Source organism: Vibrio natriegens NBRC 15636 = ATCC 14048 = DSM 759 (assembly GCF_035621455.1).
GTDB classification, from domain to species: Bacteria; Pseudomonadota; Gammaproteobacteria; order Enterobacterales; family Vibrionaceae; genus Vibrio; species Vibrio natriegens.
In genome coordinates this window covers 1,326,446-1,384,116 of record NZ_CP141822.1, presented here as the reverse complement: position 1 = coordinate 1,384,116, position 57,671 = coordinate 1,326,446, and the positions used below count along the sequence as shown (strand labels likewise).

The following is a 57,671-nucleotide window of genomic DNA, read 5'->3' as shown; positions in this document are numbered from 1 at the left end:
AGAACTTGCGCAAGGTTGATGTTGACCTTGTGACAAACGTTGCCAGGCAAATGAAAATGATTGGCGTGAAGCGAGTCGCAGTGGTTTCTAGCCTTGGTGCGAACAGTGAATCCCCTTCGCATTACCTGGCTTGCAAAGGTCAAATGGAAGCCAACATAGAAGAAATGGGATTTGAAGAAGTGGTCTTCGTTCGTCCGGGTCCGCTTGTTGGTCAGCGTACAAATCCAAGAAATGACGAGAAAATCGTTCAATGGATTTTCCGAGTGATTCGTCCGTTCATGTTGGGGAAACTCTCTAACTTTATTCCAATCGATGCGGAAGTGGTCGCCAAGGCTATGATTTATCAGATTTTCAGCTATCAAGAAGACTCAATAATTTATCTGCAACGCAAAGAAATGCTCGATTTATTGCGACACTACGAGTAGCCACAACTATGCTCAATACGTACTGAGTGACGGTCTAACGGGTCACTTACGTCAAAACATATTCCATTTTGATATATCTAATACCCGTTAATCATTTTAAAAGTTATATATTGAAAGCTATCTTACTGCCCCCTTTATCACCTCGTATACAACCCTCAGCATATTGACTGAGTACTAAGGTAAGAGTATGAATTTTGCAGTAATTGCCTCACTTGCAGTCTTTGTTGGCATATTATTCTTTCTTTTTAACCAGCAACAAAAACAAAACACACTTTCTCGTCTCGTTTTAATTGGTCTTGTCACTGGTTCCCTTTTTGGCCTTGCCCTTCAACTGATCCACGGTGAAGGCAGCAACGTCATTTCTGAAACCCTTTCTTGGGTTGCTATCGTTGGTAGTGGCTATGTTGGCCTGCTGAAAATGGTGATCATGCCACTAGTGTTGGTATCGATGATCTCAGCGGTTGTGAAGCTGGAAAAAGGCGGCTCACTGGGTAAGATTTCTGGTCTGACAATTTCAGTCCTGCTTATCACCACAGCGATCTCAGCATTAATTGGTATTTTCGTTACGTCTACGTTTGGCCTGTCGGCAGAAGGCTTGACGGAAGGTGCTCGCGAGACGGCTCGTATTGCGGTATTGGAAAGCCGTGCTGGCTCGGTAAGCGATCTAACCATTCCACAAATGCTGGTTAGCTTTATTCCAACTAACCCATTTGCAGACCTAACAGGCGCACGTTCAACGTCTATTATCGCGGTTGTTATCTTCGGTGTTCTAACGGGTATTGCTGCACGTAAAGTCATGGCGGAAAAAGCAGAATTGGAATCACCAATTCGCACATTCGTTGAAGCGGCTCAGTCTATCGTAATGCGCTTAGTTAAGATGATCATGGCGCTAACACCATACGGCATCGCAGCATTGATGACCAAAGTGGTTGCGACATCAAGTGCAGCAGACATTCTGAATCTGCTTGGCTTTATCGTTGCTTCATACGTTGCGATTGCATTGATGTTTGTTGTACACGGTATCCTTGTTTCTTTTGTTGGTGTTAGCCCAGCAGAATACTTCAAGAAAATTTGGCCGGTACTGACGTTTGCCTTTACTTCACGTAGCTCAGCGGCAACGATCCCTCTGAACGTAGAAGCGCAAATCACTAAGTTAAACGTGCCACCAGCGATTGCTAACCTTTCAGCATCATTTGGTGCAACGATTGGTCAAAATGGTTGTGCAGGTATTTACCCAGCAATGCTTGCTGTGATGGTTGCGCCAACAATGGGTATTAACCCACTAGAGTTCAACTTTATCCTGTCACTGATTGCGATTATCACGATCAGCTCGTTCGGTATCGCGGGCGTTGGCGGCGGCGCAACCTTTGCTGCGCTAATCGTGCTTCCTGCTATGGGCTTGCCAGTGACTATCGCTGCACTGCTTATCTCTATCGAACCACTCATCGATATGGCGCGTACTGCACTTAACGTTTCAGGTTCAATGACGGCAGGTACCATCACAAGCCGCTTGTTGAAATCAACTCATACTGAAGCGGACGCAAAGCCAGAAGAGGCAAAAGCGTAATCCGCTAGCTGCAATGAAAACCGTTCAGCGCAAAACTCAAGCCGATGGTTCGCCATCGGCTTTTGCATATTTTCGAGCTGTGTAATGCTCCCATAAGCTATTCAGATACAAAGCGTGCAATAGCACCAAACCTAAACAAACGATCTCAACGACTACAATCCATCAGCGTTAATAGCCCTTGTTGAATCCATTGCTAGACAATCTCTCTCTGCATTATATGTTGCGGGCCAGCTGGACCGCCCAAATACAATTTTCCGGTATCTTCAAAGCCACATTTGGAATAGCACTGATAAGCGGCTTTATTACGACAATTTACCGTTAGTTGGAGAACCTGAAAATCAGGATAATTTGAGCGAACGTAATCCGGCAATAACTTGATTGCTTGGGTTGCAATACCCTTTCCTTGAGATCGCTGGTCAATTAAAAGAGAGCGTATCCCCAGCGCTTTCCTATTGCCGAAGTTATACGTTTCTGAATACGATAAATCCAGAAGAAAGAAGCCAACCACTTTTTCGTTTTCGATGATTAAAAAAGGATGTTCGTGTTGCTGCAAAGTGGGAATAACGTCATCAACATTGCTCACCGTAAACTCTGCCTGTTCCTGCTTCACACTCAGGAACTCTATTTGTGATTTCCATTTATCACTATATTTTTCAATTGAAATCATCTTTCCCTCGATGCTTATATACCCTTTATTTCAGATTAGTGAAATAGAGTTCATACCCAAAATAGCCGTCGCTCCATGACTCGGAACACCGCGGATATAGGGCGTAATATAAACCACTCGCCTAACCTGTTATGCAGTCAAATTTCAAACTCAATTAGAGCAAACTTGCCAAGTGTTGGGAATCCCTCATCACGACTTATTAGCAGCCCGTTTGTGGCATGCTTGTTTATAGCTGTTGTTGACAACCCATACTGACACCACGATTAAACCTACATGTAAGGGCCAACCCAGCGCCAATGTGTAGCCCACCAATTCGGATTCAGAAACCGAGTCAACACTTAGCAGAAAAACGCTCTTACACAGATAGCTAAATACCCAAATCCCGTTGACCCTTTGCCACGTCATCAAACTTGGAATGCCCGTTGATTCCCGACTTCCCTTTAAGGTTGGCGTGGTTATTTCCGCGACCAGCATAGGAATAGGCTTTTTAAACAACGAAAAGACTAAAAATACACTGGCAGTGCTGAGCGAACCCATGGCGAGTTTAAGCACAACAGCTTCAACCAGAATCTCCCTAGGAACGAAAGCTGCGATGGTTAACTCAACAAAGCCGGACAAGGCAAAGGCTAACGCAATCATGCCTAACTCTTTGCGAAACAAGAGGGTTAGCAGACCATATAGTGAAGTGACTACCACTGCCGACATTAAACCAACGTACTGATAAGCCAAAAAATACAAAATTGAAGGCAGCAAGATAGTCAGAAACGAGTCGCGACTTGCGACTAAACGGTAGATGACGTGAAACACAGTTACTCCATTATTAATTACAAACTGAGCAGTTGATTGATTTCGAATCCCACTAGTTAGGTGTGAAAGCCATTGATATACGCCTGCGCTTCTCGAGGGTTTGAGGTTCGCACAAATGTACTCTTACCACTCCCACTCGTCCCAACGACGTTTATTCTCTTCATCAACCTTCCCTGTTTTTATGTTCCAGCACAGACCGGTTGTAAATTGGCTGAGAGTCCTTTCCTTCCGCTATCATGCCGATTTTCATTCGAATATTGAAATAATAATCAGTAATTTAGCGATCCATAAGACAAATTAGATGAGTAAGACCTCTTAAAGAAGAGCGAGTAAATCACTTGTTAGGTGGCTATTTTTTAACGGCTGTTATTATTAACATCATTGGCCTTCTCAGCTCATCATGCCACCCCATTTTTTCCACCATTTCTTCCGATGGTTTAGGCTCCAATACCGATCGTATTTCAAATCCTTCGGACAGCAGAGTAGATATATGAGTTTCTATTGTGCGATGATATTTAATGACTTCACTGCCTAAAAACTCTGTTTTTCTTTCCCCTTCATGAAAGTAATTATCCAAAGGCCAGTGTTGAATTTTACTTTTTTCGTAATACCAATCTTGAGAACTATTTGAAGTAAAAATTGGATGCTCGACGGAATAACAGATAACACCTTTGGACTTTAATAACTTGAATGCTTTTTGAAAAACCGAGCGAAGATCTTCAACATAATGTAAAGCAAGGGAGCTAAATATAACGTCAAAGGATTCGTCTTCTGCGTCAAAATCTTCTATCGCACATCGCTCAAAAGTAACATTGCCTTTATCTGTTAACTCGCGAGCTTTCTCTAGCATCTTTTCTGATAAGTCTATACCTACGACAGCTTCAGCGCCTTGGTCAACGGCATACTGGCAGTGCCATCCGTAGCCACAACCTAAATCCAGTACTTTCTTCCCCGACAATTTAGGTAAGTTGGAACGAAATACTTCCCACTCACCTGCGGATTTTAGACCATCAGTTGAACGCGGCATCTTGGCGTAAGCTTCGAATAAAGCCGGATCGTCGTATTTATTTTGTTTCACACTCAATTCTCCATTACTAAACTGGCTGGATGTTTAGTAAATATATCTATGTAAAAGGACTGATGCTGCGCGAGCCAAGTCCCATTTAACTCTTTGTTGGGCAAATTACTGACTACTATTACTACATTCAAAAAACCTATCTCTGAACTGCATCATAAGTTCTTTCTCTTGAATTTCATCTATTGATCGCAGTGCTGGATTTTCACAAGTAACTGACTCAACAAAGCTATTGCATTCTGCTGCGCCGAATAAACAGTGTTTATCGTAATACCAATTTGTAACTGTACCATTCTCGTTCAAGATTGAAGCTGCTCCCAGCAAAGTGTCAACACCCACAAATTTGTCAAAACCATAAAACGGTTTAGCATCATAAAACGATGATTCAATACACTTTTGAACTTCGTCTACATCTTGATCTATTTGAGAAACACCACAATCTACGTACAACCCTGTATCGGGGATAGTAGATAGGACCTGAGCCTGAAACTCCTCAAATGTTATCTTTACCTTGATTTGCTCGGCACCACTCTCATTTGAAGTTTCTTCTTTATCACTATTATTATTACAACCGACTAACGTTGTTCCTATAAGTAGCACTAAAACTGATTGCTTGATGCTCATTTTTGTTCCTTTTGCCAAACGCTTATAAGGCGGCTCCTAACCATCCTTTTTTAATTATCATGCCGCCTTTCATTCAGAGCTTCAAAGTAAAATCAGCGAGTTAGTGATATATGAGACTAATTTGTTAGCAACAGGAAGCGTATAACCAAAATTACATTAACCAAGAACCGCAACTTCCCAGAGCCAATTAGCAAATCACCGCTGCGTTGGATTCGAGCAGCGGTGATGGATTGGATTGAGCATGAAGGCGGGTTTAAGGCTGGGGTTTTGGGTGCTTGTTTGCACTAAATTATTTGGGCGCGCTGGCATAAAACGTAGGCAGCGTTACCACTAAAGCTAATCCACTGTACCTTTGCAGTCGATTTGAGCACTTTGTTAGGTATTTGCTAATGAAATATCTAATTTATCAACCAATGCACCAGCCTTCATTAATATTAGTTCGGCTTCCTCTGAATCAATAACTTGACCATGTGCTGCTGCATTTCCTAATTTAACAATTTCTAATAAAGCATTCGCCAATGCTTTACTTATAACTCCATCATTTGCCAATATCTGTAAACGGATAGACAAGGAATGGTTTTTTCGACCTAAATCGCCTTGGTATTTCCTAATAGTTTTCTCTATTTCGACACGCAAAGCCACAAAAGCCATAGAACTATCGATGCCTTCATAGTTTAAAGTGGAACTAGATTCGAGTTCACCTTCAATAGCCTCAACTTTCTCCAGTGCATCTTTTATCTCAACCTTGATACCACCAGGCAACTCAAACGACTTAAGGTATGGAAACAGCCAGGGAATAACAGCTAAAACCAACAAAATAATTGTATACGAATCAATTGTTACTTTATCCCAAAACTGATGAGCAAAAGCGACCGCAATAAACAACAGCGAAATTAAGTAGTTGATATGATCTCTCCTTTGTTAATCAATGCCTAACGCAAAGTTAAAGTGTGATCAACGCAATGCCGAAACTGCTCAAAGCCACTTAAAACATATAAACCAGCGCATAGTAAAAGTGCCATGCGTTGCGAATCACCTTGAACAATATGTTAGCTTTTAATACCGCCCCATTCCATGGAACACGCTACCAAACAACCCCATTAAAATACCAAAAATTAGGCTCAGAATTATAGCTGCAGGGATCGAGGCAATCGCAAGTTTAACCATAAAAACAACCATCGACATAAATGGCATTTTTATATCCACAACTGTAACTTCTTGTTTTTCATTTTCCACAGACATAACTATGCTCCTTATAGTGATATGCGATCAGTTTAAATTAATGAGTAATGCAGCTTTTCGAGATAACTAATGTTTCCCTTAAAAGTTAACTCTTATTCAGCGGCTTAAATACGCGGTTGCTTTCTTTATCATGCCGCCTTTCATTATGAGCTTCAAAGCATTACCGGTGAGTTAGTGATCAATGCAACTAATTGTTTAGCTATATGTATACTAGCTCATGCCCGAGCATTTTTTCGGTTACGTGTGACATAGTGCCGAGTTCTGAACATGTGGTAGAAATACTGCGGCGGAAGTCGTGGGCTCGCCACTGAGGTAAGATTAAGTTATCGCGTAACCTTTCAAATTGGGCTCACAATAGTTGCGGAAAAATCAAGCCGATGGACACTTATCGGCTTTTTCATATTCACAACTTTACCTTGCATCTTTCGTTGCGAGTTAAGGCATTGAATGGTCTAATACTCTTATCGGTTCCGTAAACGGTAAGCAGAATGCACCAAGATAATCAGCCCACTTTTTTCTTCTTTGACTACGAAACTTGGGGAACAAACCCTGCAAAAGATCGTCCGAGTCAATTTGCTGGTGTTCGCACAGATGAAAATTTCAATATCATCGGCGAGCCTTTAGTTATGTATTGCCAGCCACCTGCTGATTACCTTCCTTCTCCTGAAGCTGCTTTAATTACTGGGATTATCCCACAAAAGGCGGTGCAGGAAGGTCTGCCTGAGCCTGAGTTCATTGCTAAAATTCATGCCGAGTTATCCAAACCCAATACCACCAGTTTGGGTTACAACAGTATTCGTTTTGATGATGAAGTGACGCGTTACACCTGTTACCGCAACTTTATTGACCCGTATGCGTGGAGTTGGCAGAACGGCAATTCGCGCTGGGATTTACTTGATGTGCTGCGCGCTTGTCATGCCCTTCGACCAGAAGGCGTTGAATGGCCAGAAAATGAAGAAGGCTTTCCTAGCTTCAAACTTGAGCATTTGTCTGTTGCCAACGGTATTGAACACAGCAATGCACACGATGCCATGGCTGACGTTATCGCAACGATCGAGATGGCGAAGAAAGTTAAAGCCGCTCAGCCTAAGTTGTTCGATTACTTCTTCTCCATGCGTCAAAAGCGTAAGCTGAATGAATTGGTTGATATCGTTAATATGACGCCTCTGATGCACGTTTCTGGCATGTTAGGACGCGAGTGTCAGTACACAAGCTGGATTGTGCCTGTTGCATGGCATCCGACGAACAACAACGCGGTTATCACGATTGATTTAGCCAAAGATCCGCAACCTATCCTAGAGCTGTCTGCGGAAGAGCTGCACGAAAGGTTGTACACCAAGCGAGAAGATCTCGGTGATTTGCTGCCTGTGCCAGTTAAACTTGTTCACTTGAATAAGTGCCCTATTCTGGCACCAGCGAAAACACTGACGGCTGAAAACGCGGAGTCTATCGGCATTGACCGTCAACAATGCTTGAACAATCTGGCTCTGTTGCGTCAGCACCCAGAGATTCGAGAAAAGCTGATCAGCCTGTTTTCTGTTGAGCGCACATTTGAAAAAAGTGATGATGTGGATACTCAACTGTACGATGGCTTCTTCTCTCCGGCGGATCGCGCAGCGATGGATATTATTCGCGAGACCGACCCGAATAATCTGGCCGCTCTGGATATTGAGTTCGATGACAAGCGCATTAAACCACTGTTGTTCCGTTACCGTGCTCGAAACTTCCCTGGCACGTTAGACGAACAGGAACAAAGACGTTGGGCACAGCACTGCCGTGAAGTGTTTGAAAGCCAAATCGAAGAGTATATGCTGAATTTAGAAAACTTAGTTCACGAACATGAAAGTGACGAAAAGAAAATAGCACTATTAAAATCCGTTTATCGTTACGTAGAGAGCCTAGCCTCTTAATTTCTTACTTAATCAAGGGCACCGTCAGGTGCACTTGTCGTTTTTATATGCTGCCCAAATGATAAAAGACCGATTATTACAACTGACCCAATTGCTCGTTTCCCTCTTTCTCATCATGGGAGCACTTGGGATCGGAGTTACTATTCAAAGATTTACTGACACTTCCGTCCCAGGCAGTGTTATCGGCATGATCCTGTTATTCCTTTCTATGGCAACCGGACTTGTCAAAGTTGAGTGGGTGAAAACTGGCGCAACTCTGTTTATTCGCTACATGATCTTATTGTTCGTTCCGGTTAGTGTTGGCCTGATGGATCATTTCGACATGCTTTTCGCCAACGCACTACCCATTCTTGCAAGTGCGGTCGGCGGCACATTGATTGTGCTGGTGAGTCTCGCATGGCTGCTGGATTATCTGCTAAAGGAGAAACACTAATATGTGGATTTTACTCACTATTGTCGTTTTCCTTGTTGCACGTCAGATTGCGATTAAAGCGAACCACCCAATTGTTAACCCACTGCTTATTTGTATTGCGGTCATTATTCCGTTGTTGACCTACTTGAACGTGCCGTTTGACACTTACTACGCCGACAACGAAGTGTTTAGTTTCCTGCTACAACCAGCCGTTGTGGCGCTAGCTTACCCGTTATATGAACAGCTTCCTCAGATCAGAGCAAACTGGCGCATCATTACCTTCGCTTGTGTTCTGGGCAGTGTTATGTCGATGATGACGGCAACTCTCATCGCCGTCGCTTTTCACACCGAGTTAAGTTTGATCGCGAGCTTGGTTGGTAAATCAGTGACTACCCCTATTGCGATGGAAATCTCCAGCCACCTTGGTGGTGAAGCGGCAGTTGCGGCGATTTTGGTTCTTCTGGTTGGCTTGTTGGGTGCGATTGTGGCTTACCCTATCTACAACCTTATTGGGATCAAGCATCCTATTGCCCGAGGTTTAACCATGGGTACGGTGTCCCACGCACTGGGTACTGCGACGTGTGTTGAGAAACAACCCGCAGACGCGGCGTTCTCGTCTTTGGCGTTAGTGCTTTGCGGCATTATTACGTCGGTTCTGGCTCCGAGCTTTTTCGCTCTGGCTGTCTGGTTATATCAATAAGAATCAAGTTTTCGGCCTGCCTATCATCTGGGCAGGTCTTCCCCAACTCTCTCCAAGTCTCCCTCTGAAGATTGAAATCCGTTCGCAACCTTACCTCTTGGACATGTAATAGAGCGACGATCAAAGCCTCATTACTTGGCGATATGTGTATGAGTTAATATAGTTAAGAGATCGACGTAACATTCAGCGCCTGTGCAATCGAATACATGTGTGACTTCACTCTAATTATGTAACGTGAATTTTAATTGCATTACTTTGCGTGATCTAAAGCACAGAACATTTTCCCACTTTGCATAGAATAACTGTCCATGCAATAACAAGGATTCAACATGAAAAGTCGCATTGAACAAGCGCTAGCAAGCGCACCTGAAGCACTTTCAAACCAACTTGCTCCTATCGTTTTAGCCGACGATTTTGATGCTACTCTTTCAGCACAGCAGTTTGAGCAGTTACTGTCTGCTACCGCTCTATCTGACAAAGAGCTGCGTGTTGCTCTGCTTCCTTTTGCCGCTGCTTATTCTTACGCGCCTATTTCTGAGTTTTATGTTGGTGCCATTGTTCGCGGGCTTTCTGGCCGTCTCTACTTCGGCGCAAACATGGAGTTCCTTGGCGTTCAACTTGGTCAAACAGTTCACGCAGAACAATCTGCAATCAGCCACGCCTGGATGAAGGGTGAACGCGGTGTTAAAGACATCACGATTAACTTTAGCCCTTGTGGCCACTGTCGTCAGTTCATGAACGAGCTGTCTACAGCGAAAGAGTTAAAAGTCCAATTGCCAGAGCGTGAAGAAAAATCGTTACATGAATATCTGCCTGAAGCATTTGGCCCAGCCGATTTGGGTATCAAATCTGGCTTAATGGCAGAAGTTAAGCATCAGTTCGAATGTGATGAGAACGATGCGTTGATTCAAAAAGCCGTCGATGCGATGAACATGAGCCATGCTCCTTACACCAATAACCTGAGTGGACTGGCGTTAGAGCTTGCTGATGGTCGCGTTTTCCAAGGCGCTTACGCAGAGAACGCGGCGTTTAACCCGAGCCTTCCTCCTCTTCAAGTTGCTTTGATTCAGGTACTACTGGCGGGTGAAGCCTTTGATAACATCAAAGCGGCCGCTTTAGTGGAAAATTCAGAAGGTAAGATCAGTCATCTTGCTGATACGCAATCAACGTTAGAAGCGTTGAATCCCGACATTCCACTAAGTTTCGTTAACGTGTAATTTACATAATGATGTCGATGAAAGCTCTACATGATGTAGAGCTTTTTTATTAGCAAAAAACCATACGCAAACGTTTGCTTTACGATAAAAATTCAGTATGATCCCCTGCAAATTCTGTCTCATCACTTTATTTTGTAAGGGAACGATATGTTCGGTACTGCAACCAGCGCAAACGCTACTCGTGTATTACTTTTAGGCTCTGGCGAGCTTGGTAAAGAAGTCGCGATTGAATGCCAACGACTAGGTCTGGAAGTCATCGCGTGTGACCGTTATGCGGATGCACCGGCGATGCAAGTCGCTCACCGCAGCTACGTGCTTGATATGTTGGATGGTCAAGCGTTAGAAGAAATCATCAATAAAGAGCAACCTGCTTATGTTGTTCCTGAAATTGAAGCTATCGCGACCGATAAACTGGTTGAGTTAGAAGAAAAAGGTCTGAATGTCGTTCCAACGGCAAAGGCGACTAAGCTTACAATGAACCGTGAAGGTATTCGTCGTTTAGCTGCTGAAGAGCTTGAGCTTACTACCTCCCCTTACCGATTTGCAGACAACTACAACGATTTCAAAGCCGCAGTTGAATTTGTTGGTATCCCTTGTGTAGTTAAGCCAGTGATGAGCTCATCTGGTAAAGGCCAGAGTGTCATTAAATCAGAAGCTGATATTGAAAAAGCATGGAACTACGCTCAAGAAGGTGGCCGCACTGGTGCTGGTCGTGTCATTGTTGAAGGCTTCATTGACTTTGATTACGAGATCACCCTACTAACCGTACGTGCGGTTGACGGCGTACACTTCTGCGCACCAATCGGTCACCGTCAAGAAGATGGTGACTACCGTGAGTCTTGGCAGCCTCAAGCGATGTCAGAAGAAGCCATCAAAGCAGCGGAATACACTGCGGAAAAAGTAGTGAATGCTCTTGGCGGCTACGGAATTTTTGGTGTTGAGTTGTTTGTGAAGGGCGATAAAGTCATCTTCAACGAAGTTTCTCCTCGTCCACATGACACAGGTATGGTTACGCTGATTTCTCAAGAAATGTCTGAGTTTGCACTGCACGTGCGCGCGTTTACTGGTATGCCGATCAACCAAATCGTTCAATATGGTCCTTCTGCATCAGCGGTGATTCTTGGTCAAGGTACGTCAACAAACATTCGTTTTGACAATGTGGCTGAAGCCCTGGCACAACCACAGACTCAAGTTCGCCTATTTGGTAAGCCAGAAATCGACGGTCGCCGCCGCTTAGGTGTTGTTCTTACTCGTCGAAATAGTACAGAAGAGTCCGTTCAAGATGCGGTAGCAAATGCATCGAAGGTAAACATCGTTTACTAAGCCATCTTTTATTAACAAAAAGCGCAGCTATTGAATAGCTGCGCTTTTTTGTCTTTTCGTACATGTAGTCAGTCACTTACGCTGTTCGAAATCACTGAGCTTCAATCAAATACACTTCTTCAGAAAAACGACTTAAGCCTTGCTTAGCAATTTTCGGGTGATTCTCATCCGCTTCGTCCACGTTGAGACAAGTCACTTTGTAACCCGAGAATAACTGTTCGATTTCATGCACTGGTACGCTAAATGGAGGTCCCGCCATTTCTTGCTGAGGGTAATTGAGTGTCACAAGCAGAATACGGCCACCCGGTTTAAGTAGCTGTTTCAAACGCTCGGCGTACTCTTGTCTCATCTCCTGTGGCAGCGCAACCAAAGCCGCTCGGTCATAAATGATATCGACTTGAGAAACCGGTGCCGTGAAAAAGTCTCCGGTATAAATAGAAAGCTCATCAAACTGATACAACTCATGCGTACCACTTAATGGCGTAACAGTTGGAGTATAAAAGTGCTCTGCAAAGAAAGCTCGCACTGCAATTTGGCTTAATTCAACGCCATTCACTTCATCATGTTTGGTCGCCAACCACACAAGATCTTCAGACTTACCGCAAAGCGGAACCAACACAGTGTCTTCACGCTTAGGGTTGGTGTGGTGCCAATGCTGAGGCAGTAATGGATTTACATCTTCCAAATGGAATCCGATTTTATTGCTGGCCCACTTATTGTGCCAAAATTCTGGGTCTCTCATTTTACTTTCTACTTATCGGCTGAATTACGTTTTGTGGAGTAAGACTAATGATTTTTTCGAATTTGTCTATGCCGTTCATCTTTCGTTAATCCTCAAATGCTACGATGCAATCACGATATACGAAATGATACTGACGTTTAATTAACAGAATAATGAAAATATAAATAGTGATCTAACGCATAATTCCACTGTAAACATGAGAGTTAACCTTGGAATGTTTCAAAAGATCCCCATTTATTAATAACAACCTGATTTGCAAATCTTAGCGACTTCTTTGTCCCCATTTTCTAAGTGCAAGCAAGTTAAGGAGAGTGAATGAGCTTATTTTTACGTACAGCAGCATTGATGCTTTTGGTACTAAGCCGTGCACCTGCAATTGCCGCAATGCCTATTGCGCCAACAACGAGTGAACAGAATCGTTCTACAAGTCAAAACGAGGTTTGTTCAAAACTCTTCAAACATAGCCTAAGTGGCTTATATGGCATTCAAACTATCGACTCAAATCCAACCCAGCCATACGCTGATTTTGATATTCTTTACTCCAAAGCTCACCAAGCTCAGTTCGAACTGGAAACCATCTGTAAAAGTACCGCCCTTCTCAACGACGCCCAACCTTACTTCGCTGGCGTAAAATCCAAACAACGTGCAGAGGAAAAAATTGCTTACGAACTGGATGGTCAGGTTGAACGCATTACCGATCTAGCACGTGCGACGATAGTTGCGGAAGATGTGGCAAGTTTGGTCTCTATCTATGAAACACTAGAGCGCGAAACAACTATCGTTAAAGTGAAAAACAGATTCAAAAAGCCGGGGCCTTCGGGTTACCGAGATTTGAACTTACTGGTTCGTTTACCGAAAACAAACCTCATTGCAGAAGTTCAGCTCCATTTGAAAGCCATTGCGGATGTGAAGAATGGTCCTGAGCATGACCTTTATGAAAAAATTCAAAAGCTTGAACGTCAGGCAATGGCAGAAAAACGCCAGCTGACTGAATTTGAAACGGCAGCGATTCGAAGCATGCGAAGCCAAGCTAAGAACTTGTACCAGCACGCGTGGCAACCATACTTAACAACTCACTTAGAAGCGGCATAAAAAATTGCTTCTCTGAAAACAACAAACCACCGCAATGCGGTGGTTTTCTTTTGCATGCCGAAACGAAAATGCATGCACGACAAAAGACCACGACTAAGCGTGATCTATTTGGTTAGCTTACTGTTCTTTCTTAAGATTTTCTACGCGAGCTTTTAATTTCTGACCCGGGCGGAAAGTCACTACACGTCGAGCAGTAATTGGAATATCTTCACCAGTTTTCGGGTTACGACCAGGCCGTTCATTCTTGTCACGAAGATCAAAATTACCAAAACCTGACAGTTTTACCTGTTCGCCACTTTCTAGTGCCTTGCGAATTTCTTCAAAGAACACTTCCACCGTTTCCTTGGCGTCCCGCTTACTAAATCCCAATTTATCAAACAGGTTTTCTGCCAGTTCGGCTTTTGTGAGCGCCATAAAACTTTCCTCAAAGCTATGTTAAACAATGCTACTTAGTGTAGCGCCAGAGCAGTTTTACCCTACCAATTCAAGAACATATCGGGGTTACATCAGGAAGTGTATGACAAGCTTATGATTTTCGCCAACTTTTTTCTTTGCGAATAAATGGAATATGGCTGTATAAATTATTGTTAAATACCAACATTTTAACATTTTTTATTTAGAGAGTTCTTAAATACAAAACTCAACCAGTCAATTAAACCAATAAATTGGTAAAATTTGAAATAAAAAACCATTTAATAAATTTATCAGGTATAGGCTATTTTACAAACACCTGACATAGAACTTGTCGGTATTTCATTGATTTGTAAGTAACTAGGTACATAAACACTTGATAAGAAGTATGACCACTTACCAGCAGTTTTACTTTTATAAAGCTTGATAAACGCCAAGATTCTCACTGTTTTACGATGACTCACTAATCAAAGGTTGTTAGTGTGAACCTAGATTCATTACTTAACGAAACAATCACATCTTTTACCTTTAATTAAAGTGCGGTCATGATTAATCAAGTCATCAATATTCTTTTTCCCGTCTTCGCTCTTGTCGGCGTCGGCTATTTAGTCGGTCGGCATATCAAGCCAGATTTTCGCCCAATCAATCGAATCAATATTGATGTCTTTACGCCTGCGCTGGTGTTTTCGTCTCTGGTCAGCATGCCGCTCGATGCGGAACAAGGCCCTCTTCTTTTTGCTGCGATTGTTGCGGTTCTCGTCCCTGGATTGGTCATGATACCGATCTGTAAAGCGACCGGATTAACTTTCAAAGCCTGGGCACCACCCCACATGTTTCGCAATAGTGGCAACTTGGCTATCCCACTATTTACTTATACGTTCGGAGACGTGGCGCTTTCTTCTGCCGTCTTACTGTTTGTTGTATCGGCCTGTCTGCACATTAGTTTAGGGGTGATGCTTCTCAGCAGTGGCAACCCACTAAAACAGATCATAAAAATGCCAATCTTTTTATCGGCTTCTCTCGCGCTGGGCCTTAACTTGTCAGGAATTGGCGCTTGGGCACCGCTTTATGAAGCGACGGCATTATTAGGTCAAGCCGCAGTACCGGTAATGTTGCTCTCTCTCGGGGCACAAATGTGCAACTTACGATTGGATGGTCTGCGAGTTGGCGTGATATGTACGGTACAATCGCTGACCACAGGAGCGGTTGCCTTTGCGCTTATCTATTGGTTTATTCCGTTACCCACAATGCAATTGCAGATGATGGTACTTTTCACCATGTTACCACCTGCGGTTATGAACTATTTATTTGCAGAGAGACTCAATATAGAACCGATGAAAGTGGCGTCGATGGTGTTGTTTGGCAACTTTTTCAGTGTCTTGACCCTGCCCCTTCTTCTCTCTTATACGTTGTCGCTCTCTTAGCGCTGAGATTAGCTAGCTCAACGATAGTGTAGTTTCGCAGGAAGAATCAGATGCTCGGCTTTACGATCGGGTGAACCTATAGATGCCGTTGCTTGCTCAAATAACGTTTTAGCGATGAGCTCGCAATCTTGTTCGATTGAATCAATGTTGATCGGTAAGCAATCTAAAATCGGTGAGTTATCGAACGTCGCTATCTTCACATTAGCATTCAATAACTGATGCTCAGACATATAACGCAAAACACCTTCGAGAATCGAATACGAAGCGACAAATATGCGAGTTGGCAAACGCCCAATATTCTGGTGGATTTCCTCAATCATGGCGTAACCGGAGTCGGGTTGATAATCTTTGTGTTTCACTAACTCCGTATCCAACTTCACTCCAGCGGCTAACAAAGCCGCCTGATAACCAGAGAATCGATCTTTACTCGGAGAGAGCTCTAACTGTCCGCCTAAATAGGCACATTCTTCCGCTTGCTGACACTGTTTTTCTACCAGTTGTTTGGTCGCGTTATAAGCATCTGTTTTTATCGTCGTTAACGGCGTGGCGTCGAAAATACGGTCGAACACCAACACGGGGGTTTGCTCGGTGACTTTGCGATAGAAGGTGTCTTCAGTCATAGCCGTTGCCACCATTAGCAAATCGACTTGCCTTTCTAGCAGGCTTTTAACTGCCGCTTTTTCTTGTTTCGGGTTGTCTTCAGAAGAGGCGATTAAAAGCTGATAACCATGGCTACGCGCCAACTTTTCCAAAAACTTCGCTGTCGTAGCAAAACCCATATTGGCCAAATCAGGAATAACAAGACCCAGCGTGTAGGTACGGTTTGCCTTTAAAGCGCGAGCGTATAAGCTCGGAGCGTAATTGTGCTCATCTACCACAGCTTGAACACGCTTTACGGTCTCTTCATTAATACGATGTTTCTTCGCATGACCATTGAGCACAAAGCTAACGGTGGACTTTGAAACTCCAGCGAGCTCAGCGATATCTGCTAACTTTAGTTTTTTCTTCTTCACCTTACCCTTCCGAGATGAGTTTCGCTCTGGCTATTTGGATTCACCACATCGGCGGTCATCATACCGATGAAAACGTCGAAAACCATCACTTTTAGTATCTTGGGACCAAGGCTGCATTGTCGACTCGCGGCGTAGATCACAATCAGGATCATTTTTGCTTCTGATAAGTCAATTTCCATTGATTAGCTAAATCGTTTTAGCTAAAAATACTCTCAGTGAAATTAAGAAGTTTAAGGTAAGAATGATGAGTACGATTTGGGTGACTGGTGATGCCGTGGTTGATTTGATTCCGGATGCCAACGACACATATTTGAAATGTCCTGGCGGCGCACCTGCTAATGTCGCAGTTGCTATCGCACGATTGGGCGGCACGGCTGCATTTTTTGGCCGTGTGGGGCTTGATCCTTTGGGTCGCTTTATGAAGGAAACGTTGACCAACGAATCCGTCAATACCGATTTTATGTTGCTTGACGAGGCGCAACGGACGTCTACTGTCATTGTGGATTTGGATGATTCTGGCGAGCGTAGCTTTATCTTTATGGTCAAACCAAGTGCTGATCAGTTCTTGCTTCCTACAGACATTCCTTCTTTCACAAAGGGAGACTGGCTGCATGTGTGTTCTATCGCTCTGGCAAACGAACCAAGCCGCAGCAGTACTCTAAAAGCAATGCGAGACGTTAAACAAGCCGGTGGCTTTGTTAGCTTTGATCCTAACCTTCGAGAGGAGGTGTGGGCGAACCCAGAGCAACTGAAACCTGTGGTTCACCAAGCCATAGAACTGGCAGATATCGTCAAGTTTTCAGACGATGAGCTACTTTTCTTAACCGATACCAGTTGCTTAGAAGAAGGCTTAGAAGCGATCAAAGTTTACAATAATACTCTCGTCTTGATCACTCAAGGTGCAAAAGGCGCACTGACCGTCTTTGAAGGAGAGCAAGAGTTGATTGCTGGTCAAGCTGTAAAACCAGTCGATACGACGGGTGCTGGCGATGCGTTTGTAGGTGGCCTACTCGCGAAATTAGCTCAGCATACTGAATGGGCGAATAAAGAGGTTATTCACGCCGCGGTGACATGGGCTAATGGTTGCGGCGCGTTAGCCACAACTCAAAAAGGCGCAATGACAGCATTACCAACTCAGGATGCCCTCATCGCTTACATCTAGATTAAAGAAACAATCGACCAATAGAAAAATCCCCGCAAGTGCGGGGATTTTTTGCAACCATTTTTATCTTTGACTAAAAGGCGCTTTAATCGGTTTATAACGGCGGAATGTCGCTGTTTTCTCTTCGCCTTGAATTGAAATTTTCGTCGCATCTTTATCCGTGAAGACACGCGACGTCATTACCGCTGCACCACCGTTAACAAACACTTCAAGCGAAGAATTATCGGCAAGAATACGAAGTTCGATACGTTCACTCGCCAATGGCAGCTCACGAATCGTATCTTGGGCACGATTAAGTGTTTGTGAACGATCCATTATCAGACGTCGGTTTTCTTCATCCGCTCGTAATACGAATTTCTGCACGGAGTTTTCAAATAGATTCAGTTCGTCGCCCCAATCTAAAGTAACCGTCAGATCAAAGGACTTAGTCCCAACATCCACGCCATTCGCATCCAATTTGATCTCAGAAGAAGACTCAATCAAGGATTCCATTTCAAGAATAGGCCACTGGTATAAAGCACCATCCCGATACGACAGCTCTCTCATCGCAGTAAGCTGGTGTACCCAACCGTTATCCGTGCTTGGCTGATCCACTTCGTCGGGCAACCCCATCCAGCCACACATTACACGTCTGCCATCCGGAGTTTGCATACTTTGCGGTGCGTAAAAATCGAAACCGTAGTCTAAATGCTGAAAGTCACCCATTCTCAAGCCATCACCATCAACCCATTGCGCTTTCACAATTCCATTATGATGAGGAATGGTGTTATGTTCAGAGAATGAAGGAATACCCTGTGGGCCAATAACGACAAACAATTGTTCGTTCAATGTAAACAAATCCGGGCATTCCCACATGTAGCCAAAATCACCCATCTCGTCACCAAATAAACCAACGAACGCCCATTGATACAGATCTTCAGACTGGTAAACAGCCAAACGTCCTTTCAGCTCTGTTGTCTGTGCACCGAGCAGCATTAGCCACTTATCGTTATGATGCACGACTTTTGGATCTCGAATATGTGGGGTGACATTAGGTGGCAGAGCGTCAATGACGGGGCCATGCTTGGTGAAGTTCAAACCATCGCTAGAGGTCGCTAAACATTGGGTCGTTTGTCTGTCCCGCTCTTGTCCTATGCGGGTATTCCCGGTGTAGAACAGCATCAACTCTTTCCCCTGACTTAATGCGTGTCCAGAAAACACACCGTGGCTGTCACACCAAAGTGAAGGCGTCAAAGCGACGGATTGCCATTCCCACTCAACCAAGTCTTGGCTCGTTAGGTGCACCCAATGTTTGTCCTTGTGTTCACAGCCATAAGGAAACCATTGGTAGAACAGGTGATAAGCACCATCATGATAAATAAACCCGTTGGGATCATTGAGCAACCCCTGCGGTGGAGAGATATGCCATGATGGGCGATATTCGCACTCAACAGGCTGCTTTAAAGCGGAAAAACGTTTAGATTGCTGGGCCGCAATATCTTCCCCCACTTTGAGCAACATCTCTGTGGTCAAGCTCTCTGGACGGGAGAATGTTAACTGAGTCTCTCCCTGAATCTGATCTCGGGCTTTTATCAGTTCAGAATCCTGAACTAGATACTTATCCCGGACTTCTATCATAAGGTCTTTTTCTGTAAGCAGAGTACGGGTGATATTTTCAATACCGCCACAAACAGCAAAATATGGTGCTAAAGACATCAGTTTACCTAAACAGTTAAATTGGGAACGTTTGCAAAATTAGCATAGCATCCATTAATTTCCTAGTTTTCCACGTATTTTAAGTAGCCATAGTTGAGGTAGGTCTTGTTTTTAAACCCGATAAAGTCCATTAAACCCCATTATCTCCACTTCCAGTTGGGAACGTTCCTTATTTATCATGCTCGCTTATTTTGATTTACTGACTGAAAGTATAAAAAAAAACCCTGCCGAGTTGGCAGGGTTTTTAAACACTCTAATTAGAGAAGAGTTGCGATACGCTTAGTCACGTAGAGTTGCACCAAACTTCTCAGATACGTGAGCAACGATAGCTTCTACCGCACCCGCGATGTCTGCATCTTCAAGCGTGCGCTCTACTGATTGTAGAGTCAGAGCGATTGCAAGGCTCTTCTTACCTTCTTCAACGCCTTTACCTACGTAAACGTCGAATAGTTTCGCATCTTTCAGGAATTCGCCACCCTGCTCTAGGCAAGCATTAACAATGTCACCTGAAGCAATTGCGTCATCCACTACTACCGCGATATCACGACGGTTTGAAGGGAACTTAGAAAGCGCGACTGCTTCTGGAATCACTTTAGCGTTAATTGCAGACCATTCGATTTCGAATACGATAGTGCGGCCGTTTAGACCAAACTTACGCTCAAGCTCTGGGTGAACCGTACCAATTACACCAACTTCTTTGCCATCTACGATGATTGCTGCAGATTGACCTGGGTGAAGTGCAGGATGCTTAGCTGCTGCGAAAGAGTACGCTTTTTCGTTAGCAGAAAGCTCAAGAATCGCTTCAAGATCACCTTTAAGATCAAAGAAATCAACTGTGTTAGTTTCGATGTCCCAGTGCTCTTCGCTACGAGTACCAGCGATAACACCTGCTAGCATAGGCTCTTGACGCATACCGTTTTCAGCAGATTCACATGGGATGAAACGCAGACCGTATTCGAATAGACGAACGCGTGGCTGTTGACGTTTCTGGTTGTGAACAACCGTGTTCAACAGACCTTGGATAAGACCAAGACGCATTGCTGACATATCTGCTGAAATTGGGTTTGGAAGCACTAGCGGCTCAACACCCGGAACGACCAGTTTTTGTTGCTCAGGCTCAACGAAGCTGTAAGTAATGGCTTCGTGGTAACCACGGTCAACAAGAAGATCACGAACGCGTTTAAGTGGAAGATCCGCTTCAACGTGGTTGTGCATCTTAAGCGCTGCTGCTGGGTGCTGGTTTGGAATGTTGTCATAACCGTAGATACGGCCAACTTCTTCAATCAGATCCTGCTCGATAGCGATATCGAAACGCCATGTTGGAGCAATAGCAACCCAACCTGCTTCACCGTTTTCAAGAACAGAAGCTTCAACCGTTAGACCAAGACGCTCTAGGATTTCTACAACGTCAGCATCTTCGATGTGGTGACCAAGTAGGTTGTCTAGTTTCGCGCGACGTAGTGCTACTTTGTTTGGCTTAGGCAGGTCTGCTTCAGACTCAACCGCAACAACAGGAGCCACTTCACCGCCACAGATTTCAACAAGAAGTGCAGTTGCACGCTCCATTGCGCTTGCTTGAAGTGCGTAATCCACACCACGTTCATAACGCACTGAAGAATCAGTATGCAGACCGTAGCTACGCGCGCGACCACGGATGTGGTCAGGTGCAAAGAATGCACACTCAAGTAGCACGTCTTTAGTTTCTGATGTTACACCAGAACCTTCGCCACCAAAGATACCAGCAATAGCGAGTGCTTTGTTGTGGTCAGCGACAACTAAAGTATCTGCGTTTAGCTCTGCTTCGCTACCGTCAAGAAGTGTTAGCTTCTCGCCTTGCTCAGCCAGACGAACAACGATGCCGCCTTCGATCTTCGCTAGGTCGAACGCGTGCATTGGTTGGCCTTGCTCAAGCAGTACGTAGTTTGTGATGTCTACTACAGGGTCGATAGAGCGGATACCACAACGACGCAGTTTTTCTTGCATCCAAAGTGGAGTTTCAGCTTGAACGTTTACGTTCTTAACCACACGGCCCATGTAACGTGGACACGCTGCTGGCGCTTTTACGTCGATAGATACTGTATCTTCAATAGAAGCAGCAACGGCTTCTACTGCAGGTTCAGTTACATCAGCGCGGTTAAGTACGCCTACTTCACGAGCCATACCACGGATGCTGAAACAGTCAGCGCGGTTTGCTGTTAAGTCTACGTCTACCGTTACGTCGTTTAGACCTAGGAATTCGCGGAAATCAGTACCGATCGCTGCGTCTTCTGCCAGTTCCATGATGCCGTCTGATTCTACGTCGATACCTAGTTCAGTAAATGAACAAAGCATGCCGTGAGATGGCTGACCACGTAGTTTTGCTTTCTTGATTTTGAAATCACCAGGAAGCACTGCGCCTACTGTAGCAACTGCAACTTTTAGGCCTTGACGACAGTTAGGTGCACCACAAACGATGTCTAGAAGTTCTTCTTCGCCCACATCGATTTTAGTTACGCGTAGTTTGTCTGCATCTGGGTGTTGACCACATTCAACAACGTGACCAACTTTTACGCCAGTAAATGAACCCGCTACAGGAAGAACGTCGTCTACCTCAAGGCCGGCCATTGTAATTTGGTGAGTTAGCTCGTCAGTAGTAACCGCAGGGTTTACCCACTCACGAAGCCATGATTCGCTGAATTTCATGTTAATGAACCCTCTGGATTACTTGAACTGTTTTAGGAAACGAAGATCGTTCTCGAAGAACGCACGCAGGTCGTTCACGCCGTAACGAAGCATCGTCAGACGCTCAACACCCATACCGAATGCGAAACCAGAGTATTTTTCAGGATCGATGCCTACGCTACGTAGTACGTTCGGGTGAACCATACCGCAGCCTAGTACTTCTAGCCATTTACCGTTTTTACCTTTCACGTCTACTTCTGCTGAAGGCTCAGTGAATGGGAAGTAAGATGGACGGAAACGTACTTCTACTTCCTCTTCGAAGAAGTTACATAGGAAATCGTGCAGAATGCCTTTCAGCTGAGCAAAGTTTACGTTCTCATCAACCAGCATACCTTCCACTTGGTGGAACATTGGCGTATGCGTTTGGTCGTAGTCGTTACGGTATACACGGCCCGGTGCGATGAAACGGAATGGTGGTTTGCCATTTTCCATCGTACGGATCTGTACGCCTGACGTGTGAGTACGAAGCATCAAATCTGGGTTGAAGAAGAAAGTATCGTGATCAGTACGCGCTGGGTGATCAGCGGCAATGTTTAGCGCATCGAAGTTGTGGAATGCATCTTCGATCTCTGGACCTGACTCAGTGTTAAAACCAAGTTCGCCAAAGAACTTCTCAATACGTTCTACAGTGCGAGTTACTGGGTGTAGACCACCATTTTCAATACGACGACCTGGCAGGGTTACGTCGATGGTTTCAGCAGCAAGCTTTGCTTCAAGCTCGGCGCGTTGTAGCGCGTCTTTGCGAGCAGCGATTGCTTGCTGAACGGCACCTTTCGCTTTGTTGATCTCTTGACCAGCTTCACGGCGCTCTTCTGGTGGTAGTTTGCCTAGGCTTTGAAGCTGAGCAGTTAGCTCACCTTTCTTACCTAGATACTGAACACGCACTTCATCAAGTGCGACTAGCGATTCGGCAGCTTCAATTGCAGTGCTTGCGCTAGCAATGATCTCTTCTAGATGTTGCATCGTTTCCTCATCTACCTGTTGGTAGTATCCATAAGGGAGTGATTGGTTTTTTGATAGCTGTACATAGTAGCCAAACCAGACACCAATGCCAAATTGAATTACGAAAAGAAGAGGTTATTGAATAAAAAGAACACAAAAACGCAAAAAAAGCAGTGTTGTTATTAAATTGAGCCGAATTCATCTGAGTTGATTACGGAAAATGAAACTCGAACAACGCGTGATTTTCACAAAGAACAACTAAATAAAACGGAAACCGTAAACATTCACGGCGAGAGTATTTCGAAGCTGCAGCAAGATACCGCTACTATTTCAAACCAATGTCTATTTCAGACATCCCATGGTTTAAGAAATAGTAGAGATACCAACAAGCGAAGAATAGTTAGATAGATAAACTCGGCTTTTCACCCGCGGAGGCAATCGCATAGCGAATGTCGTCAATAAAGTGCGTGTTTGTCTCAGTAATGCCATCAGAGAATGTGACAGGTTGATGCGGGCCAGCTAATACGACGATGTTGGTGAAATCCGAGACGTCATAGTTCTCTGCGACAACATTCTTTGAATGGAAATCAAGCACTGTCTTGGCGACAATGTCTTCAAGCTGTAAAAGCTGCTCTTCAGTGATCTTCATCCTTGCCAAAGCAACACGGACACAGTTCTCAGCGGCAATGGCCTGCTTTTTAATGATTTCTGTGTATTTATCGTTAAGCTTCGAGTTCTCAGCATAGCTGTAAAAAAGCGGACCATGCAGAGTAATATTGTTCTCTTCATCAACATAGACGAGATCCAACAGCTCAAGAGCCTTGAGATAATCAGACATGCTCTGTTTAGACAGCTCATACTTTTTCTTCAAAATAGAGTAACCGTCTTTACCACGTAGCATCCTTAACTCACGATAAAAGTCGTAAAGGTGTGGGTATTGGAAAAACACTTCATCTTGAGTGCGGCTGAAATAGTCTTCGTCTTCACCTTGAAGCTGGTCTGCTAGCTTTTGCAGTTCATCTAACGTGCAATCAATGGCTCTGCAGTATTCGAGTAATTTATCTAGAGCTAGGTTGGTACTGGTTAAATGTCTTTTAAAAGTGGACAACGGCATGCCCATTTTTTCAGATAGCTCTCGATATGTTAGCCCTTTTGTCTTAATCGCTTGTCTTAAAGCGGCTAGCAAATACTCGGGAGTCAAATCTCTCATCTACGATTCCTTTTTGGCAAAGTTACAGCTGCACAACATTTGTAACAACTTAGAATCACTCAGCTAGTGAATAGTTCATATTTTTATCATAAAAATATGAATTAATATACCGCCCCTTACATTCGCATGACAAATGGCGCATTGAAAAATGCTGTTGATTTCATTATTCCCAACAAATCTTATTGATAATAAAAACAAATAAATTCAGCATTTATTTAGACACTTACAACATTCCGTTCAAAAACTTCAGAATGTTACACCATGGAAATTATACGATTTCAGAATGTTACACTTTACCAACACAAAACATTAAATGCATAATAATTCACAATATGCGCAGTAAAATACAATTTATCAAACCTGGAAAAATGGATCGCTGTCCCCTCCCCTTTACGACATTGAAACCGTGGACTTTGGTAAAATCATCATTAACTTGGATTAACCTACTATGACAAACGCAGAATTTAGCAGTTGGACAGAGTAATGGCTTTTACCTGCTCACAGACAAGTGTGGTATGGCAGCTGGAGAGACGATAAGAGCAGTAGAGATAAGGGAATTGAGAGAAATATGAGGGATTGGCTTTTAGAGGCAATAAAAAAGGAGAGCTAATGCTCTCCTTTTCTTAAACCTAAACTGCTAATTAAAGAGCAGCTTTCGCTTTTTCAACTAGAACTGCAAATGCAGCTTTGTCGAATACTGCGATGTCCGCAAGGATCTTACGGTCGATCTCGATAGATGCTTTCTTAAGACCGTTGATGAAACGGCTGTAAGATAGACCATTTTGACGAGATGCCGCATTGATACGTGCAATCCAAAGTTGACGGAATTGACGTTTCTTAGCGCGACGGTCACGGTAAGCGTATTGACCAGCTTTAGTAACTGCTTGGAAAGCTACGCGGTAAACACGTGAACGCGCACCGTAGTAACCTTTAGCTTGTTTTAGAACTTTCTTATGACGTGCACGAGCTTGTACACCACGTTTTACGCGAGGCATTATGCTTCTCCTAAACTAAACGATTGATAACTATAAAGAATTAAGCGTATGGCAACATACGGATTACTGCAGCCACTTCACATTTAGGAAGGATTGCATTTGGACGTAGTTGACGCTTGTTCTTAGTAGTACGCTTAGTCAGGATGTGACGTTTTGTAGCGTGCTTGTACTTAATACCACCAGCAGTTTTCTTGAAACGCTTAGCAGCACCTTTGTTGGTTTTCATCTTAGGCATGATGAATAACTCCGCATTGTAGTAGTTTAATAAACAATGTAATTAGGGCGAACAAAACCCAACCGCTAACCTTCTATTCAAAGGGAATCGGCTAGGTTTTAATTACTTTATGAGCCGTTAATTACTTCTTTTTAGGGGCTAGCACCATGATCATCTGACGACCTTCAATACGGCTAGGGAAAGATTCAACTACAGCTAGTTCTGCAGTATCTTCTTTCAAGCGGTTTAGAACGTCGACACCGATGTCTTGGTGTGCCATCTCACGGCCACGGAAGCGAATTGTTACCTTCACCTTGTTGCCTTCTTCTAGGAAACGCACCAGGTTGCGTAGTTTTACCTGGTAGTCTCCAATATCAGTTCCAGGTCGGAATTTTACTTCCTTGATCTGAATCTGCTTTTGCTTCTTCTTCTGCTCTTTCGCAGCCTTGCTCTTTTCAAAGAGGAATTTACCGTAGTCCATCACACGACAAACTGGCGGCTCAGCGTTAGGACTAATCTCAACAAGATCCATACCTGCTTCTTCAGCAGCAGCAATCGCTTCTTGGATCGATACAACACCAACTGATTCACCGTCAGCGCCTGTTAGTCGAACTTCACGAACGCCACGAATTTCACCGTTTAAACGGTGTGGGTTTTGTTTTACCGGCTGTTGGCCGCGTCTTCCGCCTTTAATAGCTTATTCCTCCAGATTGAGCTTACGGCTTGAAATCTCGTCTTGGATGTAAGAGATAAAATCATCCACCTTAAATTTACCGAGATCTTTACCTTTACGAGTACGCACTGCAATTTCGCCAGCTTCCATTTCTTGGTCACCAACGACAAGCATATACGGTACACGCTTCAAAGTGTGTTCGCGGATTTTAAAGCCAATCTTCTCATTTCTCAAGTCCGCTTTAGCTCTAATTCCACTTTTTTGTAATTTTTGTACTACTTCTTGAACATAATCTGACTGTTTATCAGTAATATTCATAAGAACAGCCTGTTCTGGTGCCAACCAAGTTGGGAAGAAACCAGCATATTCTTCGATAAGGATACCGATGAAACGTTCTAGGGAACCTAGAATTGCACGGTGAATCATTACCGGAACTAGACGTTCGTTGTTTTCACCTACATAAGTTGCACCTAAGCGACCAGGTAGGTTGAAGTCTAACTGAACCGTACCACACTGCCATGCACGATCTAGACAGTCGTATAGCGTGAATTCAATCTTAGGACCGTAGAACGCACCCTCGCCTTCTTGAATCTCGTATGGAATTTCCATTGATTCTAGAGACTGTTTCAATGCTTCTTCAGATTGATCCCAGATTTCATCAGAACCTACACGTTTTTCTGGACGAGTAGACAGTTTCACTACGATGTTGTCGAAACCAAATGTTTGGTACGTATCGTAAACCATCTTAATACAGCTTGTTACTTCCTCTTGGATTTGGCTCTCAGTACAGAAAATGTGAGCGTCATCCTGAGTAAAGCCACGTACACGCATGATGCCGTGTAGTGCGCCAGATGGTTCGTTACGGTGACATGAGCCGAACTCTGCCATACGTAGTGGTAGATCACGGTACGATTTTAGACCTTGGTTAAAGATCTGAACGTGACCTGGACAGTTCATTGGCTTGATTGCGTATTCACGGTTTTCAGAAGAAGTCGTGAACATCGCATCTGCGTATTTGTCCCAGTGACCAGAGCGTTCCCAAAGAACACGGTCCATCATCAGTGGGCCTTTTACTTCCTGGTAGTCGTACTCGTTTAGTTTGTCACGAACGAACACTTCTAGATCACGGAAGATAGACCAGCCATTGTGATGCCAGAACACCATACCCGGTGCTTCTTGCTGCATGTGGAACAGGTCTAGTTGCTTACCGATTTTACGGTGGTCACGCTTCGCAGCTTCTTCAAGGCGAGTTAGGTGAGCCTTAAGTGCTTTCTTATCGTGGAAAGCCGTGCCGTAAATACGCTGAAGCATTTTGTTGTCGCTGTTACCACGCCAGTAAGCACCCGCAACATTCAATAGCGTGAAATGTTGACAGAAACCCATGTTAGGAACGTGAGGGCCACGACACATGTCGATGTATTCTTCATGGTGGTAAAGACCTGGACGATCATCACGAGATACGTTTTCGTCTAGGATTTCCACCTTGTATGGTTCGCCACGTGATTCAAACGTATCACGCGCTTCCTGCCAGCTTACTTTTTTCTTAACAACTTCGTACTTGGTCTTCGCCAGTTCTTTCATACGCTTTTCAATCTTCTCAAGATCTTCTTGCGTTAGAGACTCGTCTAAGTCGATGTCGTAGTAGAAGCCGCTATCGATGGTTGGACCGATCGCCATTTTAGCTTGTGGGTAAAGCTGCTTTAGAGCGTGACCAAGAAGGTGCGCACATGAGTGACGAACGATTTCCAGACCGTCGACTTCATCTTTTACTGTGATGATCTCAAGGCTTGCGTCTTCTTCAATTAGGTCACACGCATCAACACGGTTACCGTTAACACGACCAGCGATTGTTGCTTTTGCAAGACCAGGACCGATCGATTGCGCAACTTCCATTGTAGATACTGGGTTGTCAAATTGACGCTGACTGCCGTCAGGAAGAGTAATAATAGGCATGCTATGTCCTTTACAGTGGTGTTGCATACCAAGCAACACATGTTATTCAAATTTAGAAGCTATTTGTTGGAAAATAGTTGAATTCGATGAAGGTCTCTCGGTAATACGAATACCGGACCATTATCGGAAGAGCAGATTGTACCTAGCTCACAATTAGAATGCAAAGAGCGATTTACTCTGTCATTTAATCTTCACCCTTCGGTCGCTAAACACAAGCAAAAACGGTTAACACAAAGAAAAGAAAATAAAAATCGGAAACCAGAATGTAAATTTAACACTATATTTACATTAATGAGTCATTTCCGTTTAGGTATTCATATGATCAAAATGAGATGGCATCCTACCCTATTTTGCACTGTTGTATGTTTCTCAACCCCTGCATTGGCCGCCAATGACTTTTATGGCCCGCTCCGCGCCTACGCTCAATCACCGATACAATCGGTTAGCCACACTAATTACTTACGCTCAGGATTTAGTTTGCCTTCAGATTACATTGAAGGTTATGCATCGGCCACAATAGCCAGTGTCTGGGCTCATACGGATGAGTACGCTTTAGATTATTACCATAATCAGGTCGAGGTTGGTGGAAAATGGCAAATCAGCAGCCGCTGGCAGTGGGAGCTCAACTATCGCTGGGTATTTGAAGCCGATAACCATCTGGATGGTCTTACTAGAAAATTCCATGATTTATTTAGTATCGACCAAAATGGACGAGATGAAGTTGGCAAAGGCCGCTCTTACATATCAATGCCCCAATACGGCGTTTTTGAGGACGACTTTAGCAGAGAAACCATCGCCAATAATATTTCCACTTACGTCCAATACCAGATATTTCAAAGCAAACAGCATGGCCTGTCGCTTGGTGGCAGCCTTTATTACGACAAGGTTACTCACGGCACTTTTAAAGGAAGCAGTTTTGAACAGGGTTTTCAGGTCAACTATAGCTATCTGAATAGCGACCATGCCATTTATTCAATGATCGGAATGACCTTTCGTCCTGACGACCGTGCAATGCTCAACTTACCCTATCGAAAGAACACGGCTGCAATTTCAGCAGGCTATCGTTACTCCCTTGCCGAAAATCACCATATGATCATTGAGTACCACTGGTACCAAGGTTCAGCTGCAGGCCCGAACGAATTTGCCGATGCTGCCAAAGAGATTAAAGTTGGCTATCGCTACCTAATGCAAAACTCTGCTTTGGAGCTCATCGCTATAGAGAATGTGGGAAACATGGACAACAGTACCGATATCGCATTTACGATTGGCTATCGGTACTTATTTAGGCCGGGATCAGACAGCTAATCAATTATAAACTTAAAGTTGGAGCAATCGCTGCGGCGACTTGAGCATCTGTCGCACTGATTGGTAAAGTGAATGAACGATACTGGTCGCCAGACAAGCTGAGCGAACGGTCGATTTCTGCTAAACAGTGGATGACTTGCCCGTCTAAAATGAAGGAAAGTTCAATTTCTTTCGAAGAGATGAAACCGTTGTTACGGAACTCCAATTCCTGATAGATACCTGAGCGAGAAGAGAAAGAACCGCCGCGCAAGAAACCTTTTTCAACATCTGCTTTCACCATTGAAAATCCGGCTTGTTCGATCGACTGAATGACTCGTGATACCACTGGCAGTGGCTTAACTTCAATATAGTCGCGGTCACGCGGGTCCATCGCGAAGTCAATGTCTAAGGTTGTTTCTAACCAAACGTGACATTGATTTTTTAATGCGTTGACCAGAGTAATGGGTGTTTCATCATGTAACTTTAACTGAAAAGGCACTTGCTTTTCTTCATTGGCTTGAATCACAAAAGGCTCAACAGCTTTCAGCTGATCAAGCGTAAACGTCTCATATCTGACGCTGTCATCCACTTCTACTTTCATTTCCGTATTCAGTTTAATGGTGATTGCGTCAATGCGCTGTTCTACATCGCCACCAATAATTTGGACATACCCTGTAAGCGTTGAACCCTGGTAAACACTCATCTCGTCCAAAATGGTATCCACTTTTGCCGAACCAATACCTAATGATGCTTTTAACTTTTTAAACATTTCTTCCCTTACGTCTCTATCATTTTTATTTTGATTGTGACCTATTTACACAATTGCTTCGTGCGCTTCAAGCTATAGACATCGAGAATTCGGGCTATTTCCCTTATCGATGAAAAATATCCACGCGGCTCCAACATTCAGCATCAGAGTCGCTCACGCAATGCTGTGACTAAACCAGCCATATTGATACCCGTTGAAGAGAACTGTTTGCTATTTTTCCTTAAATTGAGCACTATTTGTATAGTCAATTAAAGGAGCTCATTATGTCTGCGCCACTCTACATGCAAATTAAGCAATTTATCCTCGATAAAATTGAAACCGGAGAGTGGATGACCGGACAACGTATCGCAACCGAGTTCGAATTAACGGAACAATTTGAAGTCAGTAGAATGACCGTGAACAAGGCGATTCGAGATCTCGTGAATGAAGGCAGACTTCAACGTCGCCCGCGGCTTGGCACATTTGTCTGTGATCCGGTTGAGAAATCGGAGTCACCATTGCTAGACATCCGCAATATTGCTGCAGAAGTGAGGGACCGCGGCCGTGAGTATCGCAGCAAGGTTCTAAAACAGGTCGCGATTAAAGCCGATGCGACGATCGCAACAAAACTTGGCGTGATGCTGGGCACCACCGTATTCTACAGTGAAATTATCCACTACGAAGACAGCACGCCAATTCAGTTGGAACTGCGCTGGGTCAACAGCCAATATGCGCCAAGCTACCTGGACCAAGACTTTACTCATATCACGCCTAATCAGTTTTTGTCAGACAACTGCCCGCTCAGTGCCATCGAACACACTGTGGAGGCTATCGTTCCTGACAACCGCATAAAGCTTGATCTCAATATGTCATCTAACGAGCCTTGTCTTCTCCTAAACCGAAGAACCTGGAGCCAGGATAAATTGGTCAGCACGGCTTTACTTTACCATCCAGGGAATAAATACAAACTGAGTTCCAAAGTGCTGATTTAAACGAGGTGGAATAACAATCCCCCTACTCTTCGATCACACCTTTACAACATCAATCTTGTCATCGATACTTTCTTGTTATACATATTTGTATATACATTTAAAACTACAAACCAAATAGGATATAAAAATGGACTTGCTGATTGAAAATGCGCGTCTGGTCACTATGACGCAAGGGGAAGCAGGATATCTGCCTACATCACCTGCGCGTGTCGGGATTCAATCTGGGAAAATCGTCGCCATCAGTACTCGTGCCTTTGGTGAGGACGACCCTCAGATCGAGTCACAGCTAGATCCACAGCTCTACCCTCAAAGTTTCGATCTGCAAGGCAAACTGATGATGCCAGGTTTGATTGATTGCCATACTCACCTTGTTTATGCAGGCAATCGCGCGAACGAATTCGAGATGCGTTTAAACGGTGTGCCGTATCAGGAGATCGCGCAACAAGGCGGTGGTATTCTCTCAACAGTAAAAGCAACAAGAGCGGCAACTGAGGAGCAACTCGTCGAACTCGCACTCCCTCGTCTAGACGGACTGCTCGCTAGTGGCGTGACTTCAATAGAAGTGAAATCAGGTTACGGGTTAACACTCAATGACGAACTCAAAATGTTGCGTGCAGCAAAAGCGTTAGAGCAAGAACGAAAGGTTAAGATCACTACTACGCTGCTTGCTGCGCATGCACTACCACCAGAGTTTGCTGGTCGCGCGGATGACTATATTGAACATATTTGTCAGGACATCATCCCACTCGTTGCAGAAGAAAAGCTCGCCACCAGCGTCGATGTTTTTTGTGAATCTATCGGCTTTAACCTAGAGCAGACAGAAAAAGTGTTTGCCACAGCAAAACAACACGGCTTAAAAGTAAAAGGCCACACAGAACAGTTATCTAACCTTGGTGGCACCGCGCTTACTGCACAATACAACGGCCTCTCTGCCGATCATATTGAGTTCCTCGATGAAGAAGGTGTTATTGCGCTGTCAAAATCAGAAACGGTCGCAACCTTACTGCCCGGTGCATTCTACTTTTTGCGTGAAACGCAACTGCCACCGATTGAGTTACTGAGAAAACATCATGTACCGATGGCGATCGCAACTGATGTTAACCCAGGTACATCACCATTTTCCGATATGACCCTGATGATGAACATGGCGTGTACCCTATTCCGTCTGACGCCTCAAGAAGCACTACGAGGTGCAACCCAACATGCGGCAAAAGCATTGGGCTACGAAGAGTCTCGAGGAGCGATAAAAGTTGGCTTTGATGCCGATTTCTCGATTTGGGATATCGACCATCCAGCAGACCTTAGCTACCAAGTCGGTGCAAAACGTCTGGTAGGTCGTATAGTAAATGGTGAATACATTGCACATGGAGGCCTTTAAGATGTCTCAATCCGATTTACATAACCCGCTATTTCACTGGCAAGGTCGTCATGATGCCGAAGATGGTAAGCTTGGCCAACGTATCCACCATGTTGTCCAACATCAGCCAGCTCACGAGCTGGAAAAAGTGGCGCAAGGCGTTTCAATATTAGGCTTTGCTACCGATGCTGGCGTAGCAAGAAACAAAGGCCGCGTCGGAGCGAAGAAATCGCCTGATTTAATCCGTCGAGCACTGGCGAATCTTGCTTGGCACAAAGATGCCCCAATTTACGATCTCGGAACGGTGGTGTGCGAAGACGATTTGTTGGAAGAAAGTCAGGCTCGTTGTGCAAGTGCCATTGCGCAAGCACTTCCCCACACGCCAGTCATTGTGTTGGGCGGCGGGCACGAAATCGCGTGGGCCTCATTTTCCGGACTGGCAGAGTACTTTAAGTCACATCATCCGGATAAAAAGCCGAAAATCGGCATTATCAATTTCGATGCGCACTTCGATCTGCGTGCTTTCGAAAGCCAGATAGCCGACGTGAAGCCAAGCTCCGGTACCCCATTTAATCAAATTCATCACTTTTGCCAACGCAATGACTGGCCATTCCACTATGCGTGTTTAGGGGTGAGTCGCAGCAGCAATACTCAGGCTCTATTCCAAAAAGCGGATGACTTAAATGTGTGGTATGTAGAAGATCATCAGCTTAGTTATTTGAACCTCAGCTACCATCTGACGCAACTGCAGCATTTTATCGACGATTGTGATTACCTGTATCTGACGATTGACTTGGACGTATTTCCAGCTGCAACGGCTCCTGGTGTGAGTGCGCCAGCTGCTCGTGGCGTGAGTTACGATACGATTGCGCCATTCTTAGAGCGTATTCTTCATTGTAAAAACAAGTTGATGCTGGCCGATATTGCCGAGTACAACCCAAATTATGATGTCGATAGCCAAACGGCACGCTTAGCGGCTCGTTTATGTTGGGACATTGCCAATGCAATGGCAGAGAAGTAACTCCAGTTATTATTTAAACTTCTGTCATTAATGCAGTATTTAAAAGGCTCTACCTAAAGTGTGGGGCCTTTTTGTGTCTATACTTCTATCATATAAGTGAATAGCTATATATCGCCGTATCATGAACGCTGAGATATTCGGCTTTGTAGGTATTAAAAGTAATTCAAGTGTGCGTTTTTAAACATTTATCTTTCGATGCTCATATCATGGTGAAGATACGATGAAATCTCACTGGATGGACCATTGCCCGTCAGTGTTTCGCATATAATCCCTTACAGTTTTGGTTACTACGTAAAAATTATGTTTCTAACACCTTATTTTTCTAACAATGAGCACCAGTTTCAGTTCACTCGCGAGCAGGCAAGTCACTTTGCGAAGCGCGTAGCTGGCGATTACAACCCAATCCATGATGAAGACAACAAACGCTTCTGTGTACCTGGCGATCTACTGTTTGCCGTACTGCTAAGTAAAGAAGGCATCAGCCAAAAAATGCGTTTCAACTTCTCTGGCATGGTAAATGACGGCGTTGCGCTTCATATTGAGAATAAGTGTGAGAAAGAAAGTGCAGTTGTTGATGCAGCTGGCAAAGAATATTTGCACATGTCTCGCGAAGGTGAAACCAACCGCGACCCAGCATTTATTGAACATGTAGTGACAAATTACGTTCAGTTTTCTGGCATGAACTTCCCTCACATCATGGTTCCTCTTATGGAAGAGCAGCAAATGATGATCAACTGCCAACGCCCATTAGTGATTTACGAAAGTATGGAAGTTGAGTTCTCTCGTCTGGATCTAACCCATCCGGAAGTAGAATTTACAGGCGCAACTTTCGACGTAGACGGCAAGCGTGGTGTAGTGACGTTGAACTTCGCGTTCAAAGAAGATGGTGAAGTTGTCGGTAACGGTATTAAACGTATGGTTGCAAGTGGTTTGAAACCTTACGACCAAGAAGCTGTTGATGATTTGGTCACGCGCTTCCATGAGCGTAAGGACGCATTCTTAGCAAAGTTCGTTGAGGCAGCGTAATTACTGCCTCATACTCCTAAGAAACCAAATTCTAGCGGTAACGACTTAATGCGTTACCGCTATTTTTTTAGCCCGTCTTATTCGCGTTTCTTGCTGACTGAATCATTGCCTCAATATGGGCAGGTCCGGTTGGACGAATTCCCGCTGGATTTAGCTCTTTTATCGAGTAATAGCCCGCTGTAATGTGATCGATACTAACCGTATCTACCACACCCGGAAGATTAAGTATGCGCTCCATGTAGCTGGAAAGGTTCTGATAATCGCCAATTTGCTTGCGATTGGTTTTGAATAAGCCGTGATATGCCGCATCAAAACGAATTAAAGTAACAAAGGTACGGATGTCCGTTTCTGTTAGTTGGTTACCAACCAGATAATCTTGTCCTTCCAAACGCATTTCCAACTCGTCCAACATATCAAACACTTTGTTTACCGCTTCTTCATAAGCATCTTGGGACTGAGTAAAGCCAGCCTTATAAACACCATTGTTGAGATCGTTGTAGATACGTGGGTTAAGTTCTTCAATCTCCGCAGAAAACGCCTCTGGATACAGCCTGATATCCGATGGAACAATCTCTTCAAAAGCCGTATCCAGCATTCGCAGAATATCCGCACTTTCATTGTTCACCAGTACATTTTGTTTCATGTCCCACAACACGGGTACCGTTGCACGCCCAGTGTAAGTCGGGTTCGCACGCGTATATATCTCATGCATGTACTGTGATGAAAACAGCGGATCGGTATCAGCACCATCGTAGCCACCAAATGCCCACCCTTGTGATGTCATTTGAGGATTGACCACGGTGACAGGAATAATATCTTCCAACCCTTTCAGTTTACGTGCGATCAATGTGCGCGATGCCCAAGGACAAATTAATGCGACATATAGACGGTAACGTCCTGGCTCTGCTTTAAATCCCCCGGTTCCTGTAGGACCCGGGCTACCATCCGGAGTAATCCAGTTACGAAACTCGGAGACCTGTCGAACAAAGCGTCCCTTGTCATCCGCTTTTTGTAACGCTTTCCAGTTTTCTGTCCATTTGCCATTCACTAACATACTTTAATCCCCTAATTTTAAGCGCCGTTGAAAACGAATGAGCGCATTGAGATTGAACCTAGCTCGACACCTTGTGAGGTATAAATGAGTTCATCTTTCAAATTCGATGCTCCAGCGATCGTCAATGCTGGCGCATAATGCTCGAGTGTCGGGTTAGCCATTCGCAATAGGCTGCCCATAGAAGCAACATCGGCTAACGATTTAAAGTCACGGTTATTCAGCTTCTCAGCGACATACTGATCAAATTCAATCGCCCAATCGTGTGGCTTACCATCAAACTGCAAGGCTCTTAAATTGTGAACAATATTGCCCGAGCCAAGAATCAACACACCTCGGTCACGTAACTCAGAGAGCTTTTTACCGATGCTCAAGTGCCAGTTCATGTCTTTGGTGATATCAATGGATAGTTGAAACACTGGCACATCGGCAGCCGGGAACAGTGAGTTCAACACTGACCATGCACCATGATCGAGTCCCCAAGTGTCATCGGTATGTACATGATGATCTGACAATAGTGCAGCGACTTCTTTAGCAAGATCTGGATGCCCTTTCGCCGGATATTGCTTCTCGTATAACGCATCTGGGAACCCGTAAAAGTCATGAATGGTACGAGGTAATGCAGATACATCGACCAGCGTACTACCTTGGGTCATCCAGTGCGCAGAAACCACTAGTATCGCTTGAGGTTTTGGCAATGTACGTCCCAGTTCCACCCAACTGCGTGTGAATTCATTATCCTCAATGACGTTCATTGGGGAGCCATGACCAAGGAATACCACCGGCATTCTTGGTGAAGCTTTAAATCTGTTTTTCAGCTTTTGAAGTGAGGACATAACGCTCATCGCTTTTCCCTTAATTTGTCAGTACCACAACATTGTGGTTCGTTTTAACTTGGTATGGAGAAATTATGTACGCAGCAAACTTTCAATACAATGACGATTATGTAGAATGATATTCAACAAAATGTTCCTAATTGTGGAGTAGTACAATGGACTTGGTTGATGGTTTAAAAGCATTTGTCGCCACCGCACAAACAGGGTCTTTTACAGAAGCAGCACAAAGGCTCGGCGTATCTAACCGGATCACTTCTAAATATGTCGCTCAGTTAGAGGAAAGGATTGGCGCACAGTTATTGCAGAGAACGACTCGGAAAGTTGGCCTCACTCCCACAGGTCAGGCGCTGCTTGCTCGGGCTCCTACTCTATTAGACGAGTTGGATGACCTGCTGGGTGCAATATCTGAAGAGTCCAAAGGGTTAACTGGCGTACTGCGTGTATCCGCACCATTGACGTTTGGAGAGATTTACATCACCGGGTTATTGAGCCGCTTTTCTGCCCTTCATCCTCAGCTATCGATTGATCTACGTTTGAGTGATTCCTATGTAGACTTAGCTACTGAGGGCATTGATTTAGCGTTTCGTATCGGACTGCCAGACACAGCGACACTGAAAGTAAGGAAGCTTGGGGAAATCACCAGTTGCGTCGTTGCCTCACCTGAATACCTGAAACAACGAGGAACACCAAATACACCTCAAGAACTCAAGGATCATTTCTGTATTATCGATACCAACCGAAGAGGTCACAACAAGTGGCTATTCTATCGCGGCAAACAAGAAACCGCCGTCGTACCTGAGAGGAACCTGATGGTGAACAGTGCCCGCATCGCAAAAGATTGGGCGATAGATGGACGTGGGATAGCGATTTGTCCGGATTTCGTTTTACAACACGATCTTGAAAGTGGAAGGCTGGTACAACTTCTCGGCGAATACAGCATGAATAAGCACCCGATTAACGCGGTCTATTTAGAAGGCAACGTAATACCGCGAAAAGTCCGGGCACTTATCGATTTCGTGGTAGAAGACTTCGCTCAAAGACCACCAGGTGCTATTTAGGCCAAAATTAAATCGCCTTTAGAACATAGCGAAACGATCTGCGCTTATATCCAGCGACGTACCCGGTTTTTGTATTTCAGGTAATCTTCACCAAACAGCCTTTCTAACACGTGCTCTTCTGGCTTAATTTGGTAACGATTCATATAGGAGATAAACAGAGCACCACAAGGGATGACGCTAAGGTGCTGCCACCACAAACCCAGAGCGATAATAAGCAGCAACAGAGCCACATACATCGGGTTTCGGGTATAGGCGAAGACACCAGTGTTTACGACAGATGACGCAGACTCCGGCTTAACTGGATTGACCGTTGTCTTCGCTTTACGAAATTCATAAACGCCGGCAATGCCAATAAAGCCCGATAACAGCGTTAAAGCAGCGACAACAAATTCGACAAAAGGGACTGTGATCTTAAATGTCGGCGTCAGTCCTTTCAGCCAATACATAAGTAAAACCACCAGCAAAAAGACCGCGACAGGTGGCACTCTAAGTTCAAGTTTTCTCAAGGTTCAAATCCTTTGAAGTCTCAAGTTGATGAGTCGATAAAAAGCCCAGCAGAACTGGGCTTATTCTTCATTGAAGTGATTAAATAAGTGTCAGCAACGCCTGAACCGGATGCTTCGGCTTAGTGCCTTCAAAACGTTTTACCTGACTTCGACAAGAGTAACCCGTGATGAGACATCGCTCGTTGTCCAACTTATCTAAGTTTGGCTTCCAGCTCAGGTTGTAAATGTCTTTCGACATCGTCACCTTATCAACCTCGTGTCCAAAAGTCCCCGCCATACCACAGCATCCAACCGGGACGGTATTTAGCACCGCACCGAAGTGAGAGAAAATTGCACCCCACTCTTTTTCTGCGTTTGGCATTTTGGTTTTTTCTGTACAGTGAGCAAACAGATACCAAGGTTCTTGCTGAGTAGACTCTACTGATGCGAAGTCTTCCAGTCTTGGATAGAGCCATTCATGAGCGGTCAGCACCTCAAAATCACCGCGCTTGTTGCCCAGGACTTCGTTGTATTCATCTCGGTAGCAAAGCACTAATGCTGGGTCAACACCCACCATTGGAATGCCCAGATCGGCAACCAAAGATAAAAACTTCGCGGTATCCGTTGCTGTTTCTGAGAACTGGCGTAAAAAGCCTTTGATATGCTGCGCTTTACCATTTGGCTTAAATGGCAGTAAAACCGGATTCATTCCCAGTTTTTTTGTCAGCTTCACAAAATCCTCTACCACTTCGGCATCGTAATAGCTGGTAAACGGATCTTGAACGATCAGAACATGTTTGCTCTTCTGTTCTGAAGACAATCGAGACAACGCGGTGAGGTCATAAGCGGTTGTCAGAGATTCAACACGTTTTTGCAAAGTCGGTACAGACAGCAAAGGCGCATCCACGTAACCCACTGTCGATGCAGTTAGGCTTTTCACCCAAGATTGCTTCAGGACACCGTTCACGACACCAGGGGCTTTCGCCATCAGCGGTAACATGGTTTCAATGTTCGCCACCAGGTAATCTTTTGCAGGACGCTGGTAGCGAGAGTGATAGATATTTAAGAAGCGAGAGCGGAAGCTCGGCACATCCACTTTAATCGGACACTGGCTGGCACACGCTTTACAAGCCAAACAGCCATTCATAGCCTCATAGACCTCATGAGAGAAATCATATTCATGACGACGGTTAATTGAATGACGAACGCGATCGATCATAGTTTTGATCGACGATTTGTTTTCCAATGCTTGTTGTTCAAGGTCGAGAATATCGATTCCTTGTTCCGTCAACTGACGTAACCACTCACGCACTAAGCCTGCACGACCTTTAGGAGAGTGACGACGGTCAGCCGTGACTTTCATCGATGGACACATTGGTGAGCTGGTGTCGTAGTTAAAACACAGGCCATTACCGTTACATTCCATCGCTTGCTTGAAGCTGTCGCGGACCTGAACATCAATCTGACGATCAAAGTAACCACGTTTGGTGTCAGTTACTTTGACCAGCTCTGCATCACTGTCTAACGGCGTACAGATTTTCCCCGGGTTCATCTTGTTGTGAGGGTCAAACGCCGCTTTTACGCGTCTTAGCTCAGTAAACAGCTCTTCACCAAAGAATTCCGGTCCGTATTCTGAACGGAAACCTTTTCCGTGTTCACCCCACATCAAGCCGCCGTATTTAGCGACGAGCTTAACCACTTCATCCGAGAGTTCATGCATTAGCGCTTCTTGTTGCGGGTCGCACAGATCCAGAGCAGGACGAACGTGCAATACGCCCGCATCGACGTGGCCAAACATACCGTAGTTGAGAGACTTTCCGTCAAGCAGTTCGCGGAACTCAGCGATGAAATCGGCTAAGTTTTCTGGTGGGACACACGTATCTTCAGCAAACGGTACCGGTTTAGCACGACCTTTAGCCGCACCCAGCAGACCTACCGCTTTTTTACGCATGTTGTAAATACGGCCAATGCTCGCCACATCATTACACACCTGATAGCCAATAATGCCCGCTTCTTCTGTTTCGAGCATGGTATCAAGTTTGGCAGTTAACGCCGCGACTTGAGAGGCGATCTCCTCAGAATCTTCGCCTGCGTATTCCACCATGTTGATACCAAGCATCTCTTTGTCTGGTACATCCGTGATGAGATCGCTGACCGTATGCCAAACTATATCTTGTTTCGCGAGGTTAAGAACTTTTGAGTCGACCGTTTCTACCGACATCGCGTTTGCTTGCACCATCAGTGGCGCGTTACGCAATGCTGAATCAAAACTGTTGTATTTAACGTTCACCAAGGTACGCACTTTAGGAATACGAGTCAGATTTAACTTCGCTTCAGTGATAAAAGCAAGTGAACCCTCTGCGCCACACAAAACGCGGGTGATATCGAAGCTATCATCCTCTTCGTTAAGTGCATTTTTCAGATCGTATCCAGTCAAGAAACGGTTTAAAGGTGGGAACTTATCGTTAATTTGTTGACGCTTTTCACGACAGACGGATTCGGTGACGTTCAGCGCGGTTGCGGCAAACTCGCCCTCTTTAGGATAACCATGAGACAAGTCAGACTCTAAAATCGAACCATCGGCAAACACGGCTTGGAGTGAGAGGACATGATCTGACGTTTTGCCGTATTTCAATGATCCCTGACCAGAGGCGTCAGTGTTGACCATACCGCCGATAGTGGCGCGATTACTGGTGGATAAGTCAGGTGAGAAAAAATAACCATAAGGGCGTACTGCATCATTTAACTGGTCTTTAATCACACCAGTCTGAACGCGTACCCAGCCTTCTTCCTCATTGATTTCAAGCACTTTGTTCATGTGGCGAGATAAGTCAACCACAATGCCTTTCGTTAGGGACTGCCCATTAGTACCAGTACCGCCACCGCGAGGTGAGAACGTGATTCGCTCGTATTTTTCTTTATTGCTCAGTTTACCAATAAGCGCAACATCTTGCGTTGTTCTTGGATGAACAACAGCCTGAGGTAACTGCTGGTACACACTGTTGTCAGTGGAAACCGCAAGTCGGCTTGAGTATTGGCTTTCTATATCGCCGGTGAATCCAGCTTGTTCAAGCTCTTTTAAAAAAATCAGAACAAGAGGGTCGACGTCAGTTTGCGAGTGTAATCTTGGTAACATTTGCTTCCTGCCCCTACGACGCTGATCCTATCAGCTGCGGGTTATCTAATTATTTTACTCAATCCTCAAGCTGCTTTTCGAAAGAGTCTCGAGACAGGCAGTAGAGTTAGAGTGGAGTGATTTTCTTCGGGTTTGATCACTTTACAACATTTGAAAAAGCGATTAAATCAGAATCTCAATACAATATTGAAACTTATGCTTTATTTCTTGACTATTAATGCCTTACATTGAGAAAAAAATCGCCTTTCTCAATGAGCTTTCAGAATGAAAAAGAATAAAGTAGTAACCACAGAAGATATCCTTCTAAAACTTTGCCAGTCAGTTTCTGGCGTCCTTACCTCTGCCACCTCTTCCCAAGTCAACTATTCCGCCATGGTGCAAAAGATCAACAAAACCAGCCTTAAGCCAGATTTTGGTTGTTTTGTCTTATTTGATGGTGGATTCACCGGCTTAGTTGTCATTAACTTTACGGCCAAAGCCGCACTTGAGATCTACACCAATTACATGCGCAATATGGGAATGCCCGAAGAAGAACTGGCCATCTCTCATACATCCGATGAAGTGGCCGATGTGCTTGGTGAGCTGATGAATCAATTAGTGGGTGACTTCACGAATAAAATCCGTAAAGAGTTACAAACTATCATCACGCAAAATCAGCCTAAAATGCTGTCACTGAATAAACAGGTTATTTTGCAGGTAGACACCAACCTTGATCGCCCTCAGGCGCGCCGTGTGACTTTCTCAACCGCAAATAACAACATCTTTTACCTTGAACTGGCTATGGATAAAACCGAGTTTATTCAGCTGGAAGAATTTGAAATCGCTGAAGACGAAAACCCGGATGATATTCTGGAAGCCACTCGCAAAAAGATGGCAGAAAAGGAAACTCAGGAATCACTTGCAACAGATGAAGCCAATGACTTGTTAAACCAACTGGGCTTGTAACCGCGTACAACATCGTTGTCCCTCCATATCAGAGAAATCTGACCTTCTGAATAGAATGCAGGAATACCACGCTCCGGCTCGCAACGGGGCGTTTTCCTTCTTTAGCCGTCGCATTGTATTTCGTTTTTATGTCAAAAAAGGTAATATATCTGACTTCATAAATTTTCTGCTTTAGTAATTGGTTGTCGATGGATAAACAAAAAGCCCTGAAAAAAATCGCCAAGTGTTTAGAACTGGGTAACTCTGCCAACGTCAATGAGGCCGCAAATGCCATCAAGATGGCTCACCGCCTGATGATGAAGTATGGTCTGGACAAAGATGACATTGAGTTCATCAAAATGGGAAAAACACAGTCTTCCCATCTATTACCTGCGAACATAAGTTCTACCATTTTGCGCGTGATTCGTGGCATCAACACCAAATTTGGCGTTGAAGCGGTACTGCTGAATCACAAAGGGCTTAAACGCGTTGAGTTTATTGGTGAAGCGGACCGTGCGATTTTCGCCGCCTTTGCGTTCGATATTATCTATCGTGAAATGAACGAAAGTACTGGCCAATTCCGCAACAGTTTTGCGGGTAGTGGTACTTCTTCAATGGAAGTGACACGCCGCGTGAACTCGTTTGTCTCAGGTTGGGTTGAAGGTGCGATTGAAAAGCTCCCTGTTATCTCTCCAGACGAAGAGTCGGCCAACAAAATCAACGACTATATCGACAAAGAATTCAAAAACATCGATCGCGAAACGTTCAAGAAGCAACTTAAAGAAGCGATGAAAAACCTCACTGCAGACTATGAAGTTGGTCTGAAGAAGGGTCGAAAAGTTTCGGTGAACCGCGGGGTGGGTGGCGAGCAAGCACGTAAAATGCTCAACAATCACTCAGAATAACCTCCTCTATCAGGTCAAATATGTCAACGGCTTAGCAAACCCATTGATCTTATTTGGCCTGAGTAAGACAATTCTTACAATTTTCTGGTTCCATCTTACTTTCACCTAACAAAACTTAAGAACAGCTGATTAATAATTTATATCTCAATTTTATAAAGCAGCGTTTCGCCTCATTTTTATACGGAGATTTTCCCTTGAAAAAGCTGTCTATAGCACTTGCTCTAGTGCTTGCTCTTACAGGCTGTCAAGCCACTCAACGTCAAAATGCCACAACTGGTGAATACGAAACCAACTCCACGACCCTGGGAGCCTTAACTGGTGCCGTTGCTGGTGCAGCTATCGGGTTAGCAACAGGTGACAATGCTAAAGAGCGTCGTCAACGTGCTTTGATTGGCGCAGCTGCTGGTGGTGCAACAGGTGCTGGCGTGGGTTACTACTTTGACAAACAAGAAGCGGCACTACGTCAAGAATTGCTGAATTCTGGTGTACAAGTTCAACGTGTTGGTGAAAACCAGCTTCTGCTTCGTATGGAAAACGGTATTGGCTTCGCGTCAGATTCATACCAACTGGATTACGGCATCCACAACACGCTTCGTGGTGTTGCTCGTATCCTTGTTGAATACCCAGATACCAGCCTTGTGATTGACGGCTACACCGACAGCACAGGCAGTGAGTCACACAACCAGTCACTATCTGAAAACCGCGCAGAATCGGTACGTCAGTTCCTGATACAGCAAAATGTGGCAGCTGGACGTGCAATTGCACGCGGCTATGGTGAACGTAACCCACTTTGTTCAAACCAGACAACTGAAGGCCGCGCTTGTAACCGCCGCGTTGAAATCCAAATCTTGCCTCTGAAGTGATTTGATAGCACCATTAGGTAATTAAGGATAATTACCGGAGCAGGCCTAGAAATCATTTCTAGGCCTGACAAACTAATGGCTTTCAAAACCGTCTTTCTATTTATCTTGAGCACTTGCCTCTCAAGTCTCATATTTGCCTCCCAGTCCCCTTATTCAGCGGAAGACCAATTTAAACTGGCGATGAAGTCAGGCTCAACGTCTCCAGAAGAAACTCGTTACTGGTTAGAACAGTCCGCAAGCCAAGGCTACCTGCCCGCGCAAAAACAGTTAGCGGAAGATTATACTCTGGGATTAACGGGCTCAGTATCCTACCCGCAAGCCGCCTACTGGCTGAGTTCCATCGCTCTGAGTGATCCAGCAGATAGTGGCTACGCCCTTGCCAGTTTCTTGGAAAAGCACCAGCAAAACATCACCACCGATGATTTAATCGAAGCATGGTATCAACTTTCTGCAAAGCAAAACAAAGATGCAGAAATCGCGTACAACCATTTCCTTGAGCAACGTTTTAATCAGTTAAGAGCCAAACAGGTATCGGCAATGACTGAGTTGGACCAAAGCTCCGCTGAAGCGCAACCAATGCAATCAGATGAGATTAACCAAGCGAAAGTGTTTAGTGCCGAGCCGTTTCTTGCCATTGGTTTTTGTGGGTTGATGCTGAGCGCTGGTTGGTTTTGGTATAGAAATCAACAGCATAAGCGCAAACTTCAATTGGTTGATGAAGAAAATCGAACCCGACAACTGGATGTGCAAGTGAAAGAGTTGGAATTCACCAATAAGCAATTAGAACGCCAGTTGGAGCAGGTAATTAGAGAGTTTAAGAAAGTCAAATCTGAATCCGCTCCCCATGATTTGACCATTGCCTGTGCTGTGTTTGGTTACACGCCAAACTCGATTCCACAAGCTCAAGCCGTAAAACTACGTTATCGTCAATTATCCAGGCTTTACCATCCCGATGCTCAAGGAAGTGAAGCAGAGATGAAACGTCTTAATCAAGCTTTTAGAATAATCACACAAAATGTTACAAAAGCGTGAATTTTCAATAATCATTAGAAACCACAACCTTTCAGCCCCCACAAACAGGGAGCTGCAATCGATTTCCTTCTCAAAACAATTAACAGACATTTAACCTTCCCCACTTACTTGTGTCATAATGTGCTGCGAAAAATAACACCTAAAGACTCTAATTTTTCTAGGTGGGGAGAAAAATCAATGTTCACTGAAGAAGGCACCTGTGATTGGTGTAAGAAACCAGCTCTTATCACGCGACATGACTATGTAGATGGTAAACATCACAATTCATGTCAATCTTGTTACGATATGGCGAAAATCGATGTCCGCCTATTCAACCAAGGTGAATTGCAAATGCGTGAGCGTATGTCTCAACGTGCAAGCTGAAAACTCAAATCAATGGAACTGATTTCTAAAGGCGCCTCATAGGCGCTTTTTTGTTATCTGCTCACCTCCACTGCCATGGAGAACCCGCCAAACACAGTAAAAAGTACTGTATAGACTGATCATAACCACTGTATATACAGTAGTTTTCTTTCCTTGATGCCCCACCAATATTGTTAGTTACTTCACATTTCGTAAGCCGTACCAAACATATCATCTAAAATTTAAATCTTTATATTTCAATATTTTAAATAAAAACTCCAGTAAAAAGACGAAATTGCATTGCTTCAAAAAGCATAAAAACCAGTTGATCGATCCCTTAAAACAAACTACTGTATAGACATACAGCATGTATAAAGGAACAGTAAGATGCAGCTACACAGTCAAACTCAAACATACTCTCGTTACAATGTACTGGCACAAGCTACTCAACCCATGAATGTTTCTAACCAGCTTCTTTCTAAGCTGGCTGTACTGTCTCAGCAGAAACAATGGATTTTGTTTACGTCCGAGTGCCCTCGTCCCAACTTTGACCAGCTTACTGCTTCCAATATTTGTTGTAAAAACGTCATTCAGATGAAGCCATCCCAACAGCTTTCTGAAGTCGAAATTGTAGTTAAAGCGATACGCTCAGGTAACGCGAGTGCGGTTGTCGCATCAAATGACATAGCGCCGATGAATCAGTCTATGCTGCGTGATATTGGCCTACGTTATCAGTGTGAAGTCTTTTTCGTCGAAGGCAGAGTAAACCAGTATCACTAACAAGTTCGACGTTATCCATCCTGCATCTCGCCTCCATTCCATGGGGGCATTTTTTTACCTGCGACTTAGGGAATTAATAAATAAGGCAAACGTTTGCTTTTTCTCTGGCGAGTTAAAATAGTTCTGGTATGATGCCCACATTCGATTTATTCAGCTGCTTACTTTGGCTGAATATCTTCTCTTTATGACGTTTGATTAAGATGATAGGAATGTCGCAATGAGCCTTGCTAATCAAGTACTTGCCGTCAATGACGACCTGCCAATTCGCACTCACAAACCCGTTCACAGCGGTAAAGTTCGTTCAGTTTACTGGTTAACTGAAGAAGACAGCGCCCGCCTGATCAAAGAAAAAGGATACGATGTTGCCCCTGACGCGCCTCTGGCGATCATGGTGATCAGCGACCGTATTTCTGCTTTTGATTGCATTTGGCATGGAGAAGGCGGTCTGAAAGGTGTGCCTGGTAAAGGTGCCGCATTAAACGCGATCTCGAACCACTGGTTCAAACTATTTAAAGACAACGGCCTGGCTGACAGCCACATCTTAGATATTCCTCACCCGTTCGTTTGGATCGTACAGAAAGCAAAACCAGTTAAAATCGAAGCGATTTGCCGTAAGTACATCACAGGTTCTATGTGGCGCGCATACGCAAATGGTGAACGCGAGTTCTGTGGTATCCAGCTTCCTGAAGGTTTGGAAAAAGACAAAGCTCTACCAGAGTTATTGATGACACCTTCAACCAAAGGCATTTTAAAAGGTATCCCGGGTGTACCAGAAGCAGACGACGTAAACATCACTCGTCAGAACATCGTAGATAACTTCGAAGAATTTAACTTCTCTAGTGCAGACGATATTGCACTTTACGAAAAGCTATTGAAAGAAGGCTTTAATGTCATTAGCAATGCGCTAGAAGCGATTGATCAAATCTTTGTCGATACGAAGTTTGAGTTTGGTTACGTTCACGATGCTGCAGGCAACGAAAAACTGATTTACATGGATGAAGTTGGCACGCCAGATTCTTCACGTATTTGGGATGCAAAAGAGTACCAAGCAGGTAATATCGTTGAGAACTCAAAAGAAGGTTTCCGTCAGTTCCTGTTGAACCACTTCCCTGACCCAGATATCTTGCTGAACAAAGAGCGTATGCCTGAGCGTGAAGCACTAGCTCGTGATAACGAACTGCCAGTTGATTCATTGATGGATATTTCCAAGACTTACATTGGTATTGCAGAAAAAATTACTGGTAAGCCAATTACGCTAAGCGAAAATCCAAAAGCCGAGATCATTGACGTTCTTAGCAAAGAGTACGGGTTAATCGACTAAAACGTTCGATAGCCAACTGAAGTGTATTGATACAGAAAGTCCGCATAAATGCGGACTTTTTTCTTTGTGTGACTCAACCCGGTTAAACAATATTTAACGTAATACCGTCTGTCGTCGAGGCCGACTTTGTCGTGACCTGATAGTCTTTCGATTTAATGGTCGACACAAAATACCAAGTCGACTGCGCATTATCAGGCGTAAACGTCACTCGCATAAAGCCCCGTTGTTTAATATCTGTCCACTTTAACTCTGATACTAAATGCGGCAACGTGAACTCCATTTGGGCAGTTACTGCTGAGTCCATAGCTAAATACGCTTCCAAACCCGGTGAACTGACTGAGCTGGTTGCAAATTCAACACCGACAGGAGTACCTGAAATGTCATGCAAAGCACTTGCCCATGCATTGTGCGTATCGCCCGCTAAACAGACAAAATTGCCCGCACTTGCATTCGCTAATTGGTAAACTTTCTCTCGCTCTACGTAGTAACCATCCCAAGCATCCAGATTATAAGGCAAAGAGACGGGATCTGAACTTGGGTCAGACAGATAGTTGGTAATGGCTGTATTCACGGCCAATAAAGCCGCGGCTTGCTGATCTTCGGTCGCGGTAAACAGTTGGAACATCGCAGTCATGACAGAGCTTGGTAACTCCATTTTAGACATCAGAACTTGTTGCCCCAATACATTCCATTTGGCATTACTCGTCGTAAATTCATTCATCAACCAAGCCAGTTGATCAGAGCCAAGTAGCTCTCTGTCGACACTTCGTGACTCAGCGACCAAGCCTGCAATGGCTTCTATGCTTGGTTCACTTAACGAAAAGTAATCCAATGGCTCATCACGACCAACTAATCGAGTATCGAGCATCATCAAGTTCACTAAGTTACCAAAGGAGAACTGGCGATAGATCAGCATACTTGAATAGCTATTCTCTCGTACGGGCAACCACTCAGTCCACGCCGCCGCTGCCGCTGCGCGTCTGTCATTAAAACTGCCTTCGTCATCTTGATGGTTTTCGGCGCCTTCTTTCCACGCATCATTCGCGAGTTCGTGGTCATCCCATACCGCGATCATCGGTAATTTCGCATGTAACGCCTGAAGATCAGCATCTTGGCGATATTGGGCGTATCGTTTTCGGTAGTCATCTAACGTCACACACTCCGTGCCTTTACTTGCCACTCGATCTAACGTCTCAGCGTCTTCACTGGCATACCCACCAGCACCGTATTCATAGATGTAGTCCCCTAAATGAAGCACTACATCAAATGAAGCCTCTTCGTGCTGATTTAAAATCTCGCGATAGACATTGAAATACCCAGCCGGATAATTTGCGCAAGACACAACCGCCATTGATGCCTGTTCGACACTTTCATCCGGTAGAGTTTTGGTCTCTCCGACTCCGCTTACCACCTCACCCACCATAAAACGGTAGTAATAGTGAGTATTCGGGTTGAGGTTTTTAACGTCGACTTTTACGGTAAAATCACGACTGGTATCCGTAGTGAACACACCACTTTGTACCACATCTGAAAAGCCCTCATCTGAGGCAACTTGCCATGTCACATCAGCATAGTCAGCATCCGTGGTAACACGCGTCCAAATGATGACTTGAGTTTGAGTCGGATCGCCACTGGCGACGCCATGATCAAAGGAACCCACTACTAATTCAGAGCTATCACTACCACAGCCAATGAGCCCGGCTGTAACTGCGGTCGAAGAAACTGCTTTCATGAAATCTCGACGAGAAATAGACATACTCACTTCCTTTATTATTGTTTGTTTTGTTATTAGTTTTCACCTAACTGTCCGTAGTCGATGAGCATGACTTATCTTATTGATTCACTGAAGATAAGTTACTAACCCATGCCGCTGACAATCTGGTCTAATCAGTTAACCAAGAGCATTAAGTTAGAAGATAGTTGTGACAATTAGATTGCTGCACATAAAGAACATGCTAAATATAGTGCATATAAAGCCGCACCGTGACTTTTGAGGATTTGAGGTATCAGAGCAAAGGCTGACTGACGGCTGTAGGCAAACGCAAAAAAGTAGTCAGTATTGATGGGGGTCTAGAGCGAACCAGAGGGTGATCGCTCTAATCATGGATGGAGAAAGACAGGCTTACAGTTTGATGTTTAGAATCTCTTGCTCTGTTGCATCAACTTTCAGATGGCTTCGCGACTCAATATACTCAATCTGCTTTAAGTCTAACGAATATGGCATGACAACACGCAGTTCTTCTATCCCTTCACCTTTTGCAAGTCGAGTTAACTCGACAAGATTCGACTCGTCACTATGACGTGAAGACATGGACTTTAATGCGGCGTCCCATAGACGGTCTTGTGGCTCACTGAGCTCTGCAAGGTTCTTTTTCCACATCAGACCAAAGATGGGGGCGATGGTGGCAAACGCGTCTAGGAAGGTCCACTTTTTACTTGCAGTAGCCCCTAGAAAACTGGTGTAGTCGAATTCAATGCATGTTTTATTTTGTTGATCCATTTTATGCTCCGACACTCAAATTGAGATATACCAACTATCGTTCAACTATTTTGATATAGCAATGGGATATAAGAGAATAGTCTTTTATGCCCTAATTTACCGTCAAAAAGAAATATTAAAACCAGCCTTGTAACAAGTAATGTACAGCTTTTCTATATACGCAACCAATTGATTAATATTTCAATTTAAAAAAGAAACAACCCCATAAATATTCAATATATCAATACTTAATCAACAGGCATTCACAAAGAAAATAAACTCGTATAACTAAGATATAAAATCGTTATTACTTCACATCAATGACGCGGCTGGCTTTCTTATATTGCACTTTCCAACCCGACCAACGTGGCAGTTCCCAGCGCTTCGGATCGCCCTTTCGACTCCCTTCACTATAAACAACATGGACAAGTTTGCGGCTGGCAAAGTACTCCACATCAAGCTTGAGTTCGGCAAGCAATAATTTCAGAGGGAATTTCTGCGCGAAATCCTCGTATTCCCATTCAGGTACTCCGGCAAAAGGCAGATCATCGGCATCGAATAACGCCATATCTTCAACTGATTCGACCCCCAGTGTTTGCAGTTGCTCGGCTAACCAATCGGTAAAAGTGAGAGATTCCAATCCTTCGAGGCCGGTCGTTTGTTGATTTAACCCCAGTGCGTTGTATAACTGCCAATGCAGAATTTGCTGTTTTCTTAATGGCGCAAACCCCGGCATTAACGTTTCATCTTCGATCATCTCTACGATAGATTGAATGGCAACGTCCCCTTGTAACGCCTGAAACTCGGTCACGACAGTCCGACCAGCGTACACCAGGCTCATGGTTGCCCGTGGTGATTCTTCTTCATAATTGGTTTCGCCTTGTTGCCACTCTCCCAAGCTGAGGTCTTTAATGAGCGATAATGGCGCTGGCATCATCACCGAAGCAAGATTAAGCGTCTGCTTAACACCTCTGCCGGGCACACTATGGCTATCCAGCACTAACGCGGCTTGCTCTTTTTCGGGGAAACGGCTATTGCGCCCTACTACCATCTCCATAACGCCGTTCCCTAAAGCATCTCGACGGCGCTCTCTGCGAACAAACACCAGTTCAGGGTGAATTTCCGCTATGGCATAGCAAAGTGATTCGCGCCGATATCTTGATGCGACTTCCAGTTGCGGTAATTCGAATAGCTCCCGCATTTGCTTAGCAAGGCCCTGCGCTTCTTCCAGCACACTTGAATCGACTGTGATGCCTGGTAACTTGTCGCCGCGAACTAAACGAATCATCAGAGAAGCATCACACCCCGTAGGCTCCTCTAGTGCCAAAGCCTCCGCAACGTCGCCACTTTGCAACTGATATAGCTGCGCAGGAACCGACAACGCAGCCGCTAAATCAACCATGGCCTCTTTTTCGGGTCTGGTCTGAATACGGGTCACTAAATCAGCAAATAAGGCATCAATCGGTAATGGATATACTTTTCTTCCGTGCTCGGTAATCTCACCTTGCTCATCAACCGCTTCCATGGCTTTCAGGCTTTCAAATGCCAGATGCAATGATTTATCAGGGACACTATCGAGGAAAGACAATTCTGCCAGACGATATCCGCAGCAAGCGGCGGCCAACATCGGCTCGACTAATTCTTCTCGGTGCAGCTCGGGAGGCGTAATGAGTTCTAAAGGCGCATGTTCTCCATATAGCCTTATGCAAGTGCCTTGTGCAACACGACCTGCTCGTCCCATTCGCTGTTCAGCACTGGCTTTGGAAATGTTGCTTAACGTTAATGCCGTGCGACCATTACGCTGCACAGTTCGTCTTTCGAGCCCGCTATCAATCACGACTCGAATGTTTGGAATGGTTAGCGACGTTTCAGCCACATTAGTAGCAAGCACGACCTTTCGCTGACTTTGGATGGTTAATGCACGATTGCGCTCGTCATCACTCACAGAAGCATGAAGCTTTACCACCAATACACTTTCCAGACTTTGCAGCATCTGGGCACACTGAGTGATCTCTTTACGACCAGGAAGAAATACCAGAATGTCTCCCTCTTCGTCCTCCAACGCTTCTTTAACTGCTCGAACAACATCATTCTCACAGCCTTTTTTGTTCGGAAGATAACGGCTATCAGCGCTTCGATATGTCACTGAAACTGGGAAGCAACGCCCTTCAGAGCGAAGACGTTTAGCCTGTAAATAATCAGCAAGCTTCTCTCCCTCTAAAGTGGCAGAAGTGACAATAAGACGGTGACGATTTTCCTGTTTCAAAATCGCGGTAAGGAGATCAATGTCCCAACGGCGTTCATGAAATTCATCGACCATTACGATATCGAAGCTTGCCAGCTTGTCTTCTGCAAACCAACGTAGCGCAACACCTGGCGTAACAAAAACCACTTGCGTATTTTCATCAAAATAAGAATGTAGCTTAATCGCATAGCCAATTTTCCCACCGACCGACTCACCTGATTGCTGCGCAAGAAACTCCGCCAATGACGTACAGGCTATTCGGCGCGGTTCAATCACTAAAACACGGCCATGGCCAGCAGCCCAAAGTGGTAAGCGAGTTGATTTACCCGAACCAGTTTCAGCTTCTACAACAAGGTGAGCGTGTTTCAGGTTCTGATCAAATTCATCTTTTAGGGTATCGATAGGTAATAGAGACATAGGATACGGGGTTTGTTCTGATAATGAGGGGCATTATACCCAAATAACGTCGAGATACTTGTTTGAGAGAGAATCACGCGACTTTGAAACCCTCTGGATGACTTCTTTTGAGTATAAATTTCCACCAGACGTGAATTTTATTGCAACATTACCTTGATGTGCATCAACGAATGTTTACAACTAAAGTCGGAAACCGTTAAAATTTGGCGCGCATCCTTCAACCCTACATAAGGCTCCAAATGAACAACGATAAACGCCCGCTATATATCTCGTATGCGGGACCCGCTCTTATGGCAACTCCTCTTTTGAATAAAGGCAGTGCTTTTTCTGCCGAAGAACGCAGCTCATTCAACTTAGAGGGCTTGCTACCTGAAGCCACTGAAACCATACAAGAACAAGTAGAACGTGCTTACCAACAGTACAAAGGTTTCGAAAGTGACATGGATAAACACATTTATCTACGTAACATTCAAGATACCAACGAAACGCTATTCTACCGCTTAGTACAAAACCACGTTTCTGAGATGATGCCAATCATCTACACGCCAACCGTTGGCGCAGCTTGTGAGAACTTCTCCAATATTTACCGTCGCGGCCGTGGCCTTTTCATTTCTTACCCTAATCGTGACCGCATTGATGACCTGCTAAATAACGCAGCAAACCACAACGTAAAAGTGATTGTTGTTACCGACGGTGAACGTATTCTAGGTTTGGGCGACCAGGGCATCGGTGGTATGGGCATTCCTATCGGTAAACTTGCTCTTTACACCGCTTGTGGTGGTATTAGTCCAGCTTACACACTACCAATCGTACTGGATGTCGGCACGAACAACCCTCAGCGTTTGGCTGATCCAATGTACATGGGTTGGCGCCACCCTCGTATCACAGGTGCAGAATACGACGCGTTTGTTGAAGAGTTCATGCAAGCGGTACAACGCCGCTGGCCTGATGCTTTAATCCAGTTCGAAGATTTCGCACAAAAGAATGCGATGCCTCTTCTTGAACGTTACAAAGACCGTGTTTGCTGCTTCAACGACGATATCCAAGGAACCGCTGCGGTAACAGTTGGCTCACTGCTTGCTGCGTGTAAGGCTGCTGGCACTAAGCTTTCTCAACAGCGTATTACCTTCTTGGGTGCAGGCTCTGCTGGCTGTGGTATTGCAGAAGCGATCATCGCTCAAATGGTTTCAGAAGGCATTTCTGACCAACAGGCTCGCTCTCAGGTTTACATGGTTGACCGTTGGGGCCTACTTCAGGAAGGCATGCCAAACCTTCTTGATTTCCAACAGCGATTGGTACAAAAACATGAAAATACCAAAGAGTGGGAAAATGAAGGCACTGGTTACTCACTACTAGACGTAATGCGTAACGCGAAGCCGACTGTGCTTGTTGGTGTATCTGGTGCACCTGGCCTATTTAGCCAAGAAGTCATCGAAGAGATGCACAAACACTGTAAGCGCCCTATCGTGTTCCCGCTATCAAACCCAACCAGTCGTGTAGAAGCAACACCAAACGACATCATTCGTTGGACCAATGGCGAAGCGTTGGTTGCAACTGGTAGCCCGTTCGCTCCAGTTGTACACGAAGGAAAAACCTACCCGATTGCTCAGTGTAACAACAGCTACATCTTCCCTGGTATCGGCTTAGGTGTTCTTGCTGTTAACGCAAAACGCGTCACTGATGAAATGCTGATGGAATCTAGCCGTGCACTTGCGACATGTTCGCCATTAGCGATTAATGGTCACGGCGCACTTCTTCCACCACTGGAAGAGATTCACCTGGTATCGAAGAAAATCGCTTTTGCTGTCGCTAAAAAAGCCATTGAACAAGGTGTGGCACTAGAAATTACCGACGAAGCTCTTCACGTTGCGATTGAACAGTCGTTCTGGCAACCAGTTTACCGTCGTTACAAGCGAACTGCGTTCTAAATTTAACCGCAAAAGAAAAACTCGCCTAATAATTAGCCCCTAACACATAGGGGCTTTTGTTTTTTAAACGTTTTTTTATCATCCTAACCGTATTTTGGCACAAATGGACTTCTCTCTTTTTGTTTGTATCAGATATGATGAGACATACACTTTCATTTAAGGATAAAAAACGTTTTGTTGTTTTCTCGTATAAGGTCAAAGTGGATGCTTAAATTTACATGGAAGCGACTTGCTTTGATTTTGTCGATCGCTGTACTTGGCCTGCTGATCTCCGTTATAGCCATCGACAGATGGGTAGTATTGCAAGCCAAAGAGAACATTTTTACTGACTACGAACCAATACCTCAGCATGAGGTAGCCGTCGTACTCGGTACGAGCAAATACATCGGAAAGGTCCTCAACACTTACTACACCCATCGCATCAACGCCGCGATTGAGCTTTACGAGCAAGGTAAGGTGAAACAATTTTTGCTCAGTGGTGACAACGCCCACCGCTCTTACAATGAGCCATGGACGATGAAACGCGATCTACTCAAGGCAGGCGTACCAGAAGAAGTCATTCATCTCGACTACGCGGGTTTCCGTACGCTCGATTCGATTGTCCGTGCGAAAAAGATATTTGCTTCCGAGCGCTTTCTGATTGTGACCCAGCGTTTCCACTGCGAACGAGCACTGTTCATTGCCAATGCGTACCACATAGACGCCCAGTGTCTTGCCGTCGCAGGCCCAGTCACAAACAAACAGAAAGCATCGATGCGTATGCGCGAACTGCTTGCCCGCGTGAAGGCGTTTCTCGATCTTTACGTGATTGATACACAGCCGAGATTCCTTGGCCCTCAAGAACCAATTTTTGCTGTAAAAGAGCCTATCGAGCCAAGACAAGTCCCTGTGGAATAGCCACTAACGCTTTTAATAACACTTCTATAAAAAGAATGGGTAGCAATCTACCCATTTCTAATTCCCAACATCACATTTTCATATTTGCTCTACGATTCAAGCAAAACTCAATTGCTCATTCAAAGTAACATTTAATCAATAAATAAATACAAGTCAGTTACTTTGCCATAAAAAACCGACAAAAAGGCAATGAATAAGGAGCATACCCCATGACCGCACTCGCTGTGACATTGAAGAACTGGTTCTTCACTCGCAACAGCATGATATTGAACGCAAATATCCTGCTATTCATTATCTTGTTTAATACCCTACCCTTTGAACCGCAAGTAGTAACCGGCATTAGCATCTTAGTTTTTGTTGCAATTTTGTGGTTAACGGAAGCGATTCACGTAAGTATTACAGCATTGTTGATACCGCTACTCGCCGTGTTCTTAGGCGTGTTTAATACACAAGTCGCGCTCAACAACTTTTCTAACTCAATCATCTTCTTGTTCTTAGGTGGTTTTGCCCTGGCGGCGGCGCTGCATAAGCAGAAGTTAGACCAAGCGATTGCCGATAAGGTGTTGATATTAGCCCAAGGAAAAATGTCGGTAGCCGTCTTCATGCTGTTTGGTGTGAGTGCGGGTTTGTCGATGTGGATCTCTAATACTGCGACCACAGCAATGATGCTTCCTCTGGTACTTGGTGTGATGACCAAGCTGGATGGCGATAAAAACCATCGCACATTCCTATTCGTTTTGCTTGGTATCGCATACAGCGCATCCATCGGTGGTATTGCCACTCTCGTTGGTAGCCCACCAAATGCAATTGCTGCAGCTGAGGTCGGTCTTAACTTTACCGAATGGATGAAGCTTGCTCTGCCAATCTCTCTATTGTTGATGCCAGTTGCGGTTTTGGTTCTGTACGTTATGACCAAACCTGATTTGAGCCACAAGTTTGAACTTGACCACAAACCTGTCGAGTGGACAAATGGCAAGAAGGTCACTCTGGCGATTTTCCTTCTGACAGTGACGCTTTGGATCTTTAGTAAACCAATCAATGCGATGCTAGGCGGCTTTGCTAAGTTCGACACTCTGGTGGCAATTGGCGCAATCCTTCTACTCGGCGCATCTCGCGCGGTTGAATGGAAAGACATCGAGAAAACAACCGACTGGGGCGTCTTGATTCTGTTCGGTGGTGGTATCTGTCTAAGTAACGTTCTTAAAGATACTGGCACCAGCGTTTTCTTAGCACACAGCTTGTCAGGCTTTCTGGAACAGGCAGGCGTTCTGCTGACGATTCTTGCCGTCGTTGCCTTCGTTGTATTCTTAACTGAATTTGCGAGTAACACCGCAAGTGCAGCGTTGCTGGTACCTGTTTTTGCCACCATTGCAGAAGCACTCGGTATGTCGCCTGTCATTCTTTCAGCATTGATTGCGGTCGCAGCTTCGTGTGCGTTTATGTTGCCAGTAGCGACTCCACCAAACGCGATTGTATTTGGTACCGGTCATATCAAGCAAAAAGAGATGATGCGCATCGGCCTTGTTCTGAACATTGCATGTATTGGCGTACTAACACTTTTCGCTTGGCTTTTCTGGTAAGCAAAGACTTTTTACTGCTGTACCTCATCGTTTCGTTCCCCCTGAATGATGTACAGCAGTTTCCCGACTGGTGGCCAATTGGCCACCTTTTTTTATCTTAGTTCCCCAAATTTAAAGCTCCTATTTCCCGCCAACATTCTATTCCCCCCTGCCCCTGACTTTGCATTCAGTATATACTGTGCAAAAACACAATAATGAGTAATGTTATGTCCTTAATTGCAACTGGTACGCTTAACAAAATGCGAGCTTCTCTGGATGGCGCAGTAAGCTATCGACTTCCCGTAGGTGATGAAGAGATTGACCTTTCTCCATTCCTTGGGCAAACGCTAACACTGACCCACACTGGCAATATTTTCTGCTGTTCTTGCGGTAAAAAAACCAAAAAGAGCTACTCGCAAGGTCACTGCTTTGTTTGCATGAAGAAGCTAGCAAGCTGCGATATGTGCATCATGAAGCCAGAGACATGTCACTACGATCAAGGGACTTGTCGAGAGCCACAATGGGGCGAAGAAAACTGTATGGTGGATCACTTCGTGTATCTGTCTAATACATCGAGCCTTAAAGTCGGTATCACTCGTCACACTCAAATCCCAACACGCTGGATTGATCAGGGCGCGACTCAGGGTTTGCCGATCTTTAAAGTAAAAACCCGCCACATTTCTGGCTTGATTGAAGTTGAGCTGGCAAAACATATTGCCGATAAAACCAACTGGCGCGCATTGCTTAAAGGTGATGGAGAACCGATTGA

General features: G+C 44.6%; 52 protein-coding genes (2 of these 52 running past the window's edge). 27 read left to right on the top strand and 25 right to left on the bottom strand.

Annotation, left to right across the window (positions count from 1 at the left end):
* Both VER99_RS06305 and VER99_RS06300 read left to right on the top strand, forming a co-directional pair.
* On the top strand, positions 1 to 425 hold the 3' portion of the coding sequence (locus VER99_RS06305; RefSeq protein ID WP_020333104.1) for an NAD(P)H-binding protein. The gene continues 265 nt to the left of window position 1, outside the view; 425 of the gene's 690 nt are visible here — the last part of the coding sequence; the start codon falls outside the window, past its left edge; the stop codon is at positions 423 to 425.
* A 187-nt stretch (positions 426 to 612) separates the two neighbouring features.
* On the top strand, positions 613 to 1,992 hold the full coding sequence (locus VER99_RS06300) for an L-cystine transporter (protein WP_020333103.1): 1,380 nt from the start codon (positions 613 to 615) through the stop codon (positions 1,990 to 1,992).
* A gap of 193 nt (positions 1,993 to 2,185) precedes the next feature.
* On the opposite strand, the gene VER99_RS06295 is transcribed toward VER99_RS06300, so the two are convergent.
* The 6 genes from VER99_RS06295 to VER99_RS06270 form a co-directional block, all read right to left on the bottom strand.
* Positions 2,186 to 2,659: a GNAT family N-acetyltransferase gene (locus VER99_RS06295; RefSeq protein ID WP_020333102.1), complete on the bottom strand. Its 474-nt coding sequence runs from the start codon at positions 2,657 to 2,659 to the stop codon at positions 2,186 to 2,188.
* 189 nt (positions 2,660 to 2,848) lie between these two features.
* The gene (locus VER99_RS06290; protein ID WP_020333101.1) at positions 2,849 to 3,466 is read right to left on the bottom strand and encodes a hypothetical protein; all 618 of its coding nucleotides are present in this window, start codon (positions 3,464 to 3,466) and stop codon (positions 2,849 to 2,851) included.
* Positions 3,467 to 3,815: 349 nt separating this feature from the next.
* Positions 3,816 to 4,544, bottom strand: a complete 729-nt coding sequence (locus VER99_RS06285; protein ID WP_020333100.1) for a class I SAM-dependent methyltransferase — start codon at positions 4,542 to 4,544, stop codon at positions 3,816 to 3,818.
* Positions 4,545 to 4,649: 105 nt separating this feature from the next.
* Positions 4,650 to 5,165: a hypothetical protein gene (locus tag VER99_RS06280; protein ID WP_020333099.1), complete on the bottom strand. Its 516-nt coding sequence runs from the start codon at positions 5,163 to 5,165 to the stop codon at positions 4,650 to 4,652.
* 375 nt (positions 5,166 to 5,540) lie between these two features.
* On the bottom strand, positions 5,541 to 6,050 hold the full coding sequence (locus VER99_RS06275) for a DUF4145 domain-containing protein (protein WP_020333098.1): 510 nt from the start codon (positions 6,048 to 6,050) through the stop codon (positions 5,541 to 5,543).
* Positions 6,051 to 6,221: 171 nt separating this feature from the next.
* On the bottom strand, positions 6,222 to 6,407 hold the full coding sequence (locus VER99_RS06270) for a hypothetical protein (protein WP_020333097.1): 186 nt from the start codon (positions 6,405 to 6,407) through the stop codon (positions 6,222 to 6,224).
* Positions 6,408 to 6,895: 488 nt separating this feature from the next.
* Between VER99_RS06270 and sbcB the strand changes: the two genes are divergently transcribed.
* The 5 genes from sbcB to purT all read left to right on the top strand — a co-directional run bounded on the left by sbcB (position 6,896) and on the right by purT (position 11,969).
* Positions 6,896 to 8,317 carry an exodeoxyribonuclease I gene (gene sbcB / locus VER99_RS06265; RefSeq protein ID WP_324707812.1) on the top strand — a complete coding sequence of 474 codons (1,422 nt, stop codon included), beginning with the start codon at positions 6,896 to 6,898 and terminating at the stop codon, positions 8,315 to 8,317.
* Between the two features lie 58 nt (positions 8,318 to 8,375).
* Positions 8,376 to 8,750, top strand: a complete 375-nt coding sequence (locus VER99_RS06260; RefSeq protein ID WP_020333045.1) for a CidA/LrgA family protein — start codon at positions 8,376 to 8,378, stop codon at positions 8,748 to 8,750.
* A 1-nt stretch (position 8,751) separates the two neighbouring features.
* On the top strand, positions 8,752 to 9,429 hold the full coding sequence (locus VER99_RS06255; RefSeq protein ID WP_014231625.1) for an LrgB family protein: 678 nt from the start codon (positions 8,752 to 8,754) through the stop codon (positions 9,427 to 9,429).
* Between the two features lie 329 nt (positions 9,430 to 9,758).
* Positions 9,759 to 10,646 (top strand): cytidine deaminase, encoded by an 888-nt coding sequence (cdd, locus tag VER99_RS06250; RefSeq protein ID WP_020333043.1) that lies wholly within the window; start codon positions 9,759 to 9,761, stop codon positions 10,644 to 10,646.
* 147 nt (positions 10,647 to 10,793) lie between these two features.
* Positions 10,794 to 11,969 (top strand): formate-dependent phosphoribosylglycinamide formyltransferase, encoded by a 1,176-nt coding sequence (gene purT, locus VER99_RS06245; RefSeq protein ID WP_020333042.1) that lies wholly within the window; start codon positions 10,794 to 10,796, stop codon positions 11,967 to 11,969.
* A gap of 91 nt (positions 11,970 to 12,060) precedes the next feature.
* Here the strand turns inward: purT and VER99_RS06240 are convergent, their stop codons facing one another.
* On the bottom strand, positions 12,061 to 12,711 hold the full coding sequence (locus tag VER99_RS06240) for a thiopurine S-methyltransferase (RefSeq protein ID WP_020333041.1): 651 nt from the start codon (positions 12,709 to 12,711) through the stop codon (positions 12,061 to 12,063).
* A gap of 315 nt (positions 12,712 to 13,026) precedes the next feature.
* Here VER99_RS06240 and VER99_RS06235 point away from each other — a divergent pair, with 315 nt between their 5' ends.
* A complete protein-coding gene (locus VER99_RS06235; RefSeq protein WP_020333040.1) occupies positions 13,027 to 13,803 on the top strand; it encodes a nucleotidyltransferase family protein in 777 nt (258 codons plus the stop codon).
* A 117-nt stretch (positions 13,804 to 13,920) separates the two neighbouring features.
* On the opposite strand, the gene ihfA is transcribed toward VER99_RS06235, so the two are convergent.
* Complete coding sequence (ihfA, locus tag VER99_RS06230; RefSeq protein ID WP_005462650.1) at positions 13,921 to 14,217, bottom strand: integration host factor subunit alpha; 297 nt, start codon at positions 14,215 to 14,217, stop codon at positions 13,921 to 13,923.
* A gap of 542 nt (positions 14,218 to 14,759) precedes the next feature.
* Here ihfA and VER99_RS06225 point away from each other — a divergent pair.
* Complete coding sequence (locus VER99_RS06225) at positions 14,760 to 15,638, top strand: AEC family transporter (protein WP_020333039.1); 879 nt, start codon at positions 14,760 to 14,762, stop codon at positions 15,636 to 15,638.
* Positions 15,639 to 15,655: 17 nt separating this feature from the next.
* Here the strand turns inward: VER99_RS06225 and VER99_RS06220 are convergent, their stop codons facing one another.
* On the bottom strand, positions 15,656 to 16,651 hold the full coding sequence (locus VER99_RS06220; protein ID WP_020333037.1) for a LacI family DNA-binding transcriptional regulator: 996 nt from the start codon (positions 16,649 to 16,651) through the stop codon (positions 15,656 to 15,658).
* A gap of 244 nt (positions 16,652 to 16,895) precedes the next feature.
* Here VER99_RS06220 and VER99_RS06215 point away from each other — a divergent pair, with 244 nt between their 5' ends.
* Positions 16,896 to 17,813, top strand: coding sequence for an aminoimidazole riboside kinase (locus VER99_RS06215; protein WP_020333035.1), 918 nt, complete (start codon positions 16,896 to 16,898; stop codon positions 17,811 to 17,813).
* Positions 17,814 to 17,876: 63 nt separating this feature from the next.
* Here the strand turns inward: VER99_RS06215 and VER99_RS06210 are convergent, their stop codons facing one another.
* The 8 genes from VER99_RS06210 to thrS form a co-directional block, all read right to left on the bottom strand.
* A complete protein-coding gene (locus tag VER99_RS06210) occupies positions 17,877 to 19,508 on the bottom strand; it encodes a glycoside hydrolase family 32 protein (protein WP_020333034.1) in 1,632 nt (543 codons plus the stop codon).
* A 279-nt stretch (positions 19,509 to 19,787) separates the two neighbouring features.
* Positions 19,788 to 22,190: a phenylalanine--tRNA ligase subunit beta gene (gene pheT / locus VER99_RS06205; RefSeq protein WP_020333033.1), complete on the bottom strand. Its 2,403-nt coding sequence runs from the start codon at positions 22,188 to 22,190 to the stop codon at positions 19,788 to 19,790.
* 18 nt (positions 22,191 to 22,208) lie between these two features.
* Entirely contained in the window at positions 22,209 to 23,192 is a 984-nt protein-coding gene (pheS, locus tag VER99_RS06200) for a phenylalanine--tRNA ligase subunit alpha (RefSeq protein WP_014231614.1), read from the bottom strand.
* 379 nt (positions 23,193 to 23,571) lie between these two features.
* Positions 23,572 to 24,381 carry a helix-turn-helix domain-containing protein gene (locus VER99_RS06195; RefSeq protein ID WP_020333032.1) on the bottom strand — a complete coding sequence of 270 codons (810 nt, stop codon included), beginning with the start codon at positions 24,379 to 24,381 and terminating at the stop codon, positions 23,572 to 23,574.
* 641 nt (positions 24,382 to 25,022) lie between these two features.
* A complete protein-coding gene (gene rplT, locus VER99_RS06190; RefSeq protein ID WP_004727974.1) occupies positions 25,023 to 25,376 on the bottom strand; it encodes a 50S ribosomal protein L20 in 354 nt (117 codons plus the stop codon).
* 40 nt (positions 25,377 to 25,416) lie between these two features.
* On the bottom strand, positions 25,417 to 25,611 hold the full coding sequence (gene rpmI, locus VER99_RS06185) for a 50S ribosomal protein L35 (RefSeq protein ID WP_005377932.1): 195 nt from the start codon (positions 25,609 to 25,611) through the stop codon (positions 25,417 to 25,419).
* A gap of 121 nt (positions 25,612 to 25,732) precedes the next feature.
* Complete coding sequence (gene infC / locus VER99_RS06180; RefSeq protein ID WP_076633413.1) at positions 25,733 to 26,284, bottom strand: translation initiation factor IF-3; 552 nt, start codon at positions 26,282 to 26,284, stop codon at positions 25,733 to 25,735.
* Positions 26,285 to 26,287: 3 nt separating this feature from the next.
* A complete protein-coding gene (gene thrS, locus VER99_RS06175; protein ID WP_014231611.1) occupies positions 26,288 to 28,216 on the bottom strand; it encodes a threonine--tRNA ligase in 1,929 nt (642 codons plus the stop codon).
* A gap of 318 nt (positions 28,217 to 28,534) precedes the next feature.
* On the opposite strand from thrS, the gene VER99_RS06170 reads away from it, so the two are divergent.
* Complete coding sequence (locus tag VER99_RS06170) at positions 28,535 to 29,521, top strand: DUF3187 family protein (protein ID WP_024372848.1); 987 nt, start codon at positions 28,535 to 28,537, stop codon at positions 29,519 to 29,521.
* A 4-nt stretch (positions 29,522 to 29,525) separates the two neighbouring features.
* Here the strand turns inward: VER99_RS06170 and VER99_RS06165 are convergent, their stop codons facing one another.
* A complete protein-coding gene (locus tag VER99_RS06165) occupies positions 29,526 to 30,269 on the bottom strand; it encodes a sporulation protein (protein ID WP_014231609.1) in 744 nt (247 codons plus the stop codon).
* A gap of 263 nt (positions 30,270 to 30,532) precedes the next feature.
* Between VER99_RS06165 and hutC the strand changes: the two genes are divergently transcribed.
* The 4 genes from hutC (at position 30,533) to VER99_RS06145 (ending at position 34,644) form a co-directional block, all read left to right on the top strand.
* Positions 30,533 to 31,240, top strand: coding sequence for a histidine utilization repressor (gene hutC / locus VER99_RS06160; RefSeq protein ID WP_020333030.1), 708 nt, complete (start codon positions 30,533 to 30,535; stop codon positions 31,238 to 31,240).
* A 127-nt stretch (positions 31,241 to 31,367) separates the two neighbouring features.
* Positions 31,368 to 32,618 carry an imidazolonepropionase gene (gene hutI / locus VER99_RS06155; RefSeq protein WP_014231607.1) on the top strand — a complete coding sequence of 417 codons (1,251 nt, stop codon included), beginning with the start codon at positions 31,368 to 31,370 and terminating at the stop codon, positions 32,616 to 32,618.
* A 1-nt stretch (position 32,619) separates the two neighbouring features.
* Positions 32,620 to 33,618, top strand: coding sequence for a formimidoylglutamase (hutG, locus tag VER99_RS06150; RefSeq protein WP_020333029.1), 999 nt, complete (start codon positions 32,620 to 32,622; stop codon positions 33,616 to 33,618).
* A 300-nt stretch (positions 33,619 to 33,918) separates the two neighbouring features.
* Positions 33,919 to 34,644 (top strand): DUF3581 domain-containing protein, encoded by a 726-nt coding sequence (locus tag VER99_RS06145; protein ID WP_014231605.1) that lies wholly within the window; start codon positions 33,919 to 33,921, stop codon positions 34,642 to 34,644.
* 67 nt (positions 34,645 to 34,711) lie between these two features.
* Here the strand turns inward: VER99_RS06145 and VER99_RS06140 are convergent, their stop codons facing one another.
* Positions 34,712 to 35,698, bottom strand: coding sequence for a glutathione S-transferase family protein (locus VER99_RS06140; RefSeq protein ID WP_020333028.1), 987 nt, complete (start codon positions 35,696 to 35,698; stop codon positions 34,712 to 34,714).
* Between the two features lie 17 nt (positions 35,699 to 35,715).
* Positions 35,716 to 36,540: a 4,5-DOPA-extradiol-dioxygenase gene (gene ygiD, locus VER99_RS06135; RefSeq protein ID WP_020333027.1), complete on the bottom strand. Its 825-nt coding sequence runs from the start codon at positions 36,538 to 36,540 to the stop codon at positions 35,716 to 35,718.
* 146 nt (positions 36,541 to 36,686) lie between these two features.
* On the opposite strand from ygiD, the gene VER99_RS06130 reads away from it, so the two are divergent.
* A complete protein-coding gene (locus VER99_RS06130; RefSeq protein WP_020333026.1) occupies positions 36,687 to 37,589 on the top strand; it encodes a LysR family transcriptional regulator in 903 nt (300 codons plus the stop codon).
* A 44-nt stretch (positions 37,590 to 37,633) separates the two neighbouring features.
* Here the strand turns inward: VER99_RS06130 and VER99_RS06125 are convergent, their stop codons facing one another.
* Positions 37,634 to 38,095 (bottom strand): methyltransferase family protein, encoded by a 462-nt coding sequence (locus VER99_RS06125; protein WP_014231601.1) that lies wholly within the window; start codon positions 38,093 to 38,095, stop codon positions 37,634 to 37,636.
* 79 nt (positions 38,096 to 38,174) lie between these two features.
* Positions 38,175 to 41,210: a D-2-hydroxyglutarate dehydrogenase YdiJ gene (ydiJ, locus tag VER99_RS06120; protein WP_020333024.1), complete on the bottom strand. Its 3,036-nt coding sequence runs from the start codon at positions 41,208 to 41,210 to the stop codon at positions 38,175 to 38,177.
* 264 nt (positions 41,211 to 41,474) lie between these two features.
* Here ydiJ and VER99_RS06115 point away from each other — a divergent pair, with 264 nt between their 5' ends.
* The 7 genes from VER99_RS06115 to VER99_RS06085 all read left to right on the top strand — a co-directional run bounded on the left by VER99_RS06115 (position 41,475) and on the right by VER99_RS06085 (position 47,377).
* Complete coding sequence (locus tag VER99_RS06115; protein ID WP_020333023.1) at positions 41,475 to 42,155, top strand: DUF3334 family protein; 681 nt, start codon at positions 41,475 to 41,477, stop codon at positions 42,153 to 42,155.
* A 188-nt stretch (positions 42,156 to 42,343) separates the two neighbouring features.
* The gene (locus tag VER99_RS06110) at positions 42,344 to 43,039 is read left to right on the top strand and encodes a DUF2786 domain-containing protein (protein WP_014231598.1); all 696 of its coding nucleotides are present in this window, start codon (positions 42,344 to 42,346) and stop codon (positions 43,037 to 43,039) included.
* 194 nt (positions 43,040 to 43,233) lie between these two features.
* Positions 43,234 to 43,902: an OmpA family lipoprotein gene (locus VER99_RS06105; protein ID WP_014231597.1), complete on the top strand. Its 669-nt coding sequence runs from the start codon at positions 43,234 to 43,236 to the stop codon at positions 43,900 to 43,902.
* A gap of 75 nt (positions 43,903 to 43,977) precedes the next feature.
* Positions 43,978 to 44,934 (top strand): molecular chaperone DnaJ, encoded by a 957-nt coding sequence (locus VER99_RS06100; protein WP_024372847.1) that lies wholly within the window; start codon positions 43,978 to 43,980, stop codon positions 44,932 to 44,934.
* 177 nt (positions 44,935 to 45,111) lie between these two features.
* The gene (locus VER99_RS06095; RefSeq protein WP_014231595.1) at positions 45,112 to 45,297 is read left to right on the top strand and encodes a hypothetical protein; all 186 of its coding nucleotides are present in this window, start codon (positions 45,112 to 45,114) and stop codon (positions 45,295 to 45,297) included.
* Positions 45,298 to 45,663: 366 nt separating this feature from the next.
* A complete protein-coding gene (locus VER99_RS06090; protein WP_014231594.1) occupies positions 45,664 to 46,056 on the top strand; it encodes a SulA-like leucine-rich domain-containing protein in 393 nt (130 codons plus the stop codon).
* A gap of 217 nt (positions 46,057 to 46,273) precedes the next feature.
* Positions 46,274 to 47,377: a phosphoribosylaminoimidazolesuccinocarboxamide synthase gene (locus tag VER99_RS06085; RefSeq protein WP_020333021.1), complete on the top strand. Its 1,104-nt coding sequence runs from the start codon at positions 46,274 to 46,276 to the stop codon at positions 47,375 to 47,377.
* An 82-nt stretch (positions 47,378 to 47,459) separates the two neighbouring features.
* On the opposite strand, the gene VER99_RS06080 is transcribed toward VER99_RS06085, so the two are convergent.
* From VER99_RS06080 to VER99_RS06070, 3 genes are all read right to left on the bottom strand, one after another.
* Positions 47,460 to 49,133, bottom strand: a complete 1,674-nt coding sequence (locus VER99_RS06080) for an alkaline phosphatase D family protein (protein ID WP_020333020.1) — start codon at positions 49,131 to 49,133, stop codon at positions 47,460 to 47,462.
* Positions 49,134 to 49,499: 366 nt separating this feature from the next.
* Entirely contained in the window at positions 49,500 to 49,877 is a 378-nt protein-coding gene (locus VER99_RS06075; RefSeq protein ID WP_014231591.1) for a hypothetical protein, read from the bottom strand.
* A gap of 286 nt (positions 49,878 to 50,163) precedes the next feature.
* Complete coding sequence (locus tag VER99_RS06070) at positions 50,164 to 52,518, bottom strand: helicase-related protein (protein ID WP_020333019.1); 2,355 nt, start codon at positions 52,516 to 52,518, stop codon at positions 50,164 to 50,166.
* Positions 52,519 to 52,757: 239 nt separating this feature from the next.
* On the opposite strand from VER99_RS06070, the gene VER99_RS06065 reads away from it, so the two are divergent.
* The 4 genes from VER99_RS06065 to VER99_RS06050 form a co-directional block, all read left to right on the top strand.
* Positions 52,758 to 54,446 carry an NAD-dependent malic enzyme gene (locus VER99_RS06065; RefSeq protein WP_014231589.1) on the top strand — a complete coding sequence of 563 codons (1,689 nt, stop codon included), beginning with the start codon at positions 52,758 to 52,760 and terminating at the stop codon, positions 54,444 to 54,446.
* A gap of 204 nt (positions 54,447 to 54,650) precedes the next feature.
* Complete coding sequence (locus tag VER99_RS06060; RefSeq protein WP_014231588.1) at positions 54,651 to 55,343, top strand: SanA/YdcF family protein; 693 nt, start codon at positions 54,651 to 54,653, stop codon at positions 55,341 to 55,343.
* Positions 55,344 to 55,552: 209 nt separating this feature from the next.
* Entirely contained in the window at positions 55,553 to 56,923 is a 1,371-nt protein-coding gene (locus VER99_RS06055) for an SLC13 family permease (RefSeq protein ID WP_014231587.1), read from the top strand.
* 206 nt (positions 56,924 to 57,129) lie between these two features.
* A protein-coding gene (locus VER99_RS06050) for a DUF2797 domain-containing protein (protein ID WP_020333018.1) crosses the window boundary here: on the top strand, positions 57,130 to 57,671 show its 5' portion. The gene runs 283 nt beyond the window's last position; 542 of the gene's 825 nt are visible here — the first part of the coding sequence; it begins with the start codon at positions 57,130 to 57,132; its stop codon lies beyond the right edge, outside the window.

Bases quoted from the DNA above. Each gene is read 5' to 3' on its own strand.
- VER99_RS06300 (WP_020333103.1), top strand. From the start codon at position 613: ATGAATTTTGCAGTAATTGCCTCACTTGCAGTCTTTGTTGGCATATTA.
- VER99_RS06295 (WP_020333102.1), bottom strand. From the start codon at position 2,659: ATGATTTCAATTGAAAAATATAGTGATAAATGGAAATCACAAATAGAG.
- VER99_RS06280 (WP_020333099.1), bottom strand. From the start codon at position 5,165: ATGAGCATCAAGCAATCAGTTTTAGTGCTACTTATAGGAACAACGTTA.
- VER99_RS06270 (WP_020333097.1), bottom strand. From the start codon at position 6,407: ATGTCTGTGGAAAATGAAAAACAAGAAGTTACAGTTGTGGATATAAAA.
- sbcB (WP_324707812.1), top strand. From the start codon at position 6,896: ATGCACCAAGATAATCAGCCCACTTTTTTCTTCTTTGACTACGAAACT.
- VER99_RS06260 (WP_020333045.1), top strand. From the start codon at position 8,376: ATGATAAAAGACCGATTATTACAACTGACCCAATTGCTCGTTTCCCTC.
- VER99_RS06255 (WP_014231625.1), top strand. From the start codon at position 8,752: ATGTGGATTTTACTCACTATTGTCGTTTTCCTTGTTGCACGTCAGATT.
- cdd (WP_020333043.1), top strand. From the start codon at position 9,759: ATGAAAAGTCGCATTGAACAAGCGCTAGCAAGCGCACCTGAAGCACTT.
- purT (WP_020333042.1), top strand. From the start codon at position 10,794: ATGTTCGGTACTGCAACCAGCGCAAACGCTACTCGTGTATTACTTTTA.
- VER99_RS06240 (WP_020333041.1), bottom strand. From the start codon at position 12,711: ATGAGAGACCCAGAATTTTGGCACAATAAGTGGGCCAGCAATAAAATC.
- VER99_RS06235 (WP_020333040.1), top strand. From the start codon at position 13,027: ATGAGCTTATTTTTACGTACAGCAGCATTGATGCTTTTGGTACTAAGC.
- ihfA (WP_005462650.1), bottom strand. From the start codon at position 14,217: ATGGCGCTCACAAAAGCCGAACTGGCAGAAAACCTGTTTGATAAATTG.
- VER99_RS06225 (WP_020333039.1), top strand. From the start codon at position 14,760: ATGATTAATCAAGTCATCAATATTCTTTTTCCCGTCTTCGCTCTTGTC.
- VER99_RS06215 (WP_020333035.1), top strand. From the start codon at position 16,896: ATGAGTACGATTTGGGTGACTGGTGATGCCGTGGTTGATTTGATTCCG.
- VER99_RS06210 (WP_020333034.1), bottom strand. From the start codon at position 19,508: ATGTCTTTAGCACCATATTTTGCTGTTTGTGGCGGTATTGAAAATATC.
- pheT (WP_020333033.1), bottom strand. From the start codon at position 22,190: ATGAAATTCAGCGAATCATGGCTTCGTGAGTGGGTAAACCCTGCGGTT.
- pheS (WP_014231614.1), bottom strand. From the start codon at position 23,192: ATGCAACATCTAGAAGAGATCATTGCTAGCGCAAGCACTGCAATTGAA.
- VER99_RS06195 (WP_020333032.1), bottom strand. From the start codon at position 24,381: ATGAGAGATTTGACTCCCGAGTATTTGCTAGCCGCTTTAAGACAAGCG.
- rplT (WP_004727974.1), bottom strand. From the start codon at position 25,376: ATGCCTCGCGTAAAACGTGGTGTACAAGCTCGTGCACGTCATAAGAAA.
- rpmI (WP_005377932.1), bottom strand. From the start codon at position 25,611: ATGCCTAAGATGAAAACCAACAAAGGTGCTGCTAAGCGTTTCAAGAAA.
- thrS (WP_014231611.1), bottom strand. From the start codon at position 28,216: ATGCCTATTATTACTCTTCCTGACGGCAGTCAGCGTCAATTTGACAAC.
- VER99_RS06170 (WP_024372848.1), top strand. From the start codon at position 28,535: ATGATCAAAATGAGATGGCATCCTACCCTATTTTGCACTGTTGTATGT.
- VER99_RS06165 (WP_014231609.1), bottom strand. From the start codon at position 30,269: ATGTTTAAAAAGTTAAAAGCATCATTAGGTATTGGTTCGGCAAAAGTG.
- hutC (WP_020333030.1), top strand. From the start codon at position 30,533: ATGTCTGCGCCACTCTACATGCAAATTAAGCAATTTATCCTCGATAAA.
- hutI (WP_014231607.1), top strand. From the start codon at position 31,368: ATGGACTTGCTGATTGAAAATGCGCGTCTGGTCACTATGACGCAAGGG.
- hutG (WP_020333029.1), top strand. From the start codon at position 32,620: ATGTCTCAATCCGATTTACATAACCCGCTATTTCACTGGCAAGGTCGT.
- VER99_RS06145 (WP_014231605.1), top strand. From the start codon at position 33,919: ATGTTTCTAACACCTTATTTTTCTAACAATGAGCACCAGTTTCAGTTC.
- VER99_RS06140 (WP_020333028.1), bottom strand. From the start codon at position 35,698: ATGTTAGTGAATGGCAAATGGACAGAAAACTGGAAAGCGTTACAAAAA.
- ygiD (WP_020333027.1), bottom strand. From the start codon at position 36,540: ATGAGCGTTATGTCCTCACTTCAAAAGCTGAAAAACAGATTTAAAGCT.
- VER99_RS06130 (WP_020333026.1), top strand. From the start codon at position 36,687: ATGGACTTGGTTGATGGTTTAAAAGCATTTGTCGCCACCGCACAAACA.
- ydiJ (WP_020333024.1), bottom strand. From the start codon at position 41,210: ATGTTACCAAGATTACACTCGCAAACTGACGTCGACCCTCTTGTTCTG.
- VER99_RS06115 (WP_020333023.1), top strand. From the start codon at position 41,475: ATGAAAAAGAATAAAGTAGTAACCACAGAAGATATCCTTCTAAAACTT.
- VER99_RS06110 (WP_014231598.1), top strand. From the start codon at position 42,344: ATGGATAAACAAAAAGCCCTGAAAAAAATCGCCAAGTGTTTAGAACTG.
- VER99_RS06100 (WP_024372847.1), top strand. From the start codon at position 43,978: ATGGCTTTCAAAACCGTCTTTCTATTTATCTTGAGCACTTGCCTCTCA.
- VER99_RS06095 (WP_014231595.1), top strand. From the start codon at position 45,112: ATGTTCACTGAAGAAGGCACCTGTGATTGGTGTAAGAAACCAGCTCTT.
- VER99_RS06090 (WP_014231594.1), top strand. From the start codon at position 45,664: ATGCAGCTACACAGTCAAACTCAAACATACTCTCGTTACAATGTACTG.
- VER99_RS06085 (WP_020333021.1), top strand. From the start codon at position 46,274: ATGAGCCTTGCTAATCAAGTACTTGCCGTCAATGACGACCTGCCAATT.
- VER99_RS06080 (WP_020333020.1), bottom strand. From the start codon at position 49,133: ATGTCTATTTCTCGTCGAGATTTCATGAAAGCAGTTTCTTCGACCGCA.
- VER99_RS06075 (WP_014231591.1), bottom strand. From the start codon at position 49,877: ATGGATCAACAAAATAAAACATGCATTGAATTCGACTACACCAGTTTT.
- VER99_RS06070 (WP_020333019.1), bottom strand. From the start codon at position 52,518: ATGTCTCTATTACCTATCGATACCCTAAAAGATGAATTTGATCAGAAC.
- VER99_RS06065 (WP_014231589.1), top strand. From the start codon at position 52,758: ATGAACAACGATAAACGCCCGCTATATATCTCGTATGCGGGACCCGCT.
- VER99_RS06060 (WP_014231588.1), top strand. From the start codon at position 54,651: ATGCTTAAATTTACATGGAAGCGACTTGCTTTGATTTTGTCGATCGCT.
- VER99_RS06055 (WP_014231587.1), top strand. From the start codon at position 55,553: ATGACCGCACTCGCTGTGACATTGAAGAACTGGTTCTTCACTCGCAAC.